We start from the raw sequence: 56,839 nt of genomic DNA on the forward strand, positions 1-56,839 counted from the left end.
GGGGCTTGATCTCGTCCCAGCTTTCCGGGTGTGGGATCAGCGTGGACGGGTAGGGCCGAGGACAACGGCTTGTCACAGCCAGACCCCGATCTCGAGGAGCCCTGATGTCCGCGAAAGAGCGCGCAGACCTGTCCGCCGTGCCCGCCCAGCAGCAGGAATGGCCGGGCACGTTCAGCAAGCTGGACCCGCCGGCAGATCACGGCGAGACGACCTGGGAGCCCCGGGGCCGGTTGAAGGGCCGGCGCGCGCTGATCACCGGGGGTGACTCGGGGATCGGTCGTGCCGTGGCGATCTCTTTCGCGAAGGAGGGCGCTTCGGTGGTGATCGCACATCTTCCGCAGGAGGAGGGCGACGCCGCGGAGACGGTCGCGCAGGTGGAGGCCGCAGGCGGGCGATGCTGGGCGGTGCCTGGTGATCTGCGTACGCACGCGGCGAATGTGGAACTGGCCGAACGTGCGGTGCAGGCGATGGGTGGGGTGGACGTCCTCGTCTGCAATGCCGCCTATCAGATGACCTACGACGGTCTGGAGAACTTCCCTCCGGAGCAGATCGAACGCACTTTCGCGACGAATGTGTTCTCCCCGTTCTGGTTGACGCAGGCGCTGGTGGAGGAGCTTTCCGACGGCGGGTGTGTCCTGGTGACCACGTCGATCCAGGCGTATTCGCCCAGTGAGCACCTGCTGGATTACGCGGCGACGAAGGCCGCTTTGAACAATCTGGTCGTGAACCTGGCGAGTGATCTGGGTGACAAGGGCATCCGGGTGAATGCGGTGGCGCCGGGGCCGATCTGGACGCCGTTGATCCCGGCGACGATGAGTGGGGAGAAGGTCGATTCCTTCGGCGCGGATACTCCGCTGGGGCGGGCCGGTCATCCGACGGAGGTCGCTGCGGCCTATGTCTTCCTGGCGTCGGAGGAGGCGTCCTATGTTTCGGGCACGGTGTTGGGTGTGACCGGTGGGAAGCCGGTCTTCTGAGCGTCGCTGCGGCGCAGGTTCGACGTCGGGCGGCCTGGTCTTCTGAGCGTCGCGCCGGCGCTGATCTTCGGGCGGGTCTCGGCGTGTCCGTGCGGTCGGTGGCGTCCGGGGTGGGAGGTTGGTCGTCGTGTGGTCGGCTTTTTTCCGGTCGGCGTTCTTCGCGTGAGATGTGCGTCGAGGGTGCGCGGCCGGCTTCTTCCACGGGTGCACGCCCTGGTCGGTGACGATCGGACGGCTGTTCCAGGGCGTGCACGCCGCCGTGCCGGGGCGGTTCTCGGTTCCTGGACGTCATTCGGCGCCACCCCCGGTTCTTCCCGACGGTGACGCCGACTGCTCGGAGATCCGCTGCTCAGGCGGGGTGTCGGGCTGGTTGAGGGTTCTCCACGAGCTCGGCGAGTCGTTTCAGGGTGGCGGCCATGGCGGGGGCGAACCGGTCTGGGAAGGCCGGTTTCTCGATGGTCCAGTGGGCGTGCATCGCGGTGGACCAGTCGTAGGTTTCCCGGACGAGGGTGCCGTCGTCGAGGGTTTCGAGTTCGTAGCGCCAACGGTGTCCGCCGACGAAGGGTTTGCCCCGGAATTCGCCGGTGGTCGCCCAGGCGATGAGTCGGGGTTCCTCGAATTCGACGACCTCGTTGATCGACCGGTAGGGGACGCGGCCCCATCGGCGCATCCCCATCGTGAACCGGGCTCCTGGGCTGAGCCGTCCGGGGCCGTGCGGTTCGCCGCTGACCATGTCGGAGCCGTCGATCAGGTGATGTTGGAAGGGGTCGGCGAGGACGTCGAAGATCGTCTGCCGGTCGGCATGGATGAGGCGTTCCACACTGCGTGACTGGAGACACCCGGCGGTGTGCGGCTGGGAGGTCGTCATGTGGCGACGCTACCCCTGTTTCCTGGAGGTTCGGCTGGAGGCGTCGATCGGATCCGGCTATGACTTGTCCGTGGGGGCTTCGGTGGCCTCTGTCAACGCCTGGACCAGGGCGTGTACGGCGGGGTTCTCGTCGGAGCTGAGCCGCCAGAGGGCTTCGACGGTGCGGGTCGGCGCGGGGTGCACGGGCAGGGCGATGAGCCCGTCGGGCAGGGGCGGGCGGGCGATGCGGGGGACGAGTGCGATTCCGGCGCCGGCGAGGACCAGGGCGATCTGGGTGGAGAAGTCGTCGATGCGGTGGCCGACGTGGGGTTGGGATCCGCGGGCGAACAGGCGGCGGAACCAGTCGTGGCAGGCCGTCCCGGGCGGGCTGGTCACCCAGGTTTCTTCGCGGAGGTCGGCGGCCGACACCTGGGCGTGGCCGGCGAGTCGGTGCCCGGCGGGGACGATGACGTCGCCGATGTCGGTGCACAGTTCCCGCAGGCAGGCCCGACGCAGGGGGCCGTCGGCACCGCGGACGGGCAGGGTCCGTGAGTCGTGGACGATGGCCAGGTCGGCGCCGCCGCTGGCCAGGACTGCCAGGGCTTCGGCAGGGTCGGCTTCGTCGATCCGCACGGTCAGGTCCGGGTGGTCGACGGCCAGGCGGGGCAGGGCGCGGGTGAGTAGGCCGCGGATGGCGGTGGAGAAGGCGACGACGTGCAGCGTCCCGGAGGCGTGCCGGGTACGGGCTCGTGCCGCGTGAGCTGCGCTCTCCAGGGCGGCGAAGACGTCGACGGATCGGGCGACGAGGGTCTCCCCGGCGGGGGTGAGGGCGACGCCGCGGCCGACCCGCACGAGGAGGGCGACGCCGATGCGGGCTTCCAGCCTTTTCAGTTTCTGGGAGACGGCGGAGGGGGTGAATCCGAGGATGTCGGCTGCGCCGGTGACCGACCCGGTTTCGGCGACCAGGGCGAGGGCTCTCAGCGAGGTGGGTTCGATCACCCCACCATTATGAAGCTCAGCTACCGAATACTGCACTGAATAAGTTGCTGGACTGGAATCTCAGGGTCGGAGATCATGACCCCATGACGCACACGCCCGCCCGCCCCTTCGGCTCCGTCCTCACCGCCATGGTCACCCCCATGCACCCCGACGGCTCCCTCGACCTCGAGGGCGCACGCGCCCTCGTCGACCACCTCCTCGCCACCGGCCACGATGGCATCGTCGTCAACGGCACCACCGGCGAATCGGCGACCCTCTCCGACGAGGAGAGCGTGCAGATGATGGAACTCGTCGTCGACCAGGTGAACGGACGCGCCCAGGTCGTCGCCGGCGTCGGCTCCAATGACACCCGGCACGTCCTGGAGATGACCGAGCGCGCGCAGAATGCCGGGGTCGACGGTCTGCTGTTGGTTTCGCCGTACTACAACAAGCCGACCCAGCGTGGGCTGGTCGCGCACTGCCGGGCTGTGGCCGATGCGTCGCGGTTGCCCGTCATGTTGTACGACATCCCTGGTCGGACGGGTATCCCTTTCACTTCTGAGACCTTGCGGGAGTTGGCGTCGCATCCGCAGATCGTGGCGGTGAAGGATGCCAAGGGGGATCAGTGGGCGGCGACGGAGCTGATGGAGCAGACCGGTCTGGCCTGGTATTCGGGTTCGGACGAGGACAATCTGGCTTATCTGGCTTTGGGCGCGGCCGGTGTGGTCAGTGTCGTCGGCCATGTGGCGGGGGGTCGTTATCGCGCTCTTGTCGAGGCGGTCGACGGTGGCGATCTGGCGGGGGCGCGGCGGATCCACCGGGAGCTGGTGCCTGCGGTGAATGCGATCATGCGCACCTCGCAGGGCGCCATCATGGCGAAGGCTGCTCTGGTCGAGTTGGGTGTCATCGAGCATGCCGCGGTGCGGATGCCTCTGGTCGAGTCCTCGGAGGCGGAGCTGACGGTTCTCCGCGAGGGCCTGGCGGCGTCGGGGCTGCTTGCTGCTGTGGAGTCCTGAGCGGGTTCGCGCGATCAGCTGGGTGGTGCCGCCGGTCAGGACCAGAGATCGGCGTTGTGCGTGGTGACCTTGGTGTAGTTGCCGGAGCTGGTTTCCGGCTGCGGCGCGCATCACCTTGAGTGAGGCACGCATTTGGCTGGCTCCGGCGGCCCATTCCTGCTGTGCTCGTGCTTGTGCGTCGGCTGCGGTGCCGTCCCAGATTCCCTGGAGTTTTTGGACGGCCGCGTCGAGGTCTTCGAGGGAGCTTTCGAGGTAACGCTCGAAGGTTTCCTCGTCCTAGCGGTGGTGCCTTGAGGGGGTGGGGTTGAGGGCGGGGGCTGTGGGTCGTGTGGAGGGGTGGGCTCAGGGCGAGGTTGATGTTGAATTTTTCGCGATTGTCGCGGATCTGGCTGGTGGTCCGACCGAGCTGATTACTCCTGGGGGTGAGGTTGCTTGGACGCGGTCGACCAGGTTGTACGGGCAGCCCGTCGGGCCGGCAGCGACTGCTGGGTGTCCGTTGGGGCAGGTTCATGATGAGGACACTGGCTGGATCTACAACCTGCACCGTTATTACGACCCAGACATCGGCCGGTATGCCACTCCAGACCCGGTAGGTATTACCGGCGGGGTTAATACCGCATAGCCCCGTTCTGAATCCGACTACGTGGGTTGATCCGTGGGGCCTGACACCGCAAGACTACAAAACCAATAAAAATGCTTCCAGCATTAAGCAGATGATGCGGAAAGCCGGCCCTGGGGAAAGATTTGGACTTCCGAATCGAGGGAAAATACGGTCCGTTCCCCCCCCGGGAGGGGGGGAAGCCACATAAGTCCCTTCCGTGAGGAGATCGAAATGGGCATCTTGACCGTTTCGATAATGAATGGATTGCGGGTCCCTCGCGGACTAAAGGAGGGCCATTCGAGTGGGATATTGAACTCTCAGAGAAGCTGAAGAAAATAATTGAATATCTGTCTCGCGATGGCGCTCATGTGAATGTTTCATTGAAAGGAATCGTGACTCATTGATGGTGGAGCCATTTAAATTTAATGAGATCATCATCACCAGTCGGAAAAATACTCCTCCTTCAGGGGCGGGTGGCCTCCCTTCTGGAATAGGTGTGGTTGTCGGTCGAGCTGAGGAGGATGGTGTCTGGTCTTATGCTGTTAGATATGGAGGAAGGGTCTACAGTGCTGATAGATCGGACCTGATACCTCTAGGGTATGTCATTGATAATATTTTCAGGCGAGGCGAGCGTGAAGATATACGTCAGCGAGCAGGGAGTCTCATTCGTAAGATCGTTTGACGTATCTCCCGCGTTTTTATTGGCATAAGTCGATATTCGTCGCGGTCGAAGCACGTTTTGTTTGATTGCAAGTTTTCTTCATGGGGATAGCGGAGCGGATCTGGCTCCCGGTGAATGTCCCCCCCGGGGTTGTCTGAGTGGGGGCGAGGACTGCTCTTGTCGTTGAGGAGAAGTGGCGGGGCTAGGTGTGCATCTAGCGAGGGAGTGCTATTTATTTTATTCTGGCAAGGGGTTGTGATCCATTAATAATGGAGCCGTTGAAGCTTTATGAAATTGTTGTCTCTGTCGATGTGGTTGTTCTGTCCTCCGGGCTGGGGGTGATCGTTGATCGTGTGGAGGAAAATGACGGGACCTGGGTATATGCAGTCGATTTCGCTAGGTCCGTGCATGCCGCCAGACAGTCGCAGCTTATTCCACTGGGAATGCTATCGATGAAATAGTTTTTAGCGGTAATGATGAGGATATTTGCCAGCGCATAGTGGACCTCATCCATAAGATCGAATGAAGCGAAAACGGCAGCAGGTGGTCGGCTCCAGGGAGCAGCTGATGATCGGCATGCGAGAAGCGCAAGGGACGGGGAAAAGCGAGGAAGTCCGGCCCTCACGCTCCCTCCCCGGCCCGGGATACCGATGAATCTGCTGCTGTTCAGTGCGTGTTCGCTCAGTTTGCGCCGGGCTCTGCCGAAAGGGGACCGTGCGCCCCGGACTGCCACCTCGGGCGCTCGTGGTCTGGGAACCCAGGGCCACCCCTACCGAGTTTCGCAGGAGCCCAGATGTACCAATCATCCGTGCCGGAGGAGACACAGGTCGGCGGACGGGGCCCCTCGTCTCACGGACGGCGGGTGGGTTTACGGACGAAGATCCTGTCGATCGGGCTGACCGGCGTGATCGTGGCGGCAGCCTTGACCATCCTGTCCATGTGGTCGCTCAATTCGATCGCCTCCACCACCAGCGAGCTCGAGAACTCCTACGAGACCAGGGCTCTGGTCGTCCGGGTCGACCAGCTGGTCTCCGAGCTGAACGGCCAACAGAACGCCTACGTGCTGAATATCCCCGCGCAGGGCGCTGCCGCGGTCGAGCCGAACAACGAATCCCGCAAGGCCTACCTGGACGCTATGACCGGGCTGAACGAACGGTTGAACTCTCTGCCGACCATGGTGCGCAGCGAGGACGGGCTGAAACAGGTCACCGAGATCCAGACCCAGGCGAAAGCCTTCAGCGCGAATGACGACAAGATCGTCGCCCTGGCGAAGGCCAACGGGGCGAACAGTTTCAAGGAAGCCTCGGAGCTGGCCACCACCGGGTCGGCCCAGTCGATGAAACCGTTGAGCGATGCCACGGCCAACCTGAACACCCTGGCGAAGAAACGGGTCGAGGACAGCCGGGCCAGCCTCGCCTCCGCACGCAACATGGCGACCTACCTTTCCCTGGGCATGGTGTTGATCGCCGGTATCGTCCTGGTCTTCCTGTCCCTGCGGGTCAGCGGGGCCATCCTGGCCGCCGTCCGTAAGGTCCTGCAGAGCGTCCAAGCGATGGACGCCGGTGACCTGCGAGTGTCCGCCGACGTGGAAAGCGTCGACGAGATCGGCGACATGGCAAGAGCCCTGGACCAGAGCCGGGAATCGATGCGGAATGTGCTCCGCAGGGTCGGCGAGGCCTCGTCCACAGTGGCCGCTGCCAGCGAAGAGCTCACGGCCACCGCCGGTCAGATGAGGGCCTCCGCGACCTTGTCCTCCGAACGCGCCGGTGCCGCAGCCGGGTCGGCATCCGATGTGTCGACCAATGTGCAGACGGTCGCCGCCGGCACCGAGGAGATGACAGCGTCGATCCGGGAGATCTCGAAGAACACCACCGACGCGGCCGGGGTCGCGGCCAGCGCGGTACAGGTCGCCGACCGCACCAATGCCACCGTCGCGAAGCTGGGCGATTCCAGCGTCGAGATCGGCAACGTCGTCAAGGTCATCACGACCATCGCGGAGCAGACGAACCTGCTGGCCCTGAATGCCACCATCGAGGCGGCCCGCGCCGGCGAGGCCGGGAAGGGCTTCGCGGTCGTGGCGAACGAGGTGAAAGACCTCGCCCAAGAGACCGCAAAAGCGACAGAGGACATCTCCCACCGGGTCGAACAGATCCAGATCGACACCGAGGCCGCGGTCGCCGCGATCAGTGAGATCTCCTCCATCATTGCCCAGATCAACGACACCCAGTCCACGATCGCCTCGGCGGTGGAGGAACAGACCGCCACCACCAACGAGATGAGCCGTAACGTCTCCGACGCGGCGGCCGGCGCCGGCCAGATCGCCGGCTACGTGGACGAGGTCTCCCAAGCAGCAGCCGACACCAACGGCGCCGTCGAGGACACCTCCGCCGCTGCCCAGGAACTGGCCTCACGATCACACGAGTTGCAGTCCTTGATCGGACGTTTCCAGTACTGACCCGCGGCGACGACGCCCGGTGGAGGAGGGGCGGCCCGACGGCCGCTCCTCCTCAGCCGTTCCCAGGACGGAAGACGAACGAGGCATGCCCGGTGACCCGGTGCGGGTCGTCCCCGGTGTCCCCGGAATTGCCGGTGTCGAGCAGCTCCGGGATCAGACGGTGTTCCTGTACGGCGAGGAGGAGACCGTTGACAGCGGCAGCGCCGTCGGCCTGTTCGGCGGTGAGTGCGCCCCTTCCGTCGAGGATCTGCCCGATGGTGACCTCGTCGACGGCCCGGGCTTCTTCCTGGCGCAGCGACCGGGACAGCTCCGAACTGGCCACGACCAAGGTCTCCGGACCGCCCCAGAGAAGGTTGAGCGCGGAGGCGACCTCGACGGGGGTGGCGCGCCCCACGGCGAGCGGGACCACGGTGAACTCGCCGAGCACTTCCTGCAGGAAGGGGAGCTGGACCTCCAGCGAGGTCTCCGCAAGATGAGGGCCGTCGTCGACGTGGACGACCTCGGGCATGGACGCGGTCAGGGCGCGGACGGCGTCCTGGTCGACGGGCACGTCACCGAGGGGGGTGGTGAACGTCGTCCAGGCGGGCAGGGTGATGCCTCGGGGCGGGTCCTGCCGGGCAGGGCCCAGGAGGACGACTCTCCGGACGGTGCCACGGGCGGTTTCGACGCGGGCGTAGGCGGCTGCCGATCCGTGGCCGCAATGGACGTAGGCGCTGTGCGCCACGAGGACGGCCTTCGGCGGAGGTTCGGGGTCGAGTGCCATATCGGCACGGCCCTCGGCGAGCTGCGATCTCATCAGATCGGTCAGCTCGCGTGCCTCTGCTGGATAGTGTCTGCCGGCTGCTACCGGCGGCCGGTTGGCGACCATGAGACAACGCTACCCACAAATGAGTTGGGTCTTTTACGGGTATGCTGCCCCTGACATCCCAATGCGGCCTGACTCGGGGTTGGCGTGCGTGGGGAGAACCGGACGGTGTGGGTGAGCCGTGTCGAGCCTCCCGGCTCCGTGGCTATCGCGTGAACACAGCGTGATCCGCCTGTGACATGTCGATTTCTCCCGATATCGACGACCTGGGCAGATGATCCTGTGATCGATACGTGACATCACAGTTGCGCAGCGAGCGCAACCACGGCCCTGGTCAGAGCGTCAGAGGGGGGACAGTATGTATTACGAGACTGGTTCAAGGGCAAAGGAACCACTATGAACGTCAAGACCTCCCGTTTCCTCCCCGGTCGACTCGGCCTGCTGGGAAAGGTGTTGGCTGTGACGACCTGTGCAGCCCTGGCCGCTGCCGGTTGCGGAAGTCGGCAGGTCTCGACCTCTGCTGTGGCGTCGACACCCTCTGCGTCGACGTCCTCCCCGGCTGCCGACGTCGCGGAGAACCCGCAGGGCCCGGCGACGACTGATGCGGCGGCGGGCGTCATGTCCGTGCAGAACCTGGCCGCTCCGGCAGGGCGACTCCTCGACGGGTTGGAGTGCCGGGCGAAGGTGGCCAGCACGGTCCGGCAGACCCTTTACGCCCACGAACTCAACGGTTCCATCGCCCGCATGGTCGAACGGCAGGGACAGTTCAGTTTCCAGCCGGTGCTCCTGGCCCGGGGTGGTGGCATGGGTGATGTCGGCAGCGGCATGGAGACCTTCGTCGCCACCGACCCCCAGGGGCGTCTGCATTACATCGAGGTCAGCATGACCCGTGACGACGCCGGTAAGGTCGCCAGCTCCTTGTTGACCACGGACGTGGTGCTCGGGGAGGGCTATGACAAGGCCAAGGCCTTGGGCGCTTCGGTGGCTTTCCACATCAACGGTGACCCGGAGATCTTCGTCGTCGACGCCAAGGGGCAGTTGCTGCGGTACGAGATGACCGCGGCCGCCCGGCAGATCAAACTGTCCGAACCGAAGGTCGTCGCCACCGGGCTGCGCAATGTCACGTCGATGAGCGTCGAGAGTTTCGACCTGGACGGCAATCTCGCGGTGGACGAGCAGGCTGCGACGCGGGTGCTCATCGTCGACGGGGACACCGTCAAGCAGACGATCGTCCTGCGTGACGGCACCCATGACGGCCTGACCCCGGTGCTCGGCCCGCACCCGGAGATCCGTGACGCCACGGCGATCACCCGGATGTGGTGCGCTCAGCCCGACGGTCCGATGACGGATCAGGGCGGGCTGGTGTTCTTCTGGAACACCGGCGGTGGTGTCATCTTCACCGGTACCTACACCCCGGCGGTGAAGAAACCCAATCTGGCCTATTCCACCCGGATCGACCCGGCGGTCACCGGGTTGCTCGCCGGCTGACGCTCCTCCGGGCTCTGTCTGAAGGTTCCTCGACCGTTCCCGGACGGTCGAAGCCCACCTGCCACTGGCCTGAGGTGCTCCCGGACGGCCAAGCCCCCACTACGGATACGGAACGGCGGTGGGCCGCCCACGCATTGCGTGGGCGGCCCACCGCCGTTCGTCCAGGACCTCAGACGGTCTTCGGCTCCTTGGAGAGCTGAGCCCGCATCTCGGTCGCGTACTGATCGGCGTTGAGCCCGACGATCAGGTGCAATGTCGTGTCGGTGATGTGGGCGATGCCCATGACACCGGCCGCCCGCAGGGCGTCCTCGTCGACCGGGGCGTTCTCCCGGATGACGATCCGCAGACGGGTCTCTCCGGCTTCCTCGACCTTGACGATATTGCTGCGGTGGCCGAGCGCTCCCAACCAGATCTCGACCTTCTGCGGGGCCTCGGGGTCGCGCAGCTTCGGCTGGACGGTCGTCGGTGCCTCGTAGACCACGTCGGCGACATCGGACTCGGAGAGTTCGGCGTCGTCACCGGCGGTGGCGAGGTACTCCTCCATGTCCGTCTTCAGGTTCTCCGAGCGGGTGCCGAAGATGGCCTGCATATTGCGGCCGACGAGCAGGACGCCGGCGGCGCCCAATGCCTTCAGCTTGGCCTGGTCGGCCCGGCTGACATCCTTCACCCCGACCCGCAGACGCGTGATGCAGGCGTCGAGGTCGGTGATGTTGGAACGGCCACCGAAGGCCAGGACCAGCTGGCGGGCGAAGTCGTTCGTCGATCCGCCGACGGCGGCGGTCTCGGCGACGGCGTCCTCACGGCCCGGGGTCTTCAGGTTGCGCCACTTGATCAGCGTGGAGAAGACCACGAAGTAGAGCACGAAGTAGATCGGGCCCACCAGGAGCACCAGCCACGGCTTCTGGTCCAGGGCGAAGTACAGCAGGTAGTCGATGCCGCCCTGGCTGAAGGTGTACCCCAGGCGTCCACCGAGCAGGAACATGATCGGGAAGCTCAGACCCGCCAGGATGATGTGCGCGACGTAGAGCAGCGGAGCCACGAACATGAACGAGAACTCGAGCGGCTCGGTGATACCGGTGAGGAAGGAGGTCAGCGCCGCGGAGAACATGATGGACCCGACCCGGACCCGGTTCTCCGGCTTCGAGGTCTTCCAGATGGCCAGCGCCGCGCCGGGCAGACCGAACATCTTGAACAGGAAGCCACCGCCGAGCACGCCGTACTCGGGCTTGTAGTAGAAGCAGTTCAACCAGCCGTGCAGCACGGTGCCATCGGGCTTGGTGCACTCACCCAGCTCGTAGAAGAAGGGTGCATTCCAGATGTGGTGCAGACCGAAGGGGATCAGCGAGCGCTCGACCGTTCCGTAGAGCCACACCGCGGCCCACGTCTGGCTGTTGGAGGCCCAGGCGCCGAAGGAGTTGATGCCGTTCTGGATGGGCGGCCAGACGAACGCCAGGACGACGCCGACCGCGATGGCGGCGAAGGCGGTCACGATCGGCACGAAACGCTTACCGGCGAAGAAGCCCAGGTAAGGGGGCAGGCTGATCCGGTAGTACTTGTTGAACAGGTACCCGGCGACCAGGCCGATGATGATGCCACCGAAGACGCCGGTCGAGATCGTGTCGATCCCGAACATGCTGAACGGCGGCTTCTGCTCCGCCTTGGGCAGTTTGTCGCTCAACGGGACGATGATGCCCCGGGCTTTCCCGATGACGCCCATCGTCGCGATCATGACGAGGAAGCCGACGGTCGCCGCCAGGGCCGACACGCCGTCGTTCTTCGTCATACCCAGCGCGACACCGATCGCGAAGATCAGCGGCAGTGCGGCGAAGATCGGGTCGCCGGAGTTCTGCATGATCTGGAAGAGCAGGGTGACCGCTTGGGGCACCTGCCATCCGTTGGTCTCGATGCCCTTCAGGGACGCCATTCCGACGCCCAGGAGGATACCGGCGACCGGGAGCACCGACACCGGGAGCATCAGGGACTTGCCGAGGCGTTGCATCTCGCCGAAGATCCGGGAACCGATCCCGGCCTTCTCGTCATTCGCCCCCGTCGAGCCGGAGGTCGTCTCCGACTGAGTGGCCATAGTGGACATGGCTCGTGTTTCCTTCCGGGTCAGTACTGCTCGTAGGGGACGAGTGCGCGCACATCGGCGGCGGTGTCCGCTGCCAGGGCCTGCGCGGCAAGCTCTCGGGAACGTTCGACGTTGAGGGCACGGACCTGCGCCTTCACCGTGGGGATGGCGGGGACGGAGACGGACAGCTCGTCCACCCCCAGGCCGACGAGGATCGCGGTGGCCTGCGGGTCGGAGGCCACGCCGCCGCAGACCCCGACCCAACGGCCGTGGGCGTGGGCTGCCTCGACGGTCTGGGCGATCAGACCCAGCACGGCCGGGTTGAGCGCGTCGACCTGCGGTGCCAGCGTGGGATGTCCCCGGTCCATCGCGAGGGTGTACTGGGTGAGGTCGTTCGTACCGATGGAGAAGAAGTCGCACTCGGTGGCGAACTGGCGTGCCATGACCGCGGTGGAAGGAACCTCGACCATGATGCCGACCGGCACCGGGTCGACGCCGAGCCGTTCGCGTTCCTCTTCCAGGACACCCTTGGCCGCGCGCAGGTCCTCGAGGGTGGCGACCATCGGGAACATGATGTGCAGCTTCGCGCCGGTGGTGGAGGCGCGCAGGATGGCGCGCAGCTGGGTGCGCAGTACGTCGGGACGGTTCAGTCCGACCCGGATGCCTCGTTCGCCGAGGAAGGGGTTCTCCTCGCGCGGCAGGGGCAGATAGGGCAGTGGCTTGTCGCCGCCCACGTCGAGGGTGCGGATGACCAGCGGCTGTCCGGGGGAGAGCGCTTCGGCAGCGGCCCGGTAGGCCTCGTACTGCTCGTCCTCGGTGGGCGCGGTGGACCGGTCGAGGAAGAGGAATTCGCTGCGCAGCAGGCCGACGCCCTCGCCGCCCACCTCGGCGGCGGTGCGGGCGTCCTGGGCGCTGCCGATATTGGCGACGACCTCGATGGCACGTCCGTCGGTGGTGACCGCAGGGCTGTGGGCCTCGGCGAGATCACGCTGTTTGCGTTCGGCGACGCGGGCCTGACGTTCGCGGATCCGGGCGACCTCGTCGTCGGTGACATTGATCCGCAGGGTTCCGGCGGCTCCGTCGAGGACCACGCGGGAGCCGTTGGCCAGCTCCAGGGCCTTGGCCTCGATGCCGGCGATGGCGGGGATGTCCATCGACCGGGCCAGGATGGCCACGTGGCTGGTCGCACCGCCGCCGACGGTGGCGAATCCGACGACCTTGCTGGTGTCCAGGGAGGCGGTGTCGCTGGGGGTGAGGTCTTCGGCGATGAGGATGGACCCCTCGACGATGACCGGCCCTTCGGCCTTGTGTCCGGTGAGTTCTTCGAGCACCCGGCGGCCGACGTCGCGGACGTCGTTGGCCCGTCCGGCGAGGATCTCGTTCTTGAGCCCGGCCAGGCGGTCGGCGTAGACGGTGTATGCGGCTCGCCAGGCGAAGGGGGCGCTCTTGCCCTTGTCGATGCCGGAGACGGCGATGTCGAGCAGGTCGGGGTCGGTCAGCAGGGCCTGGTGGGCCTCGAAGATCTGCGCCTTGTCGTCGTCGGCTTCCTTGGCCATCTTGTCGCGCAGCGACTTGAGCTGCACGGCGGCCCGGTCGAGGGCGTCGGTCAGGGCGCGGCGTTCGGCGTGACGGTCGTGGGCGAACTCCTCGACCTCGATCTCGTCCTTGCGGATCTGGACGACGGTGCCGACGCCCAGTCCGGGGGAGGCCGAGACGCCGAGCAGGACGTCGGGGTCTTCCGAGCGGCGACGGATGAGCGGCTCGCCGTAGGATGTCGCGGCCGTGGCCGGTGCGCTGACGGGTGCGGCGTCGGGGTCGTCGGGCAGTGCGGTGACCCCGGCTTCGCCGAGACCTTCGGCGATGGCGCGGGAGAGGTCCGCAGCGGCCTTGTCGGCGTCGGCCCCGGTGGCGCTGATCTGGACCTTGTCGCGCAGGCTGACCGACATCGCCATGATCGCCATCACGCTCTTGGCGTTGGCGCTCTCGTCGCCGCGGCGCAGCAGGATCTGCGATTCGAAGCGTTTGGCGGCGGTGGCCAGGGTGGCTGCCGGCCGGGCGTGCAGGCCGGCCGGGTTGGGCACGAGCACTGCCGGTGAGGTGACGGTGCGTCCGGTGGGCTCGGCGCCGGCGCCGTCTGCGCTGTCGCCTGCGGCGAGGGTGATGGTGGCGACGACGTCGTCCCCGGCCTGCACGATGCCCGTGACGGGTTCGAAGGTGGCGATCCGGTCGGAGTTGGCGATGACGACCTGGGTGAGCAGGCTCTTGGCTTCGACGGCGATCTTGTCCATGTCGAAGTCGATCAGCGGCTGGCCGACCGTGACCTTGTCGCCCAGTTCGACGCGTGCGGTGAAGCCTTCACCGCGCATCTGGACGGTGTCCAGGCCGATGTGGAGCAGGATCTCCAGGCCGTCTGCGGTGCGGACGGTGACGGCGTGCTGGCTGGGGTGTATGTGGGCGATCTCGCCGTCGCACGGGGCGAGCAGGCTCGAGGAGAGCGGGTCGATGGAGATTCCTTCGCCGACCATCTTCTGGGCGAAGACCGGGTCGGGTACCTGCTCTATGGGGACGAGCACGCCTGAGACCGGCGCTATGAGGCGCAGGCCAGGTGCAGAGGACGGTGCAGTCGTCATGTCCACCTCCTTGGGAACGGCGGACGTGCGGGATTCGCTCACACGATCCGCTGCAGTGGGGTCCGGGGTCGAACAGATGCTTGCAGACGCGTCCCTAAAGACGAAACCCGGGCTGCCGCCTAAGCCGTGGGTGGGGTGTCCCCGGAACTGTCCAAGGACACCCCGCGCTGAGAATTTTGCTGTACAGCAAGGCCATTCGACGCAATTTCGAGGCTTATGAGGGTTTTCGGGACCAAGGGCGGATTTCGCTGGATGGTCACATGTCGCGTCCGAATTGTGTGCCATCTCCCGGCGTGGGTCCGGGCCTCTTCTCGGCGGCGCGCCGGGCAGCCGAGGGCCTGGTCCGGAGTGACAGTGGACCACAGGGAAATTAAAGTGAAAAATCCGAAATGTCTCTAGTCGTGTCCACATCAGTCCCCGTGCAGGAGGACCCATGGGTGTGCTCTTCAGCCCTTGTCTGAGCTTCGACGGCACCTGCCGGGAGGCGATGGAGTTCTACCGGGACACCTTCGGTGGCTCGCTCGAGTTCGCCACCTTCGGCCAGTACGGTGCGGTGCACGGTGAGGGGGCGGAGCGGGTCTTGCACAGCCACCTCATCACCTGTTCGGGTTTCGTGTTGACCGCGGTCGATTCGTTGGAGTCCGCGGGTCGGCCCGCTCGGCCCAACGGACAGCTCTCGCTCACCGGCCCGCGGGGTGAGGAGATGTCGGGTTATCTCGAGCGGCTGTGCGACGGGGGGCAGATCGTCGAACCCTTCCGTTCCCAGCCCTGGGGGGACGAGTTCGGCACGGTGGTGGATCGCTACGGCGTCGTCTGGACGATCAATGTCGGTGCGAACGACGCCTGACGGGCTGTCCGGCGTGGGCATTCCTCCGGCGCCTGTTCTGCAGGGGCTCCGCGGCGCAGATGTCATTGGGGTTGACCAGGGGACAGCGCGAGGTGGAGAGGCATCCGCAACCGACGCAGTAGTCGAGGCTGTCCCGCATGGCGGTCAGCTGGTCGATGCGCTCCTGGAGTGATTTCTGCCAGATGCCGGTGAGATATTTCCAGTCGCTCTCGGTGGGTACGTCGTTCTGGGGGAGATGGTCGAGTGCTTTACGGATGTCGGCCAGGGACATGCCGAATTGCTGGGCGGCCTTGATGAAGGCGAGCCGACGCAGTACATGTCGCGGATATCGACGTTGATTGCCGCTTGTCCGATATGACGTGAGAATGCCTTGTTCTTCGTAGAAGCGCAGCGTGGGAACAGGGACCCCCGAGCGTTCTGAAATGTTGCCGATGGGCAACATGTCGTGCATGGTCAACTGGCGTGACATGAAGAAATCCTAGCGGGTTCGGCCCTGTGACCTGTGTTGCGCAAAGGATAAGAATGAATGAATTATCGCGGTCGCCCGTCAGCTGCGGGCGCCGGAGACCGCCACCCGATCCAGAAGAGCATCCAGCTCCGCCCGCATGTTCCGGGCAACCGCCTCCGGGTCCGGTAGCAATTCTCGGGCTGAAAGAATACCGATCTCCAGTTTCCCGTCGTAGCTGATCGCATGGATGAACAAGTACACCGGCGGGCAGATGATCGTCCGGGCGTACAAATGTTCTACCTTGCGTCCGCAGAAGTACAGCGGCGTCTTCGAACCACGCATCGTCGAGACCGAGAGATTCTGGGTCGGCGGGATGAGATGGAAAGGCCGCGAACCCGCGAAAGCCATCGCCGCCGACACCATTCCCGGCAGGAGCAGATCACCCAGATCGGAGAGCACATCCCAGGACGCCCGCGAGCGGTGCAATCCGCCCTTGGCCTGACTCGACCGGGCGTGCACCGCGGTGAGCCGCTCGACCGGATCGTCCAGCTGCACCGGAAGATCGACCCAGATCGCGGTGAACGCATTGCCGCTCGCCTGCCCGCCGTCCCCGTCCGGGCGCGTCCGCACGCTCACCGGGCAGGTGGTCACCAACGGCCGGTCCGGGATCTCGTCGAAATCTGCCAGGTAGGTGCGTAACGCCCCGCTGACCACGGCGAGGATCACATCGTTCACCGTCGCCCCCGGGTGCGCCCGGCGCGCAGCCTGCACCTCGTCGAGCGGCAGACTCAGCACGGCCATCGCCCGACCGGTGTCCTTGATGTGCCGGTTGAACCGGGTCACCGGCGGATGATCGGTGAAGGACGGGACGAACGGTGGACGCCTCGTCGACCGGGCGACACCCCCGGAGTCGGACGTTCCCGCGGCTCCGCCCGGTGGTGATGCCATGTCTCCCCCGGGAAGTCGGTTCCTCAACTCGCGGGTCGTCCGGCTCATCGCACGCGGAGCCACCCTCGTCAGGACCCGGGCGATCCGCATACTCGTCCGTGCGGTGATCACGGCCCGCTGCGGGATCTCCCCGGCCGCCCGCACCAGGGCGGGCGGCTCGTAACCTGATCTCGGCCCGGCGAAGGGGCCCGGTATGCCGGCGGAAGGCGCGGCGACTCCCCGGGTCGGTGCCGACGAGCGAGCCGTCTGCGCGGCCGGTGCCGACGGCGGGTCGGTCTCGAAGATCGACTGGTAGAGATGCATGAACCCCAATCCGTCGGTGAGGGCGTGGTGCCCGCGCAGGATCAGCGCGCTCCTCCGGTCGGCCATGCCGTGCACCAGCCATACCTGCCACAACGGCCGGGATCGGTCCAAGGGCTCGGCGGTGAGGTCCAGGACGAGATCGAGCAGGTCGCGTTCGGTGCCTTCCCCGGGGCAGAAGATCTCCTGGACGTGGTGGTCGAGATCGACCTGGGCCTCGTCGACCCATTTGTCCTCGCCGATCCCGAGGGGGGCCTGGGAGACCCGCCGGCTCAGGTAGGGGGCTTCGGCCAGCACCCGCACGATGGTCAGCCGGACGTCGTCGTAGGTGAGTTCGGTGTCCCCGGCGGGTTCGAGCGTGGTGATGCCGACGACATCCATCGGGAAACCGTCGCGTTCCAGGCGCAGGAAGATGCGCTCGGTGCTGGTCATGGATTTCATGCGGGTCTCCAGGACTCGTCGATGAGGCTACGCCAGAGAGTATCCCGGTGCGTCCGAGAGGAATCCGATCGGGTTCCGTGGTCGGGCGGGCCTGCCGAGGCGATCAGCGGACATCCACCCAGCCGGGCGGCGGTAGCTGGGCCGCCTGCAACAGGGCCGGGGAGGGACGGTCCGGCAGGGTGCGTCGTCGACAGGGGGTGCCGACGAGAGCGCCGAAGGAGGAGACGGCGACGACCGATCCGACGACGGACAGGGCGACGGACGACCCTGCGGAAGCGGCGAGCCAGCCGATACCCACGGCAGCCAAGGTCATCAAGGCGATGTTCACGCTCTGGGAAGCGGTGACCTGCCGGGCCAGGAGAACAGCAGGGACGTAATTCTGCCGCCACCCGGCCCGGATCATGTTGCCGCAGACCACCCCGCAGCCGATCAGGAAGGTCCCGGCCAGGAGGTGCGGCAGGTGCGGATCGCCCGGTGTCCAACGGGGGAGCAGGAGCCCGCCGATGCCGACCAGCGGGTAGAGCAGCATGATGCTCTCGATGTCGCCCAGCGCGCGACAGATCCGTGGCGCCAGGGCCACCCCGGACAACGAGCCGAGGGCCTGCGTGGCGACCGCAAGCCCGGCCTGGGCCGGGTCCAACCCCAGGTCGCGCACCAGCACCAGGACCATCAAGGTCTGCAGGCCGGTCAGCCCGGCATTGGAGACCGCGCCCTGTACGGAGAAGAAACGCAGGTAGGGGTCGTGGAAGGTCACCCGCCACCCGGCACGGACCTGTCGCATCGCCTCCGCGCAGGCGGTGCCCGGCATCGGCGGGTTCCGCGGGGCGGGTAGACGGAGCAGGGCCACGGCGGACCCGAGATGCGAGCAGATGTTGATCGCCACGACGAAAGCCGGGGCGAGGACGGCTGCGGTCAGCCCGCCCAGAGCGGGGCCGACGATCTGCGTGGTCGATTCGGCACGGGTGAGATCGTTGTTGGCCATGCCCAGCTCGCGCCGTCGGACGAGCCCGATCACGAGTCGGGGATATCCGGCGCGGAAGAGGACTGTGGCGAGGGCGACCGTCACCGCAGCGACCACCAGGTGGGCGATGTACAACCGGTGCACGGCCCAGGCGATCGGGATCGTGGCCAGGACGAATGCGGCGGCCAACTGCCCCATCGCCATGGTGCGACGGGAGTTGCCCCGATTGACCGCTACGTCCAGGGGGAGGCCGAGCAGGAGCCAGGGGAGCCAGACGGCGGCGTTGAGCAGTCCGATCCATACGGGTGAGGCCTGTAAGGGCAGGACGGCGATCAGGTTGAGCAGGAAGGCGGTCAAGCTGGTGCCCAGCGAGCTGAGGACGCCACCGGCCCAGAAGATCCGGTAGCGCTGGTTGTGCTGCAGAGGCGGGGTCATCCCCGGGCCGCTGCGTCTTCGCTGCGGGTGGCGTCCACGGCACCACAGTAGGGAGGGTGCCTGGTATGTACAAGAAGTCCGTGATGTCTGGAAGGTCAGCAGGGGCGGGCCGTGGGCGCATTCCTGACCGTCTCGCCCGGGTCGCGTACGGCCACCCCGTCGAGGACGCGGGCGATCCGGGACATCAAGGACGGTTCCAGGCGCATCCCGGCGGCCTTCGTCGACTCGGCGAGCTGGTCAGGGCGGGAGGCTCCCACGATGGCGGCGGCGACCCCGTCGTTCTGCAGGACCCAGGCCACGGCGAGTTGGGCCATGGTGAGCCCGGCTTCGTCGGCCAGGGGGGCCAGGCCTTGCACCGCGGCGAGGATCTCCGGGCGCATCCACCGTTCGATCATGCCCTTGGTGTCCTCATGGGCGGCGCGACTGCCTGCGGGTGGCGGCGATCCCGGGGTGTACTTGCCGGTCAGTACCCCTTGGGCCATCGGCGACCACACGATCTGGGAGATGCCCAGTTCGGTGCAGGTGGGGACGACTTTGTCCTCGATCACCCGCCACAGCATCGAGTACTGCGGCTGGCTGGAGATCAGGTGGATGCCCAGCTGTTCGGCCAGGAGGTGTCCGGCGCGGATCTGCTCGGCCGTCCATTCGCTGACCCCGATGTACAGGGCTTTTCCGGCCCGGACGATGTCGGCGAAGGCCTGCATCGTCTCTTCCAGAGGGGTGTGTTGGTCGTAGCGGTGTGCCTGGTAGAGGTCGACGTGGTCGGTGCGTAGTCGGCGGAGGGAGGCGTCGATCGACTCCATGATGTGCTTGCGGGAGAGGCCGCAGTCGTTGGGTCCGCCGGGTCCGGTGGGCCAGTAGACCTTGGTGAGGATCTCCAGGGATTCGCGGCGTTCGCCGTCGAGTGCTTCGCCCAGGATGCTCTCGGCTCGGGTGTTGGCGTAGACGTCTGCGGTGTCGAAGGTGGAGATGCCGAGGTCGAGTGCTGTGCGGATGCAGGCCAGGGCGTCGTCGTGGTCGATCTGGGAGCCGTGGGTGAGCCAGTTCCCGTAGGCGATTTCACTGATTTTGAGACCGCTTTTCCCGAGATGTCGGTATTCCATAGCTGGACTGTAACTCTTTGGGGTTCTGTTGTTTTCGTGGGAGCGTCGGCCTTTCTGAGGCTGCCTGACGGACGCTTGACCAGGGTAGTTAGCCAAAGTCATTACTTGAACTAATCAAATCTTGGCCCTACCTTGGAAGTACAGAGAGCCCCACCGGAGAGTTCTCATACCTCCACTCGGCCAGAGCAACTACCCCGGCGCCCCACCGCCTCGAGGGTCACCCCCACCAACTCACCCGGAAGACACAAGGGGAATCCCATGCCCGACCGCTGCGCTCACTGCCTCCACCACCCGCGACCGCACCGGAGCCTGCGCTCCCGCTGCGCCCGGCACGTCGTCCACACCGCCGACCGCGCCCGCCCCGACACCCGGCGCCGCCCGGCACCACCGCTGACGGCCGCCGGCGAGAACCTCAGCTACCCACGAGGCCGCGCGAAGACACGATCACCCTTCGCGCACTGCGGACGACACTGAGGGTCACCGCTGCGACGGAGGGCTGACCTCGCAGCAGACGACCCCGGTGCGCGCACCGTCCGGCGATGCCCGACCCGCGCCCGAGGGCACCCCGGTGCCCACCGCGCGCCAGGGCATCGCCGGACTTTCCACGACCGACCACCCGGCGGGCCCCTCCACTGGCAGGATGCCCCCATGTCGCCACCCTCCGCCGGACGGCCCACCACCCCCGACATCTCCGAACTCGGCGCCCTCGAACTGGCCGCAGCACTCCGCCGCCACGAGCTCACCGCCACCGATGTCGCCCGGCGCACTCTCGAACAGATCAGCCGACACAACGACCGGATCGGCGCATTCGTCCACGTCGACGAGCAGCACACCCTCGAGCAGGCCCAAGCTGCAGACGATCTCCTACGCGAGCACCGGAAACGTCAGGACGCCGACCCCGCCCGGCTCCCGCCCCTGCTCGGCGTTCCCTGCCCGGTCAAAGACCTCACCCCGGTCGCCGGGATGCCCTGCACCTTCGGCTCCGCAGCCATGACCGGCTTCGTCCCGGACAGCGACGACGGCGTCGTCCGACGACTCCGCCGGGCCGGAGCACTCGTCATCGGCAAGACCACCACACCCGAATTCGGCTTCCCCTGCTACACCGAGCCCGACATCGCCCCGCCGGCCCGCACCCCCTGGGATCTCAACCGCTCCGCCGGTGGATCCTCCGGTGGCGCTGCTGCCGCCGTCGCGGCAGGGCTCGTCCCCATCGCCCACGGCAGTGACGGTGGCGGCTCCCTGCGCATCCCCGCCTCGGCCTGCGGCCTCGTCGGGATGAAAGCCTCTCGTGGGTTGATCAGCCCAGGACCGTCGAATGTCGACGGGCCCGGCCTGGCCACCCACGGCGTCCTCACCCGCACCGTCCGGGACACCGCGCTGGCCTTCGATCTCCTCCGCGTCGGCTGGCCCGGGGACGTCTATCGGATGCCCGCGCCGCGCACCACCTATCTGGATGCCTGTGAGCGCCTCCCGGGGTCGTTGCGGATCGGGGTGCTGACCGAGCCGGTCATCGCCGACTGCGAGGTCCATCCCGGCCCGTTGCGCGCTGTCGAACGGGCTGCGGCTCTGCTGCGCGATCTCGGGCATCGGGTGGTCCGTGCGCCGCGTCCCTTCCCTCGCGAACGGTGGGCTGCTTTCTCCGCCATCTGGTCGGTGCTGGCCCTGTCGGTGCCGCTGCCGCCCGGTGGTGAGGAGCGGCTGGTGCCTCTGACGAGGTGGTTGCGCGGGTGTGGGCGTGAGGTGAGTGGGGCGGACTATGCGGCGGCGCTGGCCTCGACCCAGCAGCTCGCTCGGGAGGTGGCTCGGTCCTGGTCGGACTTCGACGTGGTGTTGACCCCGACCCTGGCGAGGCCGCCGGCCCCGATCGGCGCGCTGCGCAACGATCGGGATCCGGCGGCGGATTTCGCGGATCAGTGTGCCTTCACCCCGTGGACCAGCATCTACAACCTGTCGGGTCGTCCGGCGGTCAGTCTTCCGGTGCACCGGGAGTGTGAGGACGGTGTCGAGCTGCCTTATGGCGTGATGTTGGGTGCGGGGTTGGGGGAGGACGAGTTGTTGCTCTCCCTGGCTGCTCAGGTGGAGGCGGCGGATCCGTGGCCGGGGCCGGTCACCCCTGGTCGGGGAGGGAGCCGATGATCCGTCCGGTGATCCGTTCGAGGGCGGCGAGGTCGTCGGCGTCGAGGACGTCGAAGAGGTGTCGGCGGACGGCGGCGACATGGCCGGGTGCCGATTCCCGGATGCGTTCACGGCCGGTGTCGGTCAGGCTGACGAGCTGTCCGCGGGCGTCCTCGGGGCAACACCGGCGTTGGATGAGTTTGCGTTTCTCCATGCGGCCCAGGTGGTGGGAGAGCCGGCTGCGTTCCCAGCCGGTGAGATCGGCCAGTGCGCTGACGCGGGAAGTCTCGTCGGGGGCTTCACTGAGGACGACGAGCACTTCATAATCGGGCATGGAGAGACCGGATTCGTTGATCAGGTCGCTGCCCAGGGTGCTCTGAAGCCCTTTGGTGGCGGTGAGCCAGCTCCGCCAGAGGCGCTGTTCGTGGGCGGTGAGCCAGCGGGGCTCTGGGGACGTCTTTTCGGTTGTGGGGTGACCTGTGTTTTTTCCGGGTCGGGGGCTCGTCGTCATGACCCCATCTTACGAGATGGTTGACATGTCACTCAATGCATCCCTAAAGTAGTTGACACGTCAACCACTTAGGTGGCCCGAAACCCTGAGGAGAACCCGATGACCACGCTGAACCAGCTCGCCGGCACCTACACCATCGACCCCGCCCACTCGCGCATCGGCTTCGTCGCCCGCCACGCCATGATCACCAAGGTCCGGGGCTCCTTCGACGAATTCACCGGTTCGGCCACCACCGGTGCAGAACTCTCCGACGCCTCCGTCCGCATCGACATCCAGGTCGCCAGCATCGACACCCGCAATGCGGACCGCGACGGCCACCTGCGCACCGGTGACTTCTTCGACGTCGAGCAGTTCCCTGTGATCACCTTCGCCTCGACCGACCTCGCCGCGGCCGACGAGAGCACCCTGCGGGTCACCGGCGACCTGACCATCAAGGGGGTCACCCGGTCGGTCACCATCGACTTCGACTACGCCGGAGCGGCCCAGGACCCCTTCGGCAACGAGCGCATCGGCTTCGAAGGCTCCACCGTGATCAACCGCAAGGACTACGGCCTCAGCTGGAATGCAGCCCTGGAGACCGGTGGCGTGCTCGTCTCGGAGAAGATCACCCTCGAGTTCGAGATCTCCGCGATCAAGAACTGACCGGTTCTCCTCGGGTCGCTCGGGCCCGGCCCGATCCCCTCATGGCGGTGTGCCCCTACTGCTTCGGCAGCAGCGGGCGCACCGCCATCCGTCGTCCGGAAGCATCTGCGGTCGTCGCCCCCGGTGCGGGTGCCGGGCGGGTGTCGACCAGGTCCGACGGCGCCAGCTCGCTGAGGACGGCGGCGATCCCCTCGTCGTCGTGACCGTGGGTGATCACGTCGGCGACCGCCTTGACCGCAGGGGTGGCATTACCCATGGCCACGGCCAGCCCGGCCGCCTCCAACATGGGGATGTCGTTGTCGTGGTCGCCGAAGGCGATCACCCCTCCCATGGGGATGTCGGCATAACTGCACCACCGGCGCAGGGCGGACCCCTTGGTGGCGCCGTGGGCGGTGATCTCGATATAACTGCCCGAGGCGAAGGAGAACTCGACCTCGTCGCGCAGTCGGGCCCGGATCAGTCGGACCAGGGCTCCCAGTTGCTCGCCGCCGTGGCAGACGATGGCGTCGGGGGCCTGGTCCAGGACGTCCAGGTCGGGGGTGGGGACGATCTCCAGGTCGTTCTCCCGGGCCTGGGCGATGACGCTGGGGTTCTGGGGCTGGGGGGTGTAGACCTGGTTCCCGTGGCACCACAGGATGACCAGGTCGTTCCGGCTCCGGGCGATCTCGGCGACCCGCCGGGCGGTGGCCAGGGGAATGGTGCTGCGGGTCAGGGTGCGTCGGCTGTCGGCCTCGACGACGTAGGCGCCGTTGTAGCCGGCCAGGATCATCCCGGTGGGGTTGAGTTCGCAGCGTCGGACGAGCCGGTGCAGTCCGGCGACAGGGCGTCCGGACGCGAGCATGACGATCAGCCCTCGTGACTGCGCTGCGGTGAGCCAGGCGCGGGTGCCGGGCAGGATCTCCAGGGAGCTGTTGAGGAGGGTGCCGTCGACGTCGCAGACGATGAGGCGGTGATCCATCATGGGCAGACACGTTATTGCCTCGGGCCCACAACCGTGGGGGCCGCCCTGGCCGGCGGCATCGGGTAAGGGTGTTTTGGGCTGTTTAGTCGGGCTTGGTTCCACGGGCTCTGAATTTTTCCTGAAGCCGGGCTGTTCATGGGCTGCTATTTTGTGTATAATTTGTTCCCGAAGACTTCAGCTCGCGGAGTCGTCGACGCGGTCGATGCATGGTGAGCTCGGGCGCGTCCTGATCTGGATGCCCTGTTGAAGAAGGACAATCCGCCTGTTGGGATCGGGGAGATCTCGACCGGTGTGCGTCCGTCCCGCATTCCCGTCCTGGTGATCGTCGGAATGTGACGTGGCGTCCGGGATCGCCTTACTACTCGGAGTCTTCTTCGCCCGAAGCATCTTGTCCGTGACGCTCGCCTCCTGCGGGCGGTCGGCGGCGGTGCCCGTGGCTCTTCGGATGCGTCATGCATCGGCCCGCTCACTGTCAGGAGTGGGGGCTCTCTCGTGGGTCGATCCCGGGTGGATCTGCGAGAGGGGAACGATCGAACGCATCGAATGCCATAGGGGGCGTCCATCACTTTCATAGACTTTACAAATTTCAATCCTGGTTTCGATTCGACTAATCTATTGAAAGTCGCCGATCCGCGATTGCAGCATTCGAAAGGTTTCGACATGAAGTGCACTGCCCTCGTCGTGACATCCCTGCTCACCGGAGGTATGGCTGTTGGCGGAGTCGTCGCGGACCCTGTCGTGAGCAGCGCCCCGGCGCGCATCGCCGCACTCGCCAATGCACCCCAGGTCCGAGTTCTCACCGTGCAGCCCGTCGGATCCATCCCCGAGCCGGAGCGCCTCGCCCTCAAGCGGATCGTCAACCCCGTGTCGCTGCCGAGCCTGGAGGACTCGGACCGGTCGTCCGGCGGTGGTCCGGCCTATGCGCCCCGTGCCACCGGCGAGCACGTCGACGGCCCGGCCTATGCACCCCGTCGCTGATCGGGGATGTGTCGCTCGACGGTGCGATCGTCCGGCCTCTCGTCATCGACGAGGGGCCTGGTCGGCTGACGGTACCCATTCCGCGAGTCATAATTTTGCATTACTAAAACTATAAGGTTTGATGATTTGGTCGAACGATAGGTGACCCCCGGCACCGGCGCCCGCCCCGCCCGGGAAAACCCACCGGATACCGGGAGTACGACCATGAAGACCTCATCAGTCCTGGCGGACGACGCCATCGCACGCACCTCCTACGACCCGGACCTGCCCATCGAAACCGCCCTCGCCCCCGCACTGCGCCTGCTCCAGACCCAAGGCTGCCCCGGCGACGACACCTCGCTCCGCACCCTGACGAGGGCCGTCTCCGACACCGGCCTGCTCGACATCGGCCTCGACGCACTCCTCGCCGACGCGCGCGGCGGAACCCCCGCGCAAGCCGACGCCACCCGTGGCGCGAAAGCGCTCTTCGACGCGGCAGTGGCCGATATCGCAGCGCTCTGCCCGACCGCGGCCCGCTATCTGCGCGACCAGCGCGATGTCATGGAGATGCTCGCCACCGGTCGACCGACCATCGCCAACGAGCGGCTGCTCCACGCCCTGCGTCGCGGCACGGTCACCGTCGTCCTGCCTGCCGGAGGACAAGCGCCCCTGCCCGGTGAGCTCCTGCCCGACGGAGGTGTCCGGATCGCCCAGGTCGACCTCCCGGTGCACGGCTCGCCACTCGGCGCAGCCCTCATCCTGACCGTGCGCCTGCCGGACGGCACCAGGACCGTCGGATGGACCGGGCTGGTGTCCGGGCAGGTCATCCCGGTCACCGACTGCGGCGGCGACGAGTGGTGCGGACGGATCTCCTTGCGCGAGTGCACCATCGGGCCGGACGAAGTGATCGGAGCATATGAAGACGCCTCGGGAGCGGTCGAATGAGTGCCTAGGGACACGCCGGGAAGCCCATAAAGATATATCTATCGACATATCGCGATAGGTCGTCGCATGATGGACAGAACGGACCCCCGCCCCAGAAAGGACGACCCATGCACCCCCACGACGACCACACCCGCCGCCACCCCCCACGCCAACCCTGGGACCCCTTCGGCCCCGAATATCGCGCACTCGCAGGGCTCCTCGGCAGCTTCGGCCAAACCGGCACTACCCACCGCGGGCCGAAAGCAGGACACCACCGAAACGGCCGAGCCCGCCGCGGCGACATCCGCCTCGCCATCCTCGGACTCCTCGCCGAAGAAGACCTCAACGGCTACCAGATCATCCGCACCCTCGAAGAACGCACCGACGGACACTGGCGCCCCAGCCCCGGCGCCATCTACCCCGCCCTGTCCCAACTCGAAGACGAAGAACTCATCACCCCAGCCGAAGGCACCGGCAAGATGTACACCCTCACCGACGCCGGCCGCGCCCACGTCGACGAACTCGGCCACCGCGCCCGCGCCTGGGAAAAACCCTCCACCGACGGACCCCCCGAACCCGAACCCACCCCCAGCGGAAACACCGAACTGTGGGTCACCTTCGGCCAACTCGCCCTCGCCGTCCGCTCCGTCTCCAGCAGCGGCGACCCCCACATCAACCGTGCCGCCCGCGAACTGCTCGAAGAATCACGCCGACAACTCCACAGCCTCCTCGCCGAAGACCCCGACCGTCACCGGACCAAACCCGAAGACGACGACCACCACGACGGACCCCACTACCGGCCCTGAACCGACACCGCACCGAAAGCCACGTGAAGGAACCACCGGATCACGCATCGAAGGTCACGGACACCCGATCGGAGACCGGACGAGCCTGGCAGGTCAACACATAACCCTGCGCCACCTCGTCCGGCTCCAAGGCATAGTTCTCGTCCATCGACAACTCACCCTCCACCACCTTCGCCCGACAGGTCCCGCACACCCCACCCGCGCAGGCGAAAGGCACATCACCACGCACCCGCAAGGCCGCATTCAACACCGACTCACGCGCGCTCCGCGGCGACTCCACCTCACCCGACAAACCGTCCAAGGTGAAAGCGATCGTGTATACCTCCCCCCGCGGATCCGCCGCCACCGGAGCACCCACCTCCGAACGCTCCTCCACCGGACGCCCCGAAGAAAAAAGCTCGTAACGCACCCTCTCCTCGGACACCCCACGACGGGACAACTCCGCCCGCACCATCTGCACCAGCTCGAACGGCCCGCACAGGAAGAACTCGTCCGCCTTCTCCGCCCGGAACACCCGGTCGAAGATCACCCGGATCTTCTCGTCGTCGATCCGCCCCGAATGCAACGGACTCTGCCGCTGCTCACGTGACAACACGTGATGCACCGCGAACCGCGCCGGATAACGATCCTTCAGATCAGCCAACTCCTCCACGAACATCACGTCATTCGCCGTACGGTTCGCGAAAACCAACTCGAACACCGCCCGCGGATTCGACGCCAGGACACTCCCCGCGATCGCGACCACCGGAGTGATCCCCGAACCCGCAGCCACCGCCGCGAACCGATCGACACCCCCCGACGACACCCGCGCCGCCACCCCCTGCGGATCGTTCAACTCGGTCAACGCATGCTTACTGACGAAAGCCCCCATCGGGGCCATCACCTCCAGCACGTCCCCGACCCGCAGACACTCGTTCGCCCACGTCGAGAACACCCCACCCGGAGTCGCCTTGATCGCCACCCGGATCGACCCGGGCACCGGCTCGGCACACAACGAATAACTCCGCCGCACCTCACGCCCGTCGATCACCGCACTCATCGCGACATACTGCCCCGACGTGTAGTTGAACCGCCCAGCCAGCTCCTCCGGAACCGCGAGCGTGACCTCCACCGCATCCTCCGTCAACCGGCGCAGCCCGGACACGACCAACGGATGGAAATGAGCCCGGCGCCGCGCCGCCACCGAAATCCGATCGGACATCTACAACACCTTGAAACAGTCGAAGGGCTCGAGACAGTCGTCACACCGGTGGAAGGACTTGCACGCCGTCGACCCGAAATGCGACAACTCACGGGTGTTCGACGAAGAACACCGCGGACAGACCACCGGAGCACGCGCCGAACCCCACCGACCCGGCTCCCGGCCACAGACCGGACCGGCCGGAGGAGCGATGCCATAAGCCCGCAGCTTCTCCCGGGCCTCGTCCGACAACCAATCGGTCGACCACGCCGGCGCCAGAACCACATCCACCTGCACCTCGTCATAACCCGCCGACAAGAGCGCCACCGCGATATCGGTCCGGAAGACCTCCAACGCCGGACACCCCGAATAGGTAGGAGTGATCTCGACCCGAACGACCCGGCGAACAACCTCCTGCGGCCCGGCCACCGACCCCACCCGGACCGTACGCAGAACACCCAGATCCGCCACGGACAACACCGGGACCTCCGGATCGCACACCGACGCCGCGACATCCCAGGCCCGCGCCGACTCCGCATCGGACGGACGGAGCCCAGCCGCAGAAGGCTCCGCAGCCAGCCCCCGGCCGCCGGACGACCTGGTCACCACGACGCCCCAGGATGGCGCCGGGCCAACACCTGCATCTCCGCCAACAACGGCCCGAAAGCCTCCCGATGCATGCCCCGACGCCCACCCGTACACGCCGCCGGAACCTGCGGCACCTCCAGACCGGCCTCCGCGAACAACCGCCCCAACCGCCGGTCGAAATCTGCCCGCAAAGCACTCGGCCGCACCGCGATCCCGCCGTGCTCGACGTCACCGAGCAGATCGATCAACTCGTCGTCGACGAACAACTCCTCGACATACGGCCAGACGACCTCCACACCGTGCTGGAGACGACGCCTGCTCTCCGCCGTGCCCAGCCCCAGCCGCAACACCCACTGCCAGGCGTGATCGACGTGGTACTCGACCTCCTTGTACGCCTTCGCCGCGATGGCCGCCACCATGACGTCCCCGCTGCCCCGCAGGGCGTCGTACAAGCCGAGCTGGTACAGACTGACGACGACCTGACGGGCGATGGTCTGACCGAAATCACCGTTCTCGAGCTCGACGATCTGCGCGCAGACGAACTCGTCCTCATCCCGGAAAAAGGCCAGATCATCCTCGGACCGCCCCCACGCGCTACCGGCGTAGGTCAGGAAACTACGGGCGTGACCGAGCAGATCGAGAGCGATATTGGCCAGGGCGATGTCCTCCTCCATCTCCGGCGCCCGGGAGACCCACCAGCACAACCGCTGCGAGAGGACGAGCGCGTCATCGCCCAGGCGCAACGCATACCGGGCGACCTGCTCGTCAGGGGCATCCCCCCGCTCGAGCTGGGTCGCAATATCCTCCGGGGTGAGCGCCACCCCGACCCCGATCTTCGTCGCTGACGCGAAACCTCCTGAACTCACAGGTGCTTCACCCCTTCAGCTGTCGTGTAGTAGGTCGCATGCCGGTAGGACTTCCCCTGCGGCGACTCGAAGAAAGCCCCCTTGTGGTCCGGATCCGAAGTCGTGATCGCCTCCGCCGGCACCACCCAGACAGAGACGCCCTCGTTACGGCGGGTGTACAGGTCGCGGGCGTTGCGTACGGCCATCGCCGCGTCCGGGGCGTGCAACGAACCGGCATGGACGTGGGACAGCCCGCGGCTGGACCGGACGAAGACCTCCCACAGCGGCCAGTCGTCGTCCTGGTCGAAGCTCCCGGTACTCATGCCCCCACCACCGCCGTCCCCACCGAACCGGACGTACGGCGCGCATAGGCCGCCGCCGCCTCACGCACCCATCCGCCCTCGTTGTGGGCCTGCCGGCGCCGTTCCAATCGTTGCTGATTGCACGGGCCGTGACCTGCCAGGACAGCCTTGAACTCGGCCCAGTCCAACTCGCCGTAGTCGTAATGCCCGCGGGCTTCGTTCCACTTCAGGTCCGGGTCGGGCAGGGTCAACCCCAGCGCCTCGGCCTGCGGCACCATCATGTCGACGAACCGTTGGCGCAGCTCGTCGTTGCTGAACCGTTTGATCTTCCAGTCCATCGACTGTTTGCTGTGCGGGGAGTCGGCGTCCGGGGGGCCGAACATCTGCAGGGCCGGGCCGTAGAACCGGTCCACCGCGTCCTGCGCCATCTGTTTCTGCTCGGGGGTGCCCTGGGAGAGGGCGTACAGGATCTCCCAGCCCTGCCGTTGGTGGAAGCTCTCCTCCTTGCACACCCGCACCATCGCCCGGCCGTACGGGCCGTAGCTGCACCGGCACAGCGGCACCTGGTTGCAGATGGCCGCCCCATCGACCAGCCAACCGATCGCCCCGACATCGGCCCAGGTCTTCGTCGGGTAGTTGAAGATCGAGGAGTACTTCGCCTTCCCGTCCAGCAGTTGCTGGACGAGCGTCGCCCGGGGAGTGCCCAGGGTCTCGGCGGCGCCGTAGAGGTAGAGGCCGTGGCCGGCTTCGTCCTGCACCTTCGCGATGAGGATCGCCTTGCGTTTCAGGCTCGGGGCGCGGGTGATCCAGTTCGCCTCCGGCTGCATGCCGATGATCTCCGAATGGGCGTGCTGGCTGATCTGCCGGGTCAACGTGCGGCGGTAGGCCTCCGGCATCCAGTCACGGGGCTCGACACGGGAATCGTCGGCGATCAGCCGGTCGAAAGCCGCCTGCTCGGCAGGGACCACCGGATCAGGCGCACCCTCCTCGGGGAACGGCCCTCCGTCCGGCGGCGGTCCGGACACGGTCGAATGCGGGGTGTGCGTCATTGCGGTCACCTCGGGGTCGGCGGTCGGACGACCGGTCCACGGTCTCCCGGCCCACACCGGACGGGAACGAACCGTGACGACCGACCGATCGGTCATTCCGGACGTTAGGGGTGCGCTCCCGCGAAGACAAGGACGTCGACGCCGGTGTCATGCCGGACGGACGGAGCCATCGGTGGGCGGGGCCGTCAGCGGACGGTTGACCATAACGGGCAGTCGGCAGGAGAACCGGACGCAACGCCTGCCGCAGGGCGCCTGCCGTCGAAGCGGGCCGGCTGCCACCGCGCAGGACGCTCAACGAACGCCACAACACACTCACCGCGCAGGCCCGGCCCGTCGGACGCACCGACCCACCGCCGAACGCCTCCCTCCGCCACGACATTGGACACCGACCGCCACATCCGCTGAGCTGACCGAACATCCGGTGCCACCCAGGCAGCCGTCGTCGACCGACCGGGAAAAGCCCCGCAACCGGAACAGCTCGCGGCCTCATCCCACCACCGGACACCCGCACCCAGGAAGGCCGATGTCTGTGAAGACCACGCCACCGACACCGCCCAGGCTCGTCGACACCGACGCCCACCTCGACCCGGACCGCCCCGACCCCGAAGAACTCCACGACGTCGACCAGCTGCGCGAACTCCAGTTCGCACGACTGACCTGGACGATCCGGCACGCCTACGACAACGTGCCCATGTACCGGGCGAAATACGACGCGGCCGGCGTCCACCCCGACGACCTGCGTGAGCTCGAAGACCTCGCCAAGTTCCCCTTCACCGACAAGAGCGACCTGCGCGGGGCGTACCCCTTCGGCAGCTTCGCCGTACCCATGGCCGACGTACGCCGCGTCCACGCCAGCTCCGGCACCACCGGCCTGCCCACCGTCGTCGGATACACCGAAGGCGACCTGCGCACCTGGGCCGGGATCGTCGCCCGCTGCCTGCGGCTCTCCGGGGTACACGCCGGCGACCTCGTCCAGATCAGCTACGGCTACGGCCTCTTCACCGGCGGACTCGGCGCCCACTACGGCGCGGAACGCCTCGGCTGCACCGTCGTCCCCATGTCCGGCGGACAGACCGAGAAACAGATCCAACTCATCGAGGACTTCAAGCCGCGCGTCATCATGTGCACCCCCACCTACCTGCTCGCCGTCATGGACCAGATGCGCAAAGAAGGCCTCGATCCCGCCGCCACCGCACTCAAGATCGGTGTGCTCGGCGCCGAACCCTGGACCAGCCAGATGCGCCGCGAACTCGAGGACGGATTCGACATCACCGCCAGCGACATCTACGGACTCTCCGAGGTGATGGGACCCGGCGTCGCCGGCGAATCCGCCGAAACCCGTGACGGACTGCACATCTGGGAGGACCACTTCCTCCCCGAGATCATCGACCCCTTCGCCGACGACAAGGTCCTCCCCGACGGCCGCGAAGGCGAACTCGTCTTCACCTCCCTGACCAAGGTCGCTATGCCCGTGATCCGCTACCGCACCCACGACCTCACCCGGCTCCTGCCCGGCACCGCACGCCCCGGACACCGGCGGATCGGGCGACTCACCGGCCGCAGCGACGACATGATCATCCTGCGCGGCGTCAACCTCTTCCCCACCCAGATCGAGGAGATCGCGCTCACCCTGCCCGCGCTGTCCCCGCACTTCCAGCTCGAACTCACCCGCCCCCACCGGATGGACGAGCTCACCATCCACATCGAACGGCGCCCCGACGCCTCCGACGACGCAGCCGCCGCTGCAGCGCGTGAGCTGCAACATCTGGTCAAATCGCGGATCGGATCGTCCGCCCAGGTCACCGTCACCGACCCCGGGGCGCTTCCCCGTTCGATGGGCAAACTTCGCCGGATCTACGACAACCGCCACTTGTCCGACGACTGACGTCGCACCGGCCACCCCCGTCCACCTGCCGGAACGCGCGAGGGAGAATGAACCGGTGATCACGAGCCCCGAACCCGGCGTGCTGGGCGCGCGCCGCAAACGACCTGGCTACGACGGAGAATCGATCCTCGCCGTGGCTGTCGAGGTCTTCAACCGACACGGATACGAAGGCACCTCGATGGGGGTGCTCGCAGAGAACCTCGGCATCTCCAAGGCCGGGATCTACTACCACGTGAACAGTAAGGAAGACCTGCTGCAACGAGCCTGCGATCGGGCCTTGTGCGCGTTGGAATCTGCCTTCGAGGAAGAGATCTCGGCGCCCGGGACGGCGCGGGAGAGGCTCGAGGCCGTGGTGCGCCGCGCCGTACACGTGCTGCACGACGAGCTCCCCTATGTGACCTTGTTGCTCCGAGTGCGGGGGAACACCGAGGTGGAACGGGCCGCCCTGGAGCGGCGTCGTCGGTTCGACCTGCGTTTCGCCTCTTTGGTCGAGGCTGCGCCCGAGGAGGGGGCTCTGCGGGCCGACGCCGATGCCCTGCTGATCACCCGGTTCGTGTACGGGACGGTGAACTCCCTGGTGGAGTGGTATCGGCCGGACGGCGGGCATGACGCCGAGGTCGTGGCGGACGCGCTGGCCGCCATGGTCTTCCACGGTTTGGATGCGCGCGGCCCAGGTTCTGCCGAGTTGCGGGGCGGGTCCGGCGCTGCGGGCTGAGCTTGAGGGGCTGGGGGTGGGCCACTGGAAGCCTGTTGTGGTTGCTGGGGGCCTGGTCTGGTGACTGGGAGCCGTGAGATCTGCGGCGTGCAGTGACCAGAACAGGCTTCCAGTCATGACGGGTGCGATCACATCCTCGGCCGCCCGGTGCCGTCGTCCACAGCCGGACCGGGGGCACGCCCCGGCCGTACGCTCACCGACGCAGTCTGGACGGATGCATGACGACGATCTTCTGGCCGCCCTGGCCCGGCGCGACAGTTTCACCAGAACCGAACTCCTCGCACTGGGTGTCGACGGCCGACGTCTACACGCTCTCCTCGGCGGCGGGCAGCTGGTCCGGCTGTGCCACGGCCGGTACGGGACAGCCATCACCGGGCTCACCCCCGAAGAAGAACACCTCCGACTCGCGGCAGCAGTGCTTCGCAGATATCGGGGCTCGGCATTGCTCAGCCATCACAGTGCTCTGGCCGACGCCGGGTTGCCGCTGTATTCCGTCCCGTACGAACTGGCGTATCTGACGTCGAGGGCAGGACGTTACCGGCGGCGACGCAGCGACCATGTGCTGCATGCCGCCGATCCGTCGACAGTGGGAACGGACGGCGGCTCTCGGGTCGGTCTGCACCATGCCCTGGTGCAGACCGGACTTCGTTGGGGTCCCAAGTCTTTCCTGGTTCCCGCTGATGTCGCGCTGGGGCGGGGCCTGGTCACCATGACGCAACTGGCCGAGGCCATCGAGGACTACCGTCGTTGCCCGGGTCTGCGCGGGGTGCGGGCTGCTTTCGCGCAGGTCGATCCGTCGGCGGAGTCCCCTGGCGAGAGCCTGTTGAGATGGTTGCTCTTCCGGCTGGGGTACCGCACCAGGTCCCAGGTGGTGGTGCACACTGCCGGACGCGGCTACCGGATTGACCTGGTGATCGAGCAGACCCGAGTGGCTGTCGAATTCGATGGAATGGGCAAGTACGGCTCTGCTGCTGACCTCCGTGCGGAGAAGGCCCGGGACGAGGACCTGCAGGCTGCAGGGTGGTCTGTCGTCCATCTGACCTGGCCGGATCTGTCCCGTGCTGAAGTCGTCGATCGTCGTGTCCGGGCGGCTCTGGCCTGGCAGGCGCGGGCTGCGGTGGGGGGTCGATGACCCCGGCTGACTCCGGGGCGGGTCCGGCGCTGCGGGTTGAGCTGAGGGGCTGGGGGCGGGCCACTGGAAGCCTGTTGTGGTTGCTGGGGTCCTGGTCTGGTGACTGGGAGCCGTGACATCTGCGGCGTGCAGTGACCAGAACAGGCTTCCAGTCATGACGGGTGCGATCACATCCTCGGCCGCCCGGTGCCGTCGTCCACAGCCGGACCGGCGGCACGCCCCGGCCGTACGCTCACCGGCACGAACACGGAGCGGACGCAGCACCCCACCGGCTATATCTTTCTGCGAAAAGTCATTGCATAGTGCGGCGAATATTTTTCTCGGTAGCGATACGGTCACAGGCGAATAGCGTTAAGGGATAGCTGGTCACGGTATGACCTGAATCGATCACGGCTTGAGAACAACTGATGACACTGAGATGGGGCAGGAATACGGTTTTTCTGCACCCGAAATAAAGGATGCAGAGGGGGATCCCTTCCGCGCTGTCCTCCCCTTTTCTCTTCGTCAAAGGTAGGAGATTCCTGTCATGTCCCGTCGGATTTCTGTGCGTCTTTCCGCCTGTCTTCTCGGCGGGCTCCTCCTCTCGACGACCGTCGGAGCGCAGGCCGCCGACCTCACCCCCACCGGCCGGATGCTCAACCCCGCCGCCGAGGACAATGCCGCCTCGAACCTGGCCACGGCACCCGTGGTCGTCCCGGCGCAGGCCGCACCGACATCGACGCCGGTGAAGATCGAGATCGGAGCAGTCAACTACGAGCACACACCCATCGTGACCATGCTGTGGAGCGCCGTCCGAGGAGACACCGCACTCACCGGATGGGACTACACCCTGATGTGGGCGAAAGGCACCATGGGCCAGGACGGGAAAGTGACCTTCGGCCCCGACGAGAAATACCCGATGAGCGACAAGACGACTCGCGCGCTGGGAATACACCGAGACTTCGGAGACATCTACCGATTCAGAGTCATCGGCCATGACCTGCTCACCGGAGAAACTGCCCAAGGAGAACACATCGTCCAGTTGACGAATGCGATCGACCTCCCCTCCGGAACAGGAAAAGCCTCAGCCGGTTGGCACCTGGTGGAACACCCCGAATACTTCGGCAGAACCGCGGCCGTCACCTATCGGGCGGGGGAGACGATCACCCAGACCGTGACAGCCGCCGTCGACTCGACACTGACCGTGCAAGGAACCCTCCTCGCACAAGGCGGCACGGCCGAGATCTCGGTGGACGGAAGGCCCGGACAGTCCTTCACCACCACCACCGACGCGCCGAACACGAAAGATCCCTACCGTCGACGCCTGACAACAGTGCCCCTCCCGGCCGGCACCCACGTCGTGACGATCAAATCCACGTCGGCAGGGACGCTCGCGCTGGACTCCCTCGAGGTGATACCGCGGCCGGGCACCGACCGGATGGGCAGCGTCGACCGGATCTCCACCGGAGACCTCAACTTCACGCAACCCACGCAGGAAGTCTCCTGGGACGTCTCGCACGGACCGTTGGGCACCCGCTACCGGGTGACCTACGCCCAGCTGACGCTCCGCCCGGACGGCAGCCGCGTCTACGGTCCGGAAAAACTCTGGTTCCCATCCACCCCACTGACGAGTGCCACCTTCCGCGGCGACTTCGGCGAGAAGTACGAGGTGCGGGTCAACGCGATCTGGCCTGACGGGCGGACCAGCGCCGTGTCCTCGACCGTCGTGCACCTGGCACCGCCCCCGATCGACATCACCGGTGTCGGCGCGGACAAGAACTGGCACTTCGTGAACCACCCGTCCTATCTGCACGGCACGGCGTTGGTCACCTACCAGGACAAGGCCCGCTGGACGACGACGGTGAACGTCGAGGACGGCCAGGGGATCGTGGCCATCCGCGGCACCAGACTCCCCCGAGGAGCCAAGGCGACCGTGTACGTCGACGGCAGCACCCCCGGCGAACAACTGGACACCTCAGGGCCGGTCAAGTACCAGGACGAACTCGGCCGCATCGTCTGCAACCAGGGCATCCACGCCCTCACCGTCGAGGCGAATGTGTCGCCAGGCCACGACGTCCTCGCCCTGGACGGATACCAGATCGCCGACGGCCGGACGTTCAGGCCGTAGCGAACCGCAGCCGGAACTGCTGACTGAAATCACCTTTCCCCGTCTTCCCCCGTCATTCGACACAGGTGGAAGACGGGGAAAAGTGCTGCCAGAAGGAGGCGCAGGCGACCGACCCCCGACAGATCTTTCGACAACCGAATGACTCCCGGACCGCGGGGTAGAGAAGGGACGACCGCGCGACCCCCGACCGAGGAGAAGACCACATGTCCGACCACGACGTCCAGAAGATCGCCGCGATGATCAAAGACCTCAAGACAGCCATGCTCACCAGCGTCGACGCCGACGGCAAACTCCTCGCACGCCCCATGTCCACCCAGGACGTCGAATTCGACGGCGACCTGTGGTTCATCGCCGAACGCGATTCCGACCAGGTCCGAGCCATCACCGCCCGCCCCCAGGTCAACGTCTCCTACGCCGGGAAGAACACCTGGGTGAGCGTGTCCGGCCGAGCCCGCGTCGTCGAAGACCCCGCCAGACTCCACGAGTACTGGAACACCTTCACCGACCTCTTCATGGAAGGCGGGCCCGACAACCCCAACAACATCCTGATCCACATCGAAGCCGACTCCGCCGAATACTGGGGCGGCAGCGACGACGGCGCAGGCGGACGCATCGGCCAGCTCATGCACATCGTCCGCAGCGCCGTCACCGGACAACGAGCCGAAGGCCGCAACGACACCGTCGACCTGCCCTAATCGCCCCCGCGGCCGGAACCGACGCCGGAACCAGAAGCAGAACCCCCGTTCGTGCCGGCGTCGGCTCCACCGTCGGACCCGGCTCCACCGTCGGACCCGGCTCCACCGTCGGACCCGGCTCCACCGTCGGACCCGGCTCCACCGTCGGACCCGGCTCCACCGTCGGGCCCAGGGACACCGGCGACACCACTGCACCCGTCAAACCCGGGAACACCCGCCGACGGCGGCCGCGCCGACCGGGCAGCCGCCAACAGACCAGCCAACGCCCGCGCCACCACGTCGAGTTCTTCGGACGAATAACCCGCCAACTGCGCGCGCATCCGATCAGCCAACGGGAGGAACATGAACCGGCTGGTCTCCCGGGCCCGATCGGTCAGTTCCAGAACAACTTTCCGCCCGTCGTCGACATGACGGCGGCGACGGAGATGACCCGCCCGCTCCAGGCGGTCCACCAGCGCGGTGGCCGCCGCCAACGACAGGCTCATCTCGTGAGCCAGGACGCTGGGAGTCATGGGAGTGCCGCGACGTTCCGCGCCGACCAGGGCACCGATCGCGGCGATATCACTGCGATGATGCCCCAAGAGGCGCGCCACGTCGTCGACATAACGCATCGTCTCCATGGAGAGCGCCCGCATCGACCCGGTGATCTCCTGGGCCTGCGACCTCCCGCCGTCTCTGTCGTCATCCCTGTCGCCGGCTGCGTCGTCGGCTCCGACCGTCTGCCCGGCCTGCACCCCGACCCACTCCCTCCACGAGCGTCGACGACCATCCGGTCAGCGACGATGCCTGTCCTCCTCGATGGTACGAGGCGGGCAGCCGTTCACCGCGGTGGGAAGTGGGCCGGTCGTCCGACACTCCCGGCCGGATCTTCCGACGGCCCCACAAGATGCCTAGGCTGGCCGGGATCGAGAGCACCTGCCGAACGCGTCCGCCGACGAAGCCCACTTTCCCCGACGAGACAGGCCATGACCCGACAGATCGAATCCGACGAGGTGGTGTTGATCGGACCGGACGGGCAACCTGCCGGAACCGCCGACCGGCTCCTCGTCCACGGCGCCGACACACCTCTCCACCTCGCGTTCAGCGTGTATCTCCTCGACGGAGAAGGGCGTCTGCTGATGACCCGCCGGGCCTTGTCCAAGAGGACCTGGCCGGGAGTGTGGTCGAACAGTTGTTGTGGCCACCCTCGCCCGGGTGAGCAGGTCGCTGACGCCGTCCTACGTCGGACCTTCGAGGAGACCGGCTTGGACATCGACCAGCTGACCTGTGTGCTCCCCGAGTTCACCTACCGGGCGGTGGACGCCGGCGGCATCGTCGAATACGAACTGTGCCCGGTGTTCGTCGGACGTGCCCGCGGCGATCTGACCCCCGACCCTGCGGAGATCGAGGAAACCGCCTGGGCGGAACCGGCGGAGGTGCAGGTCATCGCCCGTTCCACCCCCTTCGTGCTGAGCCCGTGGTGCGTCCGCCAGCTTGCGCTCCTCGACCTGGACGCGGCGTCGGCCGCTCTCCGGGTGGACGGTCCGAGCCTCGGCCGCCGCGGCCGTCCGGGACCGGTGGCGGGACGAACAGGCACGACCCGGGGCGAGGACGGATGACGAGATGGGGTGCGCCGGTGCGGGAAGTCCGGGACTTCCTCGTCGCAGCGCTCTACGAACCGGTTCCTCGGACTCGTGAGGAGGACAAGGGTTCCCGACGCCGGGTCGTCACCGCGCTCACCTTGGTCGTGGCGGTCGCCCTGGTCGCGTACTCCCTGCGGATCCCCGCCGGCGACCCGCGTTTCTACCCGGCGACCTTGGCCCTGGCCGGCACCTATGTCGTCGGCGCCCTCGCGTCGGGGCCGTTGCGTCTGGGCCGGGCTCATCGGCGTCGGACGGGCACCAGTCGTCCGGTGGTGCAGCCGTTGCTGTTGGGGGTGCTGCTGCTGGGGGTCTTCATCGGCGGGGCGGGCGTCGTCGCTCAGCTGCCACTGCTGCGCGACCCGGTCGAAGAACTGCTCGACCACGCCCGATCGGGATCGTTACCGCTGGTCCTGGCGATCACCGTCGTCAACGGGATCGCGGAGGAATTGTTCTACCGAGGCGCTCTCTACCCCGCGGTGGGCGGCCGGTCGGCGCTCGCCGTCACGACGGTCGTCTACACGGTGGTCACCGCGGCGGCCGGTATCCCGTTGTTGGCTTTCGCGGCTGCGGCATTGGGCTTGGTGGTCGGTTTGCAACGGCGGGTCACCGGCGGGGTGCTCGGGCCGATCATCACCCATCTGACCTGGTCGGTGGGCATGCTTTTTCTGTTGCCGCCGGCGCTGTCCCTTTTCGGGGATGTCCTGTGACGGTCGAGGTCACGACAGTTCCTCCCGGGATCCGGCTTCCCGGACGCCCAAGGTGAGGCGGCTCCACCAATGGGTCGGCCGGTGCACGGCCACTCCCCACCGGTCCAGGCCGACGAAACCTCCGGCCCACGGCGGGTCCGCGACCGACGCCGCCAGCGGGTCTGCGTCTGTCTCGGCGCCGTCCGGTGAGACATCGGGGTCACGTAACGACCGGCGGATCGCCTCGGAGATCCCGACCAGTGGTCGTGGCTGTGCTGCGATCCGGTCGATCTCACCGGGGGTGGCCACCATGTCGTGCCGTAGGGATCCCACCAGGGCCTCCACCACCGGTGCGGGAACCCGGGTGAGTAGCCCTGAGAGTCGGGCGACCGCGGATTCGGGCAGCATCGGCACGGTCACCTGTACCCGGCGCAGCCCGGAGACCGCCGCGTAGAGGCGCAGCAACTCGGGGTAGGTGCAGCGTTCGGGGCCGCCGATGTCGACGTGGCCGGTGTGGTCGCCTTCGACGGCGTCTCCCAGTAGCCGTACGACGTCCGAGACGGCGATCGGCTGCACCTGGGAGCACATCCAGGTCGGGATGGGCTGCACCGGAAGGTGTTCGGACATCTGCCGGATGACTTCGAAGGATGTCGATCCGGCACCGAGGATCACTGCTGCGCGGAGGGTCAGGGAGGGGACGGTCCCGGCGGAGAGGGCCTGTTCGACTTCGAGGCGTGAGCTGAGATGTTCGCTGAGTTCGTCGGCGGGGACGTCGGGGACGATGCCCGACAGGTAGACGATGCGTTGCACGTCGGCGTCGGCGCAGGCCTGCGCGGTGGTCTGGGCGGCGAGGAGGTCGGCGCGTCGGAAGTCGTTCCGGCCGAGGCCGTGCACGAGGTAGAAGACGGCGTCCACGTCGGTGACGGCGGCGGCGACGCTGTCGGGGGCCGTGACGTCCAGGGGTGTCCATGCCACCCGGTCGGCCCAGCTGAGCGGGGGAGGGTCGGTGTGGCCGTAGGCAGCTCGAACCTGGTGCCCTCTGTTGAGCAGTTCGGGGACGAGGCGGGTGCCGATGTATCCGGTGGCGCCGGTCACGAGGATCCGCATGGCGGTTTCTTACCCGTGTGGCCTTTTTTCATTCCACCGTCGAAGGAGAAATGGGTCACGTGGGGGCGGGCCTGGGCAGGACGAGGGGCAACGTAGGCGAACCGGGCGAGCCCCTACGTCGTCGCCCTCACTGGCGCCGCAGCCAACTGACACCTCTTTTCCTGAACTGGCGCCCTGGACGATCACGGGCGGAGGACGCGGAAAAGCGCTGCCAGTGAGCTCGGACAGTTCAGACGGCCCGGGCGCACCAGGACAGGCCAGCTGCCACCCGATCGGCGATCACCTGGGGACGGAACAACTCCGGCCAGGTCACATGGACGACATACCAACCACAGCTGAGCAAGTCCTCGTCCCGAGACTTCTCCGCACGCAGCCGCGCAGCCCGCTCATGAGGAGTCGTGACAGCGTCATCCAATCCGTACTTCGACACACCGTCGAACTCCAGCGCGAGGCGTGTGTCCTCGACCACCAGGTCGATGCGATAACCCCGACCCGGAAAACCCGCATCTACCTGCGAGATCGTTCGATAGCCCAGGAGATTCAACTGCCAGCGGAGAAGGCTCTCTCCGACGGACTCGGCCAGCGGGTCCATGCTCGCGACGGCCATACGAACCTCCGCCATGCCCGGGCTGTGCGTATAACCGGCGACGGCCTCATGAAGATCGTCCTCGGTCACCAGCCCACGACGCAGCGCGGCATCAGCGCTGGGAAGCAAGGCTTGCGCACCCCATCGCAGACCGGTCTGTACCAGAGCTGCGCCTACGCTCACCTGTTCCTTTGTTCCGAAGCCGGTGTCTCGGGACGAGAAGTCGGCAGCGTGCCGCACATGGTCGCTACGTCGCCGATAGTGGGAGCTGCGTGTCGCGGTGAGGTGAGCGACACCGAAGGGCACCCCGTGCAGCGGCAGTCCGACGACGGCCAAAGCGCTGTGGTGGCTGAGCACCGCCGTGCCGGCTGACCGATGCAGCACGGCTTGCGCGAGCCGGGCGTGGCGTTGCTCGGGCGTGAGGTCTGGGCGTGGAATCCCGTAGGTGGCTCGTCCGATTCGGATGATGTCGCCACGTCGGAGTGCCGCCGTGAGGGTAGCTTCGGTGAAACCTTGGCCGAGAAGCTGAGCGCGGGAGCGGTCACCTCGGTGGGTGAGCAGAGTGAGCAAGGCATCGAACATGGGCTCAGCGTGCGTTCCGGGACGTCGCGAGGGCAGCCGCGAGTCCACGCCCTGTGGACATCCTGTGACGGGGGGAAGCCTGTGGAATCGACGCGCGAACTGTGGCGGGGGCGTCCACCTCTTTGTCGTCCGCCACCGGCTGCCACATTTCTGCACCGGACCCCCTCAACTGTCAGCACTTTTCTTTAACTGACCACGGGTTTCGTCACGGCTGGCAGTCGAGGAAAAGTGCTGACAGTCGACCGAAGGCCCTGATGGGGCCGGGGATCAACCGCGAGCGGACGCCACCGGCCAGGTCTTCGCGACGAGGGTCAGCACGTCGTAGGTGGCCACGACCTCGCCGCGCTGGTTGTGCAGGATCGTGTCCCAGGCGACTTCCCCGTACTCGTCCGTGACACGAGGGGTGATCCGCTTGGCCGTCAACGTGACCCGCACCGAGTCGCCCGCAGCGACCGGAGTGATGAAGCGCAGATAATCCAGGCCGTAGTTCGCCAGGACCGGCCCCGGCTCGGGGTCGACGAAGAGCCCGGCAGCCCAACTCACCAGCAGGTAACCGTGGGCGACGATCCCCGGGAAGAACGGATTCGCAGCCGCAGCCTCCTCATCGGTGTGCGCATAGAAGGTGTCACCCGTCTCCTCCGCGAACGCCGCGATGTCCTCCAACGCCACCCGCCGCAGCGGCGACGCGTAGGCGTCCCCGATCCGCAGGTCCGCCAATGACTTACGGAAAGGATGTGTCTCCTCAGGAGAACCGCCGTAGGCAGGATCTCCGGCGCAACGCCGGTCGGCACCGACATGCCACACCCCGGTGATCGCGGTCAACATGTTCGGTGACCCCTGCAGAGCTGTGCGCTGCATGGCGTGCAGGATGGCGCGTTTCCCACCGAGCTCCTCACCGCCACCGGCCCGTCCCGGCCCGCCGTGGGTCAACGTCGGCATGGGCGAACCGTGCCCGGTGGAGGTCTTCGCATCCTCCCGATTGAGGGTCAGCACCCGTCCGTGATGTGCGGCGATCCCCAACACGAGCCGGCGGGCCGTGCCCGGGTCATGGGTGCACACCGTCGCCACCAGCGAACCGCCTCCGCGGGCGGCCAGGTCGACGGCCTCGTCGAGATCCTGGTAGCCGACGATGCCGCTGACCGGACCGAAGGCCTCCACCGAGTGCAGGACGGCGTTGTCGCCCTCCGCCCAGCTGAACAGCTTCGGCGTCATGAAACCGTTCCCGCCGTTCCTACCGTCCCTGTCGTTCTCGCCGTCCCTGTCGCACCCACCCCCGCCGTCGTCGATCTGCCCCCACACCAGCTCGCCGCCCGCAGCGGCCATCCGACGCACCCGCTCAGCCGTCACCGCCCGCTGCTCGGCGCTGACCAGCGTACCCATCGTCGTCCCCTCGACCCGCGGATCCCCGACCACGCGACGGCCCAGTGCGGCACCGACGGCTTCGGCGACCGCCGCGACCTGCCCGTGAGGGACGATGACCCGACGGATCGCGGTGCACTTCTGCCCGGCCTTGGCCGTCATCTCCACGGCGACCGATTTCACGAAGGCCGCGAACTCCGGGGTGTCCGGGGTGGCATCCGGGCCCAGGATCGCCGCATTCAACGAGTCGGCCTCCGCGGTGAAACGCACCCCGTCCTCGACGACGGCGCGGTGGGCCCGCAACCGACGGGCGACCGCGGCCGAACCGGTGAACTGCACCGCGTCCCGGTGGTCCAGGTGGTTCAGGAAGTCGACCGCGCCGCCGCAGACCAACTGCAGCGAACCCTCCGGGAGCAGACCCGAGTCGAGCATGAGCCGGACGGCCGCTTCGGCGACATAACCGGTCTGCGGGGCGGGCTTCACGATGGAGGGCACCCCGGCGATGAACGCGGGGGCGAATTTCTCCAACATCCCCCACACCGGGAAGTTGAACGCGTTGATCTGCACGAGCACCCCGGGGATGCGGGTGTACACGTGCGTGCCGAGGAAACTGCCGTCCTTGCTGAGCTGCTCGGTCGGCCCGTCCAGGACGACATTCGCATTGGGCAGTTCGCGGCGGCCCCGGCTCGACATGGTGAAGAGCACGCCGATGCCGCCGTCGATGTCGATGAGATTGTCGACCTTCGTCGCGCCGGTGGCGAAGGAGACGTCGTAGAGCTGCTGCTTCCGCGCCGGATCGGACAGGAAGAGCGCCAATTCCTTCATCTTCAGGGCTCGCTCGTGGAGGGTCAGCTCACCCAACGCGCGCTGGCCGACGGTACGGGCGTGGTCGACGACGGCGGCGATATCCGCTCCGTCGGCCCCCACCCGGGCGACGACCTCCCCGGTCGAGGCGTCCCGGATGTCGTCCAGCCCGGCCTCGTCGTCCGGCGACCACCAGGCGTCCCGGAGATAGCTGCGGACGGTGCGGATCGTCGACGGTGCGCTCGTGGTCATCGGGGTGATTCCCTTCGGGTCGTACGTCGGGAGCAGGGGGAGCAGGGAGAGCAGAGGGAAGAGGGGGAGCAGCCCAGGTCGGGCCGGGTCACCAGTCGTAGAAGCCCTTGCCGGTCTTACGGCCGAGCTCGCCACGGGACACCTTGTCCCGCAGGATCTGCGGTGGGGCGAACCGCTCACCTAAGGTGGCGTGCAGATAGTCCGCGATGCCCAGGCGGACGTCCAGGCCCACGATGTCGGTGGTCCGTAGAGGACCGACCGGATGCTTGTACCCCTCTTCCATCGCCCGGTCGATGTCGGCGGCGCTGGCCACCCCTTCTTCGAGCATCCGCATCGCCTCCAACGCCAGGTTCACACCCAGTCGACTCGAGGCGAAGCCGGGCGCATCGGTCACCACGATCGCCGATTTGCCCAGCGCGGACGCCCAACCCCGTGCAGCCTCCGTGAGTTCGGGGGCGGTCCGAGCACCCACGACGACCTCGATCAGTGAACTGGAGGGCACCGGGTTGAAGAAGTGCAGACCGCAGAAGGACGAGGGGCGGTCCAGCCGTTCGGCGAGCTCGCTGATCGACAGGGAACTGGTGTTCGAGGTGAGGAAGGCCTCCGGGGCGATGGCCTCTTCCGCGGCGCGCAGGGCCTCGACCTTCACCTCGAGGATCTCCGGGACGGCCTCGACGACCAGGGCACACCCGGACAGGTCGGGGATCTCCGTGGTCAGGGTGACCGCTTCGGTGCACGGTTCGGCGTTGTCGAGCAGCCCGCGTTCCACCGAAGCGAACAGGGCCTTGTCGATCCGCTGCCCGGTGGTCGCCGCGGCGGCCGGGTCACGTTCGACGACGACGACCTCGCACCCTTTGACGAGGAAGGCGTGGGCGATGCCGACGCCCATCGTGCCGCCGCCGAGGACACCGACGCGGGTGGGGAGTGAACTCATCGGGGAACCTTTCGTACGGACGTTCGGACAGACCATGCCGGTCACGCCCGTTCGAGCAGGAGCGCCGTCCCCTGCCCGACACCCACGCACATCGTGGCCAGCCCACGGCGGGCTCCTTCTCGTTCCATCCGGCCGAGCAGGGTCACCGTGATCCGTGCGCCCGAGCTGCCCAACGGGTGTCCCAGGGCGATGGCGCCGCCGTCGGCGTTGACCCTGGGGTCGTCGTCGGCCAGCCCGAGCCGACGTAGACAGGCCAGGGACTGGGTGGCGAAGGCTTCGTTCAGTTCGATCGCGCCGATGTCCCGCAGCTGCCATCCGGCCCGGTCGAGGACGCGACGGGTGGCCGGTACCGGTCCGATGCCCATGACCGGCGGTGGCACTCCTGCGGACGCGGTGGCCACGATCCGCGCGCGGGGTGTCAACCGGTGGGTGCGTAGTGCCCGTTCGGAGGCGACGAGGACGGCGGTGGCGCCGTCGTTGAGGGAGCTGGCGTTTCCCGCGGTGACGACCCCGTCGGGTCGGACGACGGGGCGGAGCGAGGCGAGTGCTTCCGGTGAGCTGTCCCGGGGTCCTTCGTCGACGGTGACGGTGGTCATGGTGCCGCGGCGTCCGGGGACGTCGACGGGGACGATCTCGGCGGTGAACCGTCCGGCTTCGACGGCGGCCAGCGCTCGCCGGTGGCTGCGTAGGGCGAAGGCGTCGGCGTCGGCGCGGCTGATCCGGTCGAGGGTCGCGAGTTCTTCGGCGGTTTCGGGCATGGAGTATGTCGTGGTGCCGTCCCGGGAGAGTTCGCCGTCGAGGAAGCGGGGGTTGACGAATCGCCAGCCGATCGAGGTGTCGGCGATCTCGCCGGGTTTGCTGTAGGCGGTTGCGGGTTTGGCCAGTACCCAGGGGGCTCGGGACATGGATTCGACTCCGCCGGCGACCACGAGGTCGGCCGATCCGGCTCTGATCATGTCGGCGGCGATGGCGATGGCGGACATCCCGGAGGCGCACAGCCGGTTCACGGTGAGTCCGGGCACGCTGTCGGGCAGTCCGGCGAGCAGCCAGGCCATGCGGGCGATATTGCGGTTCTCCTCGCCGGCGCCGTTGGCATTGCCGAGGATGATCTCGTCGACGGTGGACGGGTCGGCCCCGGTGCGTCGTAGTTCTTCGCCGACGACGAGGGCGGCGAGGTCGTCGGGTCGGACGGGGGCCAGTGCGCCGCCGTAACGTCCGACGGGGGTGCGGGTTCCGCCGACGAGGAAGGCTTCGGTCATGGCGGGGTGGCTCCTCGGCTCCGGGACGACGGTCAGGTGTGGTGGGGCGCGGCTGCGGGGTCACCGATATGACCGACGGTTCGGTAGCAGGTTGGCAGAGCGGGCCCGGCGGTGGCGGGAAGGACACGCGTGGGGTGGACGAGAGGTTGCCCGGTGCGTCGGGCGGATCCGTCCGTCGCCGGTGCGCGCCGGTGCACGGTCGAGGGCGCGGACGCCGGGGAGCTGCCGCCGGGGAGCCGGTTCAGCCGTACATGACGCGGGGACGTCCCTGCCTGTCCGGTACGGAACCGCCGTCGGACGCCCGGACCGGGGCGACGGTGGCTTTCGCGGTGATGACGGTGAGGGTCCACACGATGGTGACCGCCGCCGTCGAGTACAGGGCGGCCCCACCGGCGCTGAGCCGTTGCCCGCCCATCACCAGGCCGGTGACGAGCTCGACGACCCAGGCGAGGACGAGCGCCGCCGCCCAAGGCCTCAGGTCGGCCCGGTCCCAGGCGGCGACGACGGCGGCGACGATGAGGACGGTGGCCAGGACGGCCAGGACGATCCGCGCGACCTGCACCGCCGGGAAGGCATCGGTGTCGATGAGCCGCCAGATCGGCCACCCCATGCAACGGGTGAACGACCCCGACCCGGCCACCGGGATCCCCGACGTGTGCATGACGACCAGGACGGCCAGCCCGGCCCACCCCCACCGGGCGGTGCGATGGCGGACGGTCAGATAGGGGGAACGGTTCACCGCGACGGTCGCCGTGGTGATGGCGATCAGGGCGGTCAGGGAGAGCCCCAGGTCGAGGACGCCCAGTGCGGGAGGAAGCCCGTGCAGCACGACCCGGCGGCCGAAGAGCGCGGCTGCGATCGCCCCGACCAGGGCCACCCACGGCAGCACCCGGACGAGGGACTCGCGACGGTGATGTTGCAAGGACAGCCCGGCCGCGGCGAGAATGAGCGGACCTGCGGCGATGGCGACGACCCGGTGGGTGAATTCGATCAGCGGGTTCAGGTCGTCCGGCCGGGGCGCGATCTGCCCGGGGTGGCAGCCCGGCCAGGTGGGGCAGGCCGCGCCGGACTCGGTGGCGCAGACGACCGACCCCATCACGACCGCCATCAGGGTGGCCAGGGTGGCCAACCGGAAGACCGTCCGCTGAGTATGGGATACGGGCAGACGTGGCTCGGTGGTCATGCGATGCTCCTGGTCGAGGATGCTCGATGAACTCGGAACGGAGGGTGCGCGCAGCGCCCGATTCAGACGGTAGGTGAATCTCGCTGTAACTTCGTGTTTTTGGTGGTGTTTTCGGGTTTTCGTCGGTGGACGGTCATGCCATGACGGAGGTAGTCGTAGGTGAATGGGCCTCAAGGTTGGGATGAGTCAGGATGTGCCGATAAGGCGCACATGCGGGAACGTCCAGACAACCGCCCACAATCAGCACAGAGGAAAGAGAGCGTCGTTGACAGCTTCGTCCGGGAACCTTCCGATATGACCCGTGACCGTCGTCGGGCCGCAGGCGCCCACCGCGACCCACACCGTTCGACATCGCGTTCGGTCGCCCGCCTCGCCGCCGCTGCCGTCGTCGGACTCGGCGCGCTCGCCGGAGGCATCCTCGCCGCGAACGAGGTCCAGCAAGGACGCGAACCGTTGAAGTTCGCCGCCGAAGCCCTGGCCGGTCACCACGACGTCCCCCCGCTCCCGGCCGCAGCACCCAGCGACCCCGCCGACCCGGCAGGCGCCGGACACGCCGTCCCGCAGCCCCCTGCGGCCTCACCCCCCGTGGCCCCGCCGACCGCGAACCCGGAGGCCGGCCAGGCCGCACCGAACGCGCCCTCGGTGGCGGTCCCCATCCTGCCCAGGCCCGACGCGCTCCCGGTGCCCTTCGCCCCCGACCCCGCCAACCCGCGCGGCCCCCTGAAGGTCGTCGGTCTGGGCGACTCCGTCGGCTCCGGTTTCGCCTGCGGGTGCATGAACTACACCGAGATGGTCTCCCAACGGCTCGGCGACCGGCACGGCCGTCCTGTCGACATCGCCAACGAGGCCTACCCGGGGGCTTTCTCCCAGGACGTCCTCGACCAGCTCGCCGAGGAAGAAGTGCAGAAGAAGGTCAAGGAGTCCGACCTCGTCCTTGTGCAGATCGGCGCGAACGACTTCTCCGAGGAGGCGGACAACGCCTTCCTGGCCGAGTGCCGCGACGCGGCGAACTCGACCTGTTACGCCGACACGGCCAAGACGATGCGCGCCAACCTCGACACGATCCTCACCAAGGTGAAGGCACTCCAGCAGCGCCCCGGCGCGCAGGTCGTCGTCCTCGGCTACTGGAATGTCTACGCCGACGGCGAGGTCGGCCGCGCCCACGGCAAAGAGTTCGTCACCGGTAGCGACAACCTCACCCGGTGGATCAACCAGATGACCGCGCAGAGCGCCGCCGACCACCAGGCGCTCTACGCCGACGCCTACGCCGCCTTCAAGGGGGACGGTAGCCAGGACACCACCGACCTGTTGGCCCCCGACGGTGAACACCCCGGTGCCGCCGGTCATCAACTGCTCGCCGAGGCGGTGCTCTCCGCCTTGGGCGATCACGCGGTCAAATTGTGATCGACGAGTAGCCCCGCCGCGCGGGTTGATCGGGCATTCTGGGACGTTCGTCTCCTGAACATGGTTCAATTCGGCTGGTATCGTCCCCGGCATGCACGACCGATCCGCCTCGGTATCCGCCGACCCCACGGCCGTGGACCTGGTCCTCCGCGATCGCACCCGGGTCTGGCACCCCTACGCCTCCACGGTCGACCCCGGCCCCCTGTACGTCGTCAACGCCGCCTCCGGGACCCGCCTCACCCTCAGCGACGGACGCACCACCTACGACGTCGTCGACGGCATGTCCTCCTGGTGGTGCGCCATCCACGGCTACCGCAACCCGGTGCTGGACGAGGCGCTCGCCGCGCAGGCGGCTCGGTTCAGCCATGTCATGTTCGGCGGGCTGACCCACGAACCCGCGGTGGCCCTGGCCGAAGCCCTGGTGTCGATGGCCCCGCCCGGTCTCGGCCGGGTCTTCCTGGCCGATTCGGGCAGCGTGGCGATGGAGGTCGCGCTGAAGCTGGCCCGCCAGTTGGCCCTCACCCGCGCTGCGGGGCGGACGTCCGCCACCGGGCCGTCCGGGCATAGCGGCTCCGAGGGGGCGGCTCGTACGAAGGTCGCGGCACTGCGCGGCGGCTATCACGGCGACACCTTGGGCGCGATGAGTGTCTGCGACCCCGACGGGGGGATGCATGCGGCCTTCGCGGACAGCATCCCCGCCCAGCTGTTCCTGCCGCGCCCGCCGTCGTTCACGACGCCGGCCGACGACCCCGAGATGGTGGAGTGGGCCGTCCGGGCGCGGGAACTGATCCACGGACACCGGGACGTCCTGGCGGCGATCGTGGTGGAGCCGATCCTGCAGGGCGCCGGCGGGATGTGGTCGTGGGCGCCGGCGGCCTTGTCGGTCCTGCGTGAACTGGCCGACGAGTACGAACTTCTGCTGATCGCCGACGAGATCGCCACCGGTTTCGGCCGGACGGGGCGCCTGTTCGCCTGCGAATGGGCCCAGGTCGTCCCGGACGTCCTGGTCGTCGGGAAAGCCCTCACCGGGGGGTACATGACCCAGGCGGCGGTGCTCGCCCGGGACGAGATCGCCGCGGAGATCGGGCGAGGACCCTTCGGGGCGTTGATGCACGGCCCCACGTTCATGGGTAACCCGCTGGCCAGCGCGGTGTCCTTGGCGTCCTTGGGCCTGCTGGCCGACGGCGCATGGGAACCGTTGGTGGGCAGGGCCGCCCACGTGTTGAGCCGTGAATTGGCGCCGCTGGCCGAGAGCGCGGGCACGCCGGGCTCCCCGGTGGGTGACGTGCGGGTGCTGGGTGCGACGGCGGCGATCGAGTTGACCGTTCCCCTGGACATGCCCCTGGCCTTGCGTACCGCGGTGGAGCACGGGGTGTGGCTGCGGCCCTTCCGGAACCTGGTGTACGCGATGCCCCCTTATGTGGCCGACGAGTCCGACCTGGTGACCATCGCGCACGGGATGCGTGCCGTGGTCGGGGCCTTGGCCGGGAGGGCGTCGTGACTCCCCGGGTGGCAGGTTCGCCGAGCCTGTGGAGCGGAGTCACCATCGTCACCGGCACGGACACCGATGTGGGCAAGTCGGTGGTGACGGCGGTACTGGCTGCGGCCCTGCACCGCAGCGGGGTCGAACTGGCCGTGGTGAAACCCGCGCAGACGGGCCTGGCTCCGGAGTCCGTCGACGGTGACGTCCAGGTGGTGGAGCGGCTGGCGGGTCTTCCGTCCGGCCTCTGCCACGAGTACGTCCGACTTCCTGAGCCGTTGGCGCCGACGACGGCGGGCCGCCGGGCGGGGATCTCCTTGCCTGCGGTGACCGAGCACGCCCGGCGGATCGCCGATCTGGCCCGGGCCCACGATTCGGTGCTCGTCGAGGGCGCCGGGGGCGTGCTGGTGGGTCTGGACGACGCGGGCCGTGGCCTGCTGGAGTTGGCCGACGCGCTGCGCTGCCGGGGCGTGCCGACCGGTTTCGTGGTCGTGGCGCGGGCCGGTCTGGGGACGTTGAACCACAGCGCGTTGACCTGTCGGGCGATCCGGGGGCGCGGGCACGATCTGAGCGGGCTGGTGATCGGGGCGGTGCCCGACGCGCAGTCCTTGGCCGGGCCGGACCGTCTCGCCGAGCGTTGCAACCTCGAAGAGATCAGTGATTTCTGCGATGCACCAGTTCTTTTCACCGTTCCCGCCGGGGTCGGTGAGTCGCCTGGACGGGTGCGGGAGGCCGCTGAGACCGTCCCGTTGACCTATGTCGATCTGCCCGTACGGGCCGACGAACGGCAGGCACTGGCATGAACCGACACCCGGACCGCCGCATCCCGGCGACCGTCGACGAAAGGTGAGCACCATGACCACCCTCGATGTGACCGAGACGACCGGTACCTCCGAGACGGCCGATCTGCAGCACGACGGGCCCACACTGGACCTCACCGCGATGGTCGAGGCCGGGCTGGCCGGCCGGTCGATCACCCGTGAGCAGGCCATGGCCGTGCTGGCCAGCGGCGACGACGACCTGATGTCCTTGGTCGCGGCGGCCTCCCAGGTGCGTCGCAAGCATTTCGGACGTCGGATGAAGCTGAACTACCTGATCAACCTCAAGAGCGGCATGTGCCCGGAGGACTGCCACTACTGCAGCCAGTCGCTCGGCTCGGAGGCCGGGGTGCTCAAGTACAGCTGGCTGGGCAAGGACGAGGCGTCGGCGGCGGCTGCGGCCGGTGTCGCCGGTGGCGCCCGGCGGGTGTGTCTCGTCGCGTCCGGTCGTGGCCCGAGCAACCGTGAGGTCGAGAAGGTCGCCGGGATCATCGAGGGCATCAAGGCGGACAACCCCGAGGTGGAGGTGTGCGCCTGCCTCGGTTTCGTCACCCAGGATCAGGCCCGGCGGCTGCACGAGGCCGGCGCCGACGCGTACAACCACAACCTGAACACGGCCGAGTCGGCGTACGAGGAGATCTGCTCCACGCACACCTATGCCGACCGGGAGGCCACGGTCGAGGCCGCGCACGCCGGCGGGTTGTCGGCCTGCTCCGGGCTGATCGCCGGGATGGGGGAGAGCGACGAGCAGCTCGTCGACGTGGTCTTCGCGTTGCGGGAGATCGGCGCGGACTCGGTGCCGGTGAACTTCCTGCTGCCTTTCGAGGGCACCCCGTTGCAGGGGCACCTGGCGTTGACCCCGCAGCGTTGCCTGCGGATCCTCGCGATGGTGCGTTTCGTGCACCCGGACACGGAGGTGCGGGCCGCCGCCGGGCGTGAATACCACCTGCGGTCGTTGCAGCCCTTGGCCTTGGAGATCTCGAACTCGATCTTCTTGGGCGACTACCTCACCTCGGAGGGTCAGGCGGGTGCGGCCGACCTGCAGATGATCGCCGACCTCGGGTTCACCATCGAGGGCGGTGGCACTCCGGAGGAGATCCTGGAGGCGGCCGCGGCTGCGGCGCACGGTCAGGTGCACGGGGTGGCCGAGGGGCACGCCCACGTGGTGGGGCAGACCTGTGGCAGCGCCGAGGGCGGCGGGTGCGGCGGGTCGGGTTCCTGCGGTGGGTCGGGCAGCTGCGGAGGCGGCGGGCATTCCCCCGGCGATGACCACGGACATGGGCACGGACCTGGGCACGGTCACGGCGGTGGGGAGGCTGCGGTTGTCGAACCGCCGAAGGACTGCCCCAGCCGTCAGCCGGTGTCCGGGCCCGTCCCGGTCTCGGTCGGGACGGAGCCGCCGTCGGTGCAGGTTCGTCGCCGTGGTGTCGGCACGGAGTTGCCGCCGAACGCCTGAGCCGGGGGCCGTCCTCCTCGGGGAGGGCGGCTCACTTGCCGGGGCGCAGACGGCCGGGCGTCCGTGGACTCTTCTGGGGTGCGGGTCTGATCCGGGCGTGTGATTCGGGCGCTTCGCGGGTATTTCCGCTCGTCGGGGAGCTGATCGGCTCGGCGGATCGTTGGGCAGGGCGTGGGCCCGTGGCCCTGACATGTCGTCACGGCATCGTAGGCGGGCCCGGACGAAGGAGATGACACCACTCATGAAGTTCACCGCCAGGACGGTCGGTCGGGTCGCGCTCGGAGCTCTGCTCATCCGGGCAGGTCTGAGCCACCTGGGCGCCAAGCGTGCCGAGTTCGCGGAGATCGTGCCCGACTGGTTCCCGGCCGATAAGGACAGGACGGTCGTGGCCTCCGGGGTCGCCGAGATCGCTCAGGGGGCGGCGTTGATCGCGTTGCCGTCTCAGCAGCGTGTGGTGGGTCGGACGGCGGCGGCTTTCTTCGTCGGGGTCTTCCCGGCGAATGTCTGGCAGTACATGGAACGTAAGGACACCTTCGGTCTGGACGACGACAACAAGCGGTTGGTGCGTCTGCTGGTCCAGCCGGCTTTCGTGGCTTGGGCGTTGTGGGCCACCAGCGGTCCGTCGGAGCCGGTCTCGCGTTGAGCTCTGCTGTCTCGTCGGGGCGTCTCGGGGTGAGTTCTTCCGTGTCGGGGAGCTTCGGGGCGAACGGGCCGACGTCGGGGGTCGTCGTGCCGCGGGTCGTCGTGTCGTGGGTCGTCATGTCGAGAGGTTCGTGATCCCGGCGGTTCTGCCGTCTGTATTTCGGAGGGTCGCCCGGTCCTGGTGGATCGGACGGCCCTCTGCGCATGTCCGGACGCGGGCGCGGGGGTAGTCGTGACCCGGGGCCTTGCGGTGGTTATTCATCGTGGGCGCGGGGTAGTCGTGCCGCTTCGTGGTTGCTTCGTGGGCGCGGGGAGGAGTCGGGGTGACATCCGTGTCAGGGGGCAATGGTTGCTTCGCGGGTGCGGGGGTAGTCGTGTCGTTTCGTGGGCGACTGGGAGCCTGTTTCAGTCACTACGAGCCGTGTTTAACGCGGCTCTCAGTCGTCGAAACGGGCTCCCAGTCGTCGAAACGGGCTCCCAGTCGTTGGAGTGGGCTCTCAGTCGTCGAAACAGGCTCACAGTGACCGAAATAGGCTCTCAGTTGTCACAGTCGTCCATCTCCGGCTCGGACACCGGCCTCGTCGATCACCTCATCGCCCGGGCCAAGGCCGCCCGGTCCAGGTCGACCCCCACCTCTGCTGCCGCCGCCGCGCACGCCCCGACGACCGGGTGCGGGACGAACACGGCCTGCGGATATCCGGCACCCACCCGGTGACGTAGCGGACCCGAGGCGAGCAGCCCCCCGGCGAAGACGACCGGTGCTTCAGCGGCGCCCCCACCCTCGTCCGTGTCAGCGCCCGCACCGATATCCTCACCAGCACCAGCACCAGCACCAGCAGCACCCGGGCCCCTGGCCTCGCCTTCGTCCGCACCGATACTCGCGCCCCTGGCCTCGCCTTCGTCCGCACCGATACCTGCGCCCCCGGCTCCGACCGCCGACAAGGTCGACGCCAAGGCCTCCCCGGCCCGGTCCACGATCGCCGTGGCCTGCTCGTCCTGCCCGGACAGATTCAACGCGACCTGCGCGAACTGACCCCACTCGGCCGGACGCAACTCGTCGACCGCCCGGATCAACTGTTGCGGGTCGACCCGTTCCGAACCGGCCGCCGGGCTCAACGACAGCTGGCCCAGGACCACTGCGGTCATCGCCGTCGGCGGCCCGCCACGGTCCAGGTCGGCGGCCACTGCACGCAACACTCGTCGCCCCAACCAGACGCCTGATCCGGTGTCGCCCAGCAACCAGCCCAGGCCGTCCCGTCGATCCTGCAGCGCCCATCCGGAGATCGACGCGGCCACCGCGCCCGTCCCGGCGATCAGGACATATCCGTCCGGTCGGGGAGCGGCCGCTCGGAAAGCGATTTCCAGGTCGGTCACCAGGGAGAAGGGCACGGTGCCCGGCTCGGACGGATGCTCGGCGACTTTCAGGCCGACCGCGGCGCACGCCCGGCGGATCGCCCCGGCGACCTCGTCCCTGCGGGCGGGACCGGCTCCGGCGGATCCGATGCACACCTGGTCCGGACGTGCCCGGACCGGCCCGGTGTCCACGCATTCCCGCAGTGCCCGTGTCAGGTGACCGGCCAGGTCGCCCGGTGACGAACGCACATTCCCGCCCCGGGCCAGCCCTCGTCCGACCAGGGTGCCGTGCGCGTCGGTGAGCACGGCACGGATGGCGGTGCCGCCGATGTCCACGCCGAGAAAAACCATGGGTCACCTCTTCACCTGTCGACTTCGCCTGCCGACACGACCTCAGGCGTACGGCCTGCGGGTGCAGCAGAACTGGAGACGGGCCGATCCCCTGAGGGAAACAGGCTTCCACATGTCCTTTCCTCGCGGGGCCGGTTCGGCCGGTCCGGCACGACGACCTGGCGCGCCGAAGCGGCCAGTGGCACCAAATGCGCTACACGACAGGGGAGGACACGTTAGTTTCGGAGGATCACCGGCCCGAGCGGACTCGACGAGGAGAACTGATGGGCAAGCCTCTGGCGTGCATTCTGACCGGTCTGCTGCTGCTCCCGCTGGCAGCTTGCGGGGATTCCGGCAGCAGCAACAGTTCCGCTCGAGGTGACGGGCAGAAACTGACCGTCTGGATCATGGAAGGCACCAACCCGGACAGCACCGCCTATTTCACCCAGGTGAAAGAAGCGTTCAAGGCCAAGACCGGTGCCGAACTCGACGTCCAGCTGGTGCCCTGGGCGAGCGCCAAGGACAAGTTCACCACGGCCATCGCCGGTGGCACCACCCCTGATGTCGCTGAGGTCGGCACCACGTGGACTCCCGAGTTCGCCGATGTCGGTGCTCTCGCGGATCTCACTGCGAGGGTGCGTGACGCCGGGCTTGCCGACGATCTCGTCGACGGGTTGAGAGATGCCGGCACTCTCGAGGGGAAGCTCTACGGGATGCCTTGGTACGCCGGGGTGCGTGCCGTCCTCTACGACAAGGAGGTCTTCGCCCGGTCGGGTATCACTTCGCCTCCCGCGACGTGGGCCGAGTTCGCCGAAGCGGTCACGAAGGTCAAGAGTCACCAGCCGGGGATCGTCCCCTTTGCCGTGCCGGGGAGCAGCGAGTTCACCGCTGTCCCTTTCATCTGGGGTGCCGGTGGTGAACTCGCTGTGAAGGAGGGCGACCGGTGGCGTAGTCGGATCAATTCGCCCGAATCCGTCGCGGGGATCACTTTTCTGACCGATCTCGCTGTGAAACAGCAGGCTTCCACTCCTGCGGCGGCGACTTGGAATGAGAAGGACGTCCTGGCGGCTTACGCCAAAGGTGGTGTCGCGATGATCGTTTCCGGGTCGTGGACGCCGCCGACGTTGACGAAGGACGCCCCGGAGGTCGCCGCTCGCACCGGTGCTTTCCCGATCCCTGGGAAGGATGGCATGGCCCGTTCTTTCACCGGCGGTTCTCACCTGGCGGTCTTCGAGAAGAGCACGAAGAAGGATCTTGCTTTCGAGCTGGTGAGGTTGATGACCACCGGTGATCTGGCCACCCGGTGGGGCAAGGAGTCGACCTATTTCCCGGGGACGAAGAGCCTCGTCGGGAAACTGGGTGATCAGGAGAAACTGACGAAGGTTTTCGTGGAGCAGTTCACTCGGGGTGGTAAGACGGTGCCGGTGACGCCTGCTTGGGGCAAGGTCCAGGGCAAGAAGGTCGTTCCGACGATGATGCAGTCGATCCTTTCGGGGAAGGCCACCGTTCAGCAGGCTGCCGATCAGGCGGCCAAGGACATGGACGAGGTCTTCGCCGCG

General features: G+C 67.5%; 47 protein-coding genes and 4 pseudogenes (1 of these 51 cut by a window edge). 26 read left to right on the top strand and 25 right to left on the bottom strand.

Features of this window, described 5'->3' with window-relative positions; translation table 11 throughout:
• The first annotated feature begins 104 nt into the window (after positions 1-104).
• On the top strand, positions 105-974 hold the full coding sequence (locus AUCHE_RS14055) for an SDR family oxidoreductase (RefSeq protein ID WP_006503988.1): 870 nt from the start codon (positions 105-107) through the stop codon (positions 972-974).
• 349 nt (positions 975-1,323) lie between these two features.
• Here the strand turns inward: AUCHE_RS14055 and AUCHE_RS14060 are convergent, their stop codons facing one another.
• A complete protein-coding gene (locus AUCHE_RS14060) occupies positions 1,324-1,842 on the bottom strand; it encodes an SRPBCC family protein (RefSeq protein WP_006503989.1) in 519 nt (172 codons plus the stop codon).
• Between the two features lie 57 nt (positions 1,843-1,899).
• A complete protein-coding gene (locus AUCHE_RS14065; protein WP_006503990.1) occupies positions 1,900-2,820 on the bottom strand; it encodes a LysR family transcriptional regulator in 921 nt (306 codons plus the stop codon).
• 83 nt (positions 2,821-2,903) lie between these two features.
• Here AUCHE_RS14065 and dapA point away from each other — a divergent pair, with 83 nt between their 5' ends.
• A complete protein-coding gene (gene dapA, locus AUCHE_RS14070) occupies positions 2,904-3,815 on the top strand; it encodes a 4-hydroxy-tetrahydrodipicolinate synthase (RefSeq protein WP_006503991.1) in 912 nt (303 codons plus the stop codon).
• 111 nt (positions 3,816-3,926) lie between these two features.
• Here the strand turns inward: dapA and AUCHE_RS17945 are convergent.
• Positions 3,927-4,055: pseudogene (locus tag AUCHE_RS17945) on the bottom strand (WXG100 family type VII secretion target); the annotation flags it as partial.
• 88 nt (positions 4,056-4,143) lie between these two features.
• On the opposite strand from AUCHE_RS17945, the gene AUCHE_RS17625 reads away from it, so the two are divergent.
• The 3 genes and pseudogenes from AUCHE_RS17625 (at position 4,144) to AUCHE_RS14075 (ending at position 7,532) form a co-directional block, all read left to right on the top strand.
• Positions 4,144-4,437, top strand: coding sequence for an RHS repeat-associated core domain-containing protein (locus AUCHE_RS17625; protein WP_245706945.1), 294 nt, complete (start codon positions 4,144-4,146; stop codon positions 4,435-4,437).
• A gap of 212 nt (positions 4,438-4,649) precedes the next feature.
• Positions 4,650-4,820 (top strand): annotated as a pseudogene (locus tag AUCHE_RS17950) (polymorphic toxin type 17 domain-containing protein); the annotation flags it as partial.
• Positions 4,821-5,870: 1,050 nt separating this feature from the next.
• Positions 5,871-7,532 carry a methyl-accepting chemotaxis protein gene (locus tag AUCHE_RS14075; RefSeq protein WP_006503994.1) on the top strand — a complete coding sequence of 554 codons (1,662 nt, stop codon included), beginning with the start codon at positions 5,871-5,873 and terminating at the stop codon, positions 7,530-7,532.
• A 52-nt stretch (positions 7,533-7,584) separates the two neighbouring features.
• Here AUCHE_RS14075 and amrB read toward each other — a convergent pair whose 3' ends face one another.
• Positions 7,585-8,400, bottom strand: a complete 816-nt coding sequence (gene amrB / locus AUCHE_RS14080) for an AmmeMemoRadiSam system protein B (RefSeq protein WP_006503995.1) — start codon at positions 8,398-8,400, stop codon at positions 7,585-7,587.
• Between the two features lie 333 nt (positions 8,401-8,733).
• Between amrB and AUCHE_RS14085 the strand changes: the two genes are divergently transcribed.
• Complete coding sequence (locus tag AUCHE_RS14085; protein WP_006503996.1) at positions 8,734-9,825, top strand: hypothetical protein; 1,092 nt, start codon at positions 8,734-8,736, stop codon at positions 9,823-9,825.
• A 169-nt stretch (positions 9,826-9,994) separates the two neighbouring features.
• On the opposite strand, the gene ptsG is transcribed toward AUCHE_RS14085, so the two are convergent.
• Both ptsG and ptsP read right to left on the bottom strand, forming a co-directional pair.
• Entirely contained in the window at positions 9,995-11,917 is a 1,923-nt protein-coding gene (gene ptsG / locus AUCHE_RS14090; protein WP_006503997.1) for a glucose-specific PTS transporter subunit IIBC, read from the bottom strand.
• A 20-nt stretch (positions 11,918-11,937) separates the two neighbouring features.
• Positions 11,938-14,526: a phosphoenolpyruvate--protein phosphotransferase gene (gene ptsP, locus AUCHE_RS14095; RefSeq protein WP_006503998.1), complete on the bottom strand. Its 2,589-nt coding sequence runs from the start codon at positions 14,524-14,526 to the stop codon at positions 11,938-11,940.
• 433 nt (positions 14,527-14,959) lie between these two features.
• On the opposite strand from ptsP, the gene AUCHE_RS14100 reads away from it, so the two are divergent.
• Positions 14,960-15,373, top strand: a complete 414-nt coding sequence (locus AUCHE_RS14100) for a VOC family protein (RefSeq protein WP_006503999.1) — start codon at positions 14,960-14,962, stop codon at positions 15,371-15,373.
• Here the strand turns inward: AUCHE_RS14100 and soxR are convergent.
• The 4 genes from soxR to AUCHE_RS14120 all read right to left on the bottom strand — a co-directional run bounded on the left by soxR (position 15,348) and on the right by AUCHE_RS14120 (position 20,009).
• A complete protein-coding gene (gene soxR, locus AUCHE_RS14105; RefSeq protein WP_006504000.1) occupies positions 15,348-15,842 on the bottom strand; it encodes a redox-sensitive transcriptional activator SoxR in 495 nt (164 codons plus the stop codon). The two genes, AUCHE_RS14100 and soxR, sit on opposite strands and share 26 nt — an antisense overlap.
• A 78-nt stretch (positions 15,843-15,920) precedes the next feature.
• A complete protein-coding gene (locus tag AUCHE_RS14110) occupies positions 15,921-17,510 on the bottom strand; it encodes a wax ester/triacylglycerol synthase domain-containing protein (protein ID WP_006504001.1) in 1,590 nt (529 codons plus the stop codon).
• Positions 17,511-17,613: 103 nt separating this feature from the next.
• Positions 17,614-18,906, bottom strand: coding sequence for an MFS transporter (locus AUCHE_RS14115; protein WP_006504002.1), 1,293 nt, complete (start codon positions 18,904-18,906; stop codon positions 17,614-17,616).
• Positions 18,907-19,001: 95 nt separating this feature from the next.
• Complete coding sequence (locus AUCHE_RS14120) at positions 19,002-20,009, bottom strand: aldo/keto reductase family protein (RefSeq protein ID WP_006504003.1); 1,008 nt, start codon at positions 20,007-20,009, stop codon at positions 19,002-19,004.
• Positions 20,010-20,657: 648 nt separating this feature from the next.
• On the opposite strand from AUCHE_RS14120, the gene AUCHE_RS14125 reads away from it, so the two are divergent.
• A complete protein-coding gene (locus AUCHE_RS14125; RefSeq protein WP_006504004.1) occupies positions 20,658-22,145 on the top strand; it encodes an amidase in 1,488 nt (495 codons plus the stop codon).
• Here the strand turns inward: AUCHE_RS14125 and AUCHE_RS14130 are convergent.
• Entirely contained in the window at positions 22,117-22,635 is a 519-nt protein-coding gene (locus AUCHE_RS14130) for a MarR family winged helix-turn-helix transcriptional regulator (protein WP_006504005.1), read from the bottom strand. The two genes, AUCHE_RS14125 and AUCHE_RS14130, sit on opposite strands and share 29 nt — an antisense overlap.
• A gap of 99 nt (positions 22,636-22,734) precedes the next feature.
• Here AUCHE_RS14130 and AUCHE_RS14135 point away from each other — a divergent pair, with 99 nt between their 5' ends.
• Positions 22,735-23,277, top strand: coding sequence for a YceI family protein (locus tag AUCHE_RS14135; RefSeq protein WP_006504006.1), 543 nt, complete (start codon positions 22,735-22,737; stop codon positions 23,275-23,277).
• Positions 23,278-23,332: 55 nt separating this feature from the next.
• Here AUCHE_RS14135 and AUCHE_RS14140 read toward each other — a convergent pair whose 3' ends face one another.
• Positions 23,333-24,238, bottom strand: coding sequence for a Cof-type HAD-IIB family hydrolase (locus tag AUCHE_RS14140; protein WP_006504007.1), 906 nt, complete (start codon positions 24,236-24,238; stop codon positions 23,333-23,335).
• Between the two features lie 660 nt (positions 24,239-24,898).
• On the opposite strand from AUCHE_RS14140, the gene AUCHE_RS14145 reads away from it, so the two are divergent.
• The 3 genes from AUCHE_RS14145 (at position 24,899) to AUCHE_RS14155 (ending at position 26,925) form a co-directional block, all read left to right on the top strand.
• Positions 24,899-25,216, top strand: coding sequence for a hypothetical protein (locus tag AUCHE_RS14145; RefSeq protein WP_006504008.1), 318 nt, complete (start codon positions 24,899-24,901; stop codon positions 25,214-25,216).
• A 204-nt stretch (positions 25,217-25,420) separates the two neighbouring features.
• Positions 25,421-26,140 (top strand): hypothetical protein, encoded by a 720-nt coding sequence (locus AUCHE_RS14150; protein ID WP_006504009.1) that lies wholly within the window; start codon positions 25,421-25,423, stop codon positions 26,138-26,140.
• A 107-nt stretch (positions 26,141-26,247) separates the two neighbouring features.
• Positions 26,248-26,925, top strand: a complete 678-nt coding sequence (locus AUCHE_RS14155) for a PadR family transcriptional regulator (RefSeq protein ID WP_006504010.1) — start codon at positions 26,248-26,250, stop codon at positions 26,923-26,925.
• A 40-nt stretch (positions 26,926-26,965) separates the two neighbouring features.
• Here AUCHE_RS14155 and paaE read toward each other — a convergent pair whose 3' ends face one another.
• The 5 genes from paaE to paaA are packed head-to-tail and all read right to left on the bottom strand — an operon-like array spanning position 26,966 to position 30,889.
• Positions 26,966-28,126 carry a 1,2-phenylacetyl-CoA epoxidase subunit PaaE gene (paaE, locus tag AUCHE_RS14160; protein ID WP_006504011.1) on the bottom strand — a complete coding sequence of 387 codons (1,161 nt, stop codon included), beginning with the start codon at positions 28,124-28,126 and terminating at the stop codon, positions 26,966-26,968.
• Positions 28,127-28,711 carry a 1,2-phenylacetyl-CoA epoxidase subunit PaaD gene (gene paaD / locus AUCHE_RS14165; RefSeq protein WP_006504012.1) on the bottom strand — a complete coding sequence of 195 codons (585 nt, stop codon included), beginning with the start codon at positions 28,709-28,711 and terminating at the stop codon, positions 28,127-28,129.
• Positions 28,708-29,559, bottom strand: coding sequence for a 1,2-phenylacetyl-CoA epoxidase subunit PaaC (gene paaC, locus AUCHE_RS14170; RefSeq protein ID WP_006504013.1), 852 nt, complete (start codon positions 29,557-29,559; stop codon positions 28,708-28,710). The genes paaD and paaC overlap by 4 nt, the downstream gene beginning before the upstream one ends.
• Positions 29,556-29,861, bottom strand: coding sequence for a 1,2-phenylacetyl-CoA epoxidase subunit PaaB (gene paaB / locus AUCHE_RS14175; protein ID WP_006504014.1), 306 nt, complete (start codon positions 29,859-29,861; stop codon positions 29,556-29,558). Before paaB ends, paaC begins: the two co-directional genes overlap by 4 nt.
• Positions 29,858-30,889, bottom strand: coding sequence for a 1,2-phenylacetyl-CoA epoxidase subunit PaaA (gene paaA / locus AUCHE_RS14180; RefSeq protein WP_006504015.1), 1,032 nt, complete (start codon positions 30,887-30,889; stop codon positions 29,858-29,860). The genes paaB and paaA overlap by 4 nt, the downstream gene beginning before the upstream one ends.
• A gap of 523 nt (positions 30,890-31,412) precedes the next feature.
• Here paaA and AUCHE_RS14185 point away from each other — a divergent pair.
• From AUCHE_RS14185 to AUCHE_RS17955, 6 genes and pseudogenes are all read left to right on the top strand, one after another.
• Positions 31,413-32,774 (top strand): AMP-binding protein, encoded by a 1,362-nt coding sequence (locus AUCHE_RS14185; RefSeq protein ID WP_006504016.1) that lies wholly within the window; start codon positions 31,413-31,415, stop codon positions 32,772-32,774.
• A gap of 55 nt (positions 32,775-32,829) precedes the next feature.
• Positions 32,830-33,489 carry a TetR/AcrR family transcriptional regulator gene (locus AUCHE_RS14190; RefSeq protein ID WP_006504017.1) on the top strand — a complete coding sequence of 220 codons (660 nt, stop codon included), beginning with the start codon at positions 32,830-32,832 and terminating at the stop codon, positions 33,487-33,489.
• Positions 33,490-33,703: 214 nt separating this feature from the next.
• Positions 33,704-34,621 (top strand): type IV toxin-antitoxin system AbiEi family antitoxin domain-containing protein, encoded by a 918-nt coding sequence (locus AUCHE_RS14195; protein WP_006504019.1) that lies wholly within the window; start codon positions 33,704-33,706, stop codon positions 34,619-34,621.
• Between the two features lie 526 nt (positions 34,622-35,147).
• A complete protein-coding gene (locus tag AUCHE_RS14200; RefSeq protein ID WP_006504020.1) occupies positions 35,148-36,728 on the top strand; it encodes a carbohydrate-binding protein in 1,581 nt (526 codons plus the stop codon).
• Positions 36,729-36,931: 203 nt separating this feature from the next.
• Positions 36,932-37,423 carry a pyridoxamine 5'-phosphate oxidase family protein gene (locus tag AUCHE_RS14205; RefSeq protein WP_006504021.1) on the top strand — a complete coding sequence of 164 codons (492 nt, stop codon included), beginning with the start codon at positions 36,932-36,934 and terminating at the stop codon, positions 37,421-37,423.
• A pseudogene (locus AUCHE_RS17955) lies at positions 37,423-37,542 on the top strand (hypothetical protein); the annotation flags it as partial. The gene AUCHE_RS14205 and the pseudogene AUCHE_RS17955, both read left to right, overlap by 1 nt.
• A gap of 279 nt (positions 37,543-37,821) precedes the next feature.
• On the opposite strand, the pseudogene AUCHE_RS17960 reads toward AUCHE_RS17955, so the two are convergent.
• Positions 37,822-38,058, bottom strand: a pseudogene (locus AUCHE_RS17960) (MarR family transcriptional regulator); the annotation flags it as partial.
• A gap of 330 nt (positions 38,059-38,388) precedes the next feature.
• Between AUCHE_RS17960 and idi the strand changes: the two are divergent.
• Both idi and AUCHE_RS14220 read left to right on the top strand, forming a co-directional pair.
• Entirely contained in the window at positions 38,389-39,021 is a 633-nt protein-coding gene (gene idi / locus AUCHE_RS14215; RefSeq protein ID WP_006504023.1) for an isopentenyl-diphosphate Delta-isomerase, read from the top strand.
• Positions 39,018-39,752: a CPBP family glutamic-type intramembrane protease gene (locus AUCHE_RS14220; RefSeq protein ID WP_040322726.1), complete on the top strand. Its 735-nt coding sequence runs from the start codon at positions 39,018-39,020 to the stop codon at positions 39,750-39,752. The genes idi and AUCHE_RS14220 overlap by 4 nt, the downstream gene beginning before the upstream one ends.
• Positions 39,753-39,761: 9 nt before the next feature.
• Here the strand turns inward: AUCHE_RS14220 and AUCHE_RS14225 are convergent, their stop codons facing one another.
• The 6 genes from AUCHE_RS14225 to AUCHE_RS14250 all read right to left on the bottom strand — a co-directional run bounded on the left by AUCHE_RS14225 (position 39,762) and on the right by AUCHE_RS14250 (position 47,797).
• The gene (locus AUCHE_RS14225; protein WP_006504025.1) at positions 39,762-40,838 is read right to left on the bottom strand and encodes an NAD(P)H-binding protein; all 1,077 of its coding nucleotides are present in this window, start codon (positions 40,836-40,838) and stop codon (positions 39,762-39,764) included.
• 229 nt (positions 40,839-41,067) lie between these two features.
• Positions 41,068-42,006: a hypothetical protein gene (locus AUCHE_RS14230; protein WP_040322727.1), complete on the bottom strand. Its 939-nt coding sequence runs from the start codon at positions 42,004-42,006 to the stop codon at positions 41,068-41,070.
• Positions 42,007-42,273: 267 nt separating this feature from the next.
• The gene (paaZ, locus tag AUCHE_RS14235; RefSeq protein ID WP_006504027.1) at positions 42,274-44,421 is read right to left on the bottom strand and encodes a phenylacetic acid degradation bifunctional protein PaaZ; all 2,148 of its coding nucleotides are present in this window, start codon (positions 44,419-44,421) and stop codon (positions 42,274-42,276) included.
• 88 nt (positions 44,422-44,509) lie between these two features.
• Positions 44,510-45,355: a 3-hydroxyacyl-CoA dehydrogenase family protein gene (locus AUCHE_RS14240; protein WP_040322782.1), complete on the bottom strand. Its 846-nt coding sequence runs from the start codon at positions 45,353-45,355 to the stop codon at positions 44,510-44,512.
• A gap of 41 nt (positions 45,356-45,396) precedes the next feature.
• Complete coding sequence (locus AUCHE_RS14245; RefSeq protein ID WP_006504029.1) at positions 45,397-46,614, bottom strand: acetyl-CoA C-acyltransferase; 1,218 nt, start codon at positions 46,612-46,614, stop codon at positions 45,397-45,399.
• Positions 46,615-46,855: 241 nt separating this feature from the next.
• Positions 46,856-47,797 (bottom strand): COX15/CtaA family protein, encoded by a 942-nt coding sequence (locus AUCHE_RS14250; protein WP_006504030.1) that lies wholly within the window; start codon positions 47,795-47,797, stop codon positions 46,856-46,858.
• Positions 47,798-48,091: 294 nt separating this feature from the next.
• Between AUCHE_RS14250 and AUCHE_RS14255 the strand changes: the two genes are divergently transcribed.
• From AUCHE_RS14255 to AUCHE_RS14275, 5 genes are all read left to right on the top strand, one after another.
• Positions 48,092-49,201 carry an SGNH/GDSL hydrolase family protein gene (locus tag AUCHE_RS14255; RefSeq protein ID WP_006504031.1) on the top strand — a complete coding sequence of 370 codons (1,110 nt, stop codon included), beginning with the start codon at positions 48,092-48,094 and terminating at the stop codon, positions 49,199-49,201.
• 91 nt (positions 49,202-49,292) lie between these two features.
• On the top strand, positions 49,293-50,702 hold the full coding sequence (gene bioA, locus AUCHE_RS14260; protein ID WP_006504032.1) for an adenosylmethionine--8-amino-7-oxononanoate transaminase: 1,410 nt from the start codon (positions 49,293-49,295) through the stop codon (positions 50,700-50,702).
• On the top strand, positions 50,699-51,484 hold the full coding sequence (gene bioD / locus AUCHE_RS14265; protein WP_006504033.1) for a dethiobiotin synthase: 786 nt from the start codon (positions 50,699-50,701) through the stop codon (positions 51,482-51,484). Before bioA ends, bioD begins: the two co-directional genes overlap by 4 nt.
• A 139-nt stretch (positions 51,485-51,623) precedes the next feature.
• Positions 51,624-52,955, top strand: coding sequence for a biotin synthase BioB (bioB, locus tag AUCHE_RS14270; RefSeq protein ID WP_143115219.1), 1,332 nt, complete (start codon positions 51,624-51,626; stop codon positions 52,953-52,955).
• Positions 52,956-53,184: 229 nt separating this feature from the next.
• The gene (locus AUCHE_RS14275) at positions 53,185-53,598 is read left to right on the top strand and encodes a DoxX family protein (RefSeq protein ID WP_040322729.1); all 414 of its coding nucleotides are present in this window, start codon (positions 53,185-53,187) and stop codon (positions 53,596-53,598) included.
• Between the two features lie 584 nt (positions 53,599-54,182).
• Here AUCHE_RS14275 and AUCHE_RS14280 read toward each other — a convergent pair.
• Positions 54,183-55,301, bottom strand: a complete 1,119-nt coding sequence (locus tag AUCHE_RS14280; RefSeq protein WP_006504036.1) for an N-acetylglucosamine kinase — start codon at positions 55,299-55,301, stop codon at positions 54,183-54,185.
• A gap of 263 nt (positions 55,302-55,564) precedes the next feature.
• Between AUCHE_RS14280 and AUCHE_RS14285 the strand changes: the two genes are divergently transcribed.
• Positions 55,565-56,839 carry the 5' portion of a sugar ABC transporter substrate-binding protein gene (locus AUCHE_RS14285; RefSeq protein WP_006504037.1) on the top strand. It continues 6 nt past the right edge of the window, so only the first 1,275 of its 1,281 coding nucleotides appear in the window; the start codon lies at positions 55,565-55,567; its stop codon lies beyond the right edge, outside the window.

Source organism: Austwickia chelonae NBRC 105200 (assembly GCF_000298175.1).
Taxonomy (GTDB): Bacteria; Actinomycetota; Actinomycetes; order Actinomycetales; family Dermatophilaceae; genus Austwickia; species Austwickia chelonae.

What these genes read in the sequence shown, in the direction of transcription:
- AUCHE_RS14245 (WP_006504029.1), bottom strand. Translation starts at nt 46,614, where the DNA reads ATGACCGAAGCCTTCCTCGTCGGCGGAACCCGCACCCCCGTCGGACGT.
- AUCHE_RS14205 (WP_006504021.1), top strand. Translation starts at nt 36,932, where the DNA reads ATGTCCGACCACGACGTCCAGAAGATCGCCGCGATGATCAAAGACCTC.
- paaE (WP_006504011.1), bottom strand. Translation starts at nt 28,126, where the DNA reads ATGTCCGATCGGATTTCGGTGGCGGCGCGGCGCCGGGCTCATTTCCAT.
- AUCHE_RS14145 (WP_006504008.1), top strand. Translation starts at nt 24,899, where the DNA reads ATGAAGTGCACTGCCCTCGTCGTGACATCCCTGCTCACCGGAGGTATG.
- AUCHE_RS14060 (WP_006503989.1), bottom strand. Translation starts at nt 1,842, where the DNA reads ATGACGACCTCCCAGCCGCACACCGCCGGGTGTCTCCAGTCACGCAGT.
- AUCHE_RS14115 (WP_006504002.1), bottom strand. Translation starts at nt 18,906, where the DNA reads ATGACCCCGCCTCTGCAGCACAACCAGCGCTACCGGATCTTCTGGGCC.
- AUCHE_RS14125 (WP_006504004.1), top strand. Translation starts at nt 20,658, where the DNA reads ATGTCGCCACCCTCCGCCGGACGGCCCACCACCCCCGACATCTCCGAA.
- AUCHE_RS14130 (WP_006504005.1), bottom strand. Translation starts at nt 22,635, where the DNA reads ATGACGACGAGCCCCCGACCCGGAAAAAACACAGGTCACCCCACAACC.
- paaB (WP_006504014.1), bottom strand. Translation starts at nt 29,861, where the DNA reads ATGAGTACCGGGAGCTTCGACCAGGACGACGACTGGCCGCTGTGGGAG.
- AUCHE_RS14230 (WP_040322727.1), bottom strand. Translation starts at nt 42,006, where the DNA reads ATGTTCGATGCCTTGCTCACTCTGCTCACCCACCGAGGTGACCGCTCC.
- ptsG (WP_006503997.1), bottom strand. Translation starts at nt 11,917, where the DNA reads ATGTCCACTATGGCCACTCAGTCGGAGACGACCTCCGGCTCGACGGGG.
- AUCHE_RS14155 (WP_006504010.1), top strand. Translation starts at nt 26,248, where the DNA reads ATGCACCCCCACGACGACCACACCCGCCGCCACCCCCCACGCCAACCC.
- AUCHE_RS14140 (WP_006504007.1), bottom strand. Translation starts at nt 24,238, where the DNA reads ATGATGGATCACCGCCTCATCGTCTGCGACGTCGACGGCACCCTCCTC.
- ptsP (WP_006503998.1), bottom strand. Translation starts at nt 14,526, where the DNA reads ATGACGACTGCACCGTCCTCTGCACCTGGCCTGCGCCTCATAGCGCCG.
- AUCHE_RS14255 (WP_006504031.1), top strand. Translation starts at nt 48,092, where the DNA reads ATGACCCGTGACCGTCGTCGGGCCGCAGGCGCCCACCGCGACCCACAC.
- AUCHE_RS14150 (WP_006504009.1), top strand. Translation starts at nt 25,421, where the DNA reads ATGAAGACCTCATCAGTCCTGGCGGACGACGCCATCGCACGCACCTCC.
- amrB (WP_006503995.1), bottom strand. Translation starts at nt 8,400, where the DNA reads ATGGTCGCCAACCGGCCGCCGGTAGCAGCCGGCAGACACTATCCAGCA.
- AUCHE_RS14085 (WP_006503996.1), top strand. Translation starts at nt 8,734, where the DNA reads ATGAACGTCAAGACCTCCCGTTTCCTCCCCGGTCGACTCGGCCTGCTG.
- paaZ (WP_006504027.1), bottom strand. Translation starts at nt 44,421, where the DNA reads ATGACCACGAGCGCACCGTCGACGATCCGCACCGTCCGCAGCTATCTC.
- soxR (WP_006504000.1), bottom strand. Translation starts at nt 15,842, where the DNA reads ATGTCACGCCAGTTGACCATGCACGACATGTTGCCCATCGGCAACATT.
- AUCHE_RS14220 (WP_040322726.1), top strand. Translation starts at nt 39,018, where the DNA reads ATGACGAGATGGGGTGCGCCGGTGCGGGAAGTCCGGGACTTCCTCGTC.
- AUCHE_RS14225 (WP_006504025.1), bottom strand. Translation starts at nt 40,838, where the DNA reads ATGCGGATCCTCGTGACCGGCGCCACCGGATACATCGGCACCCGCCTC.
- AUCHE_RS14280 (WP_006504036.1), bottom strand. Translation starts at nt 55,301, where the DNA reads ATGGTTTTTCTCGGCGTGGACATCGGCGGCACCGCCATCCGTGCCGTG.
- AUCHE_RS14200 (WP_006504020.1), top strand. Translation starts at nt 35,148, where the DNA reads ATGTCCCGTCGGATTTCTGTGCGTCTTTCCGCCTGTCTTCTCGGCGGG.
- paaA (WP_006504015.1), bottom strand. Translation starts at nt 30,889, where the DNA reads ATGACGCACACCCCGCATTCGACCGTGTCCGGACCGCCGCCGGACGGA.
- AUCHE_RS14100 (WP_006503999.1), top strand. Translation starts at nt 14,960, where the DNA reads ATGGGTGTGCTCTTCAGCCCTTGTCTGAGCTTCGACGGCACCTGCCGG.
- bioA (WP_006504032.1), top strand. Translation starts at nt 49,293, where the DNA reads ATGCACGACCGATCCGCCTCGGTATCCGCCGACCCCACGGCCGTGGAC.
- AUCHE_RS14135 (WP_006504006.1), top strand. Translation starts at nt 22,735, where the DNA reads ATGACCACGCTGAACCAGCTCGCCGGCACCTACACCATCGACCCCGCC.
- AUCHE_RS14055 (WP_006503988.1), top strand. Translation starts at nt 105, where the DNA reads ATGTCCGCGAAAGAGCGCGCAGACCTGTCCGCCGTGCCCGCCCAGCAG.
- AUCHE_RS14250 (WP_006504030.1), bottom strand. Translation starts at nt 47,797, where the DNA reads ATGACCACCGAGCCACGTCTGCCCGTATCCCATACTCAGCGGACGGTC.
- dapA (WP_006503991.1), top strand. Translation starts at nt 2,904, where the DNA reads ATGACGCACACGCCCGCCCGCCCCTTCGGCTCCGTCCTCACCGCCATG.
- AUCHE_RS14240 (WP_040322782.1), bottom strand. Translation starts at nt 45,355, where the DNA reads ATGAGTTCACTCCCCACCCGCGTCGGTGTCCTCGGCGGCGGCACGATG.
- AUCHE_RS14275 (WP_040322729.1), top strand. Translation starts at nt 53,185, where the DNA reads ATGACACCACTCATGAAGTTCACCGCCAGGACGGTCGGTCGGGTCGCG.
- AUCHE_RS14120 (WP_006504003.1), bottom strand. Translation starts at nt 20,009, where the DNA reads ATGGAATACCGACATCTCGGGAAAAGCGGTCTCAAAATCAGTGAAATC.
- AUCHE_RS14110 (WP_006504001.1), bottom strand. Translation starts at nt 17,510, where the DNA reads ATGAAATCCATGACCAGCACCGAGCGCATCTTCCTGCGCCTGGAACGC.
- AUCHE_RS14185 (WP_006504016.1), top strand. Translation starts at nt 31,413, where the DNA reads ATGTCTGTGAAGACCACGCCACCGACACCGCCCAGGCTCGTCGACACC.
- AUCHE_RS14195 (WP_006504019.1), top strand. Translation starts at nt 33,704, where the DNA reads ATGCATGACGACGATCTTCTGGCCGCCCTGGCCCGGCGCGACAGTTTC.
- AUCHE_RS14075 (WP_006503994.1), top strand. Translation starts at nt 5,871, where the DNA reads ATGTACCAATCATCCGTGCCGGAGGAGACACAGGTCGGCGGACGGGGC.
- idi (WP_006504023.1), top strand. Translation starts at nt 38,389, where the DNA reads ATGACCCGACAGATCGAATCCGACGAGGTGGTGTTGATCGGACCGGAC.
- bioB (WP_143115219.1), top strand. Translation starts at nt 51,624, where the DNA reads ATGGTCGAGGCCGGGCTGGCCGGCCGGTCGATCACCCGTGAGCAGGCC.